General features: G+C 55.0%; 57 protein-coding genes (1 of these 57 cut by a window edge). 30 read left to right on the top strand and 27 right to left on the bottom strand.

Translation table 11 applies throughout. The features are described from left to right. Positions 1–138: 138 nt before the first annotated feature. The 4 genes from DMG62_19235 to DMG62_19250 all read left to right on the top strand — a co-directional run bounded on the left by DMG62_19235 (position 139) and on the right by DMG62_19250 (position 3975). On the top strand, positions 139–1413 hold the full coding sequence (locus tag DMG62_19235) for an inositol-3-phosphate synthase (protein ID PYY21300.1): 1275 nt from the start codon (positions 139–141) through the stop codon (positions 1411–1413). 193 nt (positions 1414–1606) lie between these two features. Then, positions 1607–2134, top strand: a complete 528-nt coding sequence (locus DMG62_19240; GenBank protein PYY21151.1) for a hypothetical protein — start codon at positions 1607–1609, stop codon at positions 2132–2134. Positions 2135–2331: 197 nt separating this feature from the next. Next, positions 2332–3396 (top strand): peptidase M48, encoded by a 1065-nt coding sequence (locus DMG62_19245; GenBank protein PYY21152.1) that lies wholly within the window; start codon positions 2332–2334, stop codon positions 3394–3396. Between the two features lie 108 nt (positions 3397–3504). Further along, complete coding sequence (locus DMG62_19250; protein ID PYY21153.1) at positions 3505–3975, top strand: hypothetical protein; 471 nt, start codon at positions 3505–3507, stop codon at positions 3973–3975. 212 nt (positions 3976–4187) lie between these two features. Here DMG62_19250 and DMG62_19255 read toward each other — a convergent pair whose 3' ends face one another. Further along, positions 4188–4427 (bottom strand): hypothetical protein, encoded by a 240-nt coding sequence (locus DMG62_19255; GenBank protein ID PYY21154.1) that lies wholly within the window; start codon positions 4425–4427, stop codon positions 4188–4190. 293 nt (positions 4428–4720) lie between these two features. Beyond that, a complete protein-coding gene (locus DMG62_19260) occupies positions 4721–5968 on the bottom strand; it encodes an MFS transporter (protein PYY21155.1) in 1248 nt (415 codons plus the stop codon). 128 nt (positions 5969–6096) lie between these two features. Here DMG62_19260 and DMG62_19265 point away from each other — a divergent pair, with 128 nt between their 5' ends. From DMG62_19265 to DMG62_19275, 3 genes are all read left to right on the top strand, one after another. Continuing rightward, entirely contained in the window at positions 6097–6363 is a 267-nt protein-coding gene (locus tag DMG62_19265) for a 30S ribosomal protein S15 (GenBank protein PYY21301.1), read from the top strand. A gap of 259 nt (positions 6364–6622) precedes the next feature. Further along, a complete protein-coding gene (gene pnp, locus DMG62_19270) occupies positions 6623–9016 on the top strand; it encodes a polyribonucleotide nucleotidyltransferase (protein ID PYY21156.1) in 2394 nt (797 codons plus the stop codon). 81 nt (positions 9017–9097) lie between these two features. Then, on the top strand, positions 9098–10012 hold the full coding sequence (locus tag DMG62_19275; protein ID PYY21157.1) for a hypothetical protein: 915 nt from the start codon (positions 9098–9100) through the stop codon (positions 10010–10012). A 23-nt stretch (positions 10013–10035) separates the two neighbouring features. Here the strand turns inward: DMG62_19275 and murA are convergent, their stop codons facing one another. The 3 genes from murA to DMG62_19290 form a co-directional block, all read right to left on the bottom strand. Next, positions 10036–11346, bottom strand: a complete 1311-nt coding sequence (murA, locus tag DMG62_19280) for a UDP-N-acetylglucosamine 1-carboxyvinyltransferase (GenBank protein ID PYY21158.1) — start codon at positions 11344–11346, stop codon at positions 10036–10038. A gap of 197 nt (positions 11347–11543) precedes the next feature. Further along, positions 11544–12488, bottom strand: a complete 945-nt coding sequence (gene murQ / locus DMG62_19285; protein PYY21159.1) for an N-acetylmuramic acid 6-phosphate etherase — start codon at positions 12486–12488, stop codon at positions 11544–11546. Positions 12489–12593: 105 nt separating this feature from the next. After that, positions 12594–13739, bottom strand: coding sequence for a serine hydrolase (locus DMG62_19290; GenBank protein PYY21160.1), 1146 nt, complete (start codon positions 13737–13739; stop codon positions 12594–12596). A 48-nt stretch (positions 13740–13787) separates the two neighbouring features. Between DMG62_19290 and DMG62_19295 the strand changes: the two genes are divergently transcribed. Further along, positions 13788–14519, top strand: a complete 732-nt coding sequence (locus DMG62_19295; GenBank protein ID PYY21161.1) for a hypothetical protein — start codon at positions 13788–13790, stop codon at positions 14517–14519. A gap of 34 nt (positions 14520–14553) precedes the next feature. Here the strand turns inward: DMG62_19295 and DMG62_19300 are convergent, their stop codons facing one another. The 11 genes from DMG62_19300 to DMG62_19350 form a co-directional block, all read right to left on the bottom strand. Next, a complete protein-coding gene (locus DMG62_19300; GenBank protein ID PYY21162.1) occupies positions 14554–15288 on the bottom strand; it encodes a hypothetical protein in 735 nt (244 codons plus the stop codon). 98 nt (positions 15289–15386) lie between these two features. Next, positions 15387–16322 (bottom strand): serine hydrolase, encoded by a 936-nt coding sequence (locus tag DMG62_19305; protein ID PYY21163.1) that lies wholly within the window; start codon positions 16320–16322, stop codon positions 15387–15389. 18 nt (positions 16323–16340) lie between these two features. After that, complete coding sequence (locus DMG62_19310) at positions 16341–17372, bottom strand: hypothetical protein (protein ID PYY21302.1); 1032 nt, start codon at positions 17370–17372, stop codon at positions 16341–16343. Between the two features lie 147 nt (positions 17373–17519). Continuing rightward, positions 17520–18152, bottom strand: a complete 633-nt coding sequence (locus tag DMG62_19315; protein ID PYY21164.1) for a hypothetical protein — start codon at positions 18150–18152, stop codon at positions 17520–17522. A gap of 151 nt (positions 18153–18303) precedes the next feature. After that, positions 18304–18750, bottom strand: coding sequence for a hypothetical protein (locus DMG62_19320; protein PYY21165.1), 447 nt, complete (start codon positions 18748–18750; stop codon positions 18304–18306). 25 nt (positions 18751–18775) lie between these two features. Then, positions 18776–19222 carry a hypothetical protein gene (locus DMG62_19325; protein ID PYY21166.1) on the bottom strand — a complete coding sequence of 149 codons (447 nt, stop codon included), beginning with the start codon at positions 19220–19222 and terminating at the stop codon, positions 18776–18778. Between the two features lie 70 nt (positions 19223–19292). Further along, complete coding sequence (locus tag DMG62_19330) at positions 19293–20591, bottom strand: peptidase M48 (protein ID PYY21167.1); 1299 nt, start codon at positions 20589–20591, stop codon at positions 19293–19295. A gap of 113 nt (positions 20592–20704) precedes the next feature. Then, positions 20705–21976 carry an MFS transporter gene (locus DMG62_19335; GenBank protein ID PYY21168.1) on the bottom strand — a complete coding sequence of 424 codons (1272 nt, stop codon included), beginning with the start codon at positions 21974–21976 and terminating at the stop codon, positions 20705–20707. Between the two features lie 51 nt (positions 21977–22027). Continuing rightward, entirely contained in the window at positions 22028–22339 is a 312-nt protein-coding gene (locus DMG62_19340) for a YggU family protein (protein PYY21169.1), read from the bottom strand. A gap of 6 nt (positions 22340–22345) precedes the next feature. Continuing rightward, on the bottom strand, positions 22346–23056 hold the full coding sequence (locus DMG62_19345) for a YggS family pyridoxal phosphate-dependent enzyme (protein ID PYY21303.1): 711 nt from the start codon (positions 23054–23056) through the stop codon (positions 22346–22348). Between the two features lie 79 nt (positions 23057–23135). After that, entirely contained in the window at positions 23136–23390 is a 255-nt protein-coding gene (locus tag DMG62_19350) for an NrdH-redoxin (GenBank protein PYY21170.1), read from the bottom strand. Between the two features lie 163 nt (positions 23391–23553). Here DMG62_19350 and DMG62_19355 point away from each other — a divergent pair, with 163 nt between their 5' ends. Next, positions 23554–24120 carry an RNA polymerase subunit sigma-70 gene (locus tag DMG62_19355; GenBank protein ID PYY21171.1) on the top strand — a complete coding sequence of 189 codons (567 nt, stop codon included), beginning with the start codon at positions 23554–23556 and terminating at the stop codon, positions 24118–24120. Next, entirely contained in the window at positions 24113–25234 is a 1122-nt protein-coding gene (locus tag DMG62_19360) for an energy transducer TonB (GenBank protein ID PYY21172.1), read from the top strand. Before DMG62_19355 ends, DMG62_19360 begins: the two co-directional genes overlap by 8 nt. Before the next feature lie 8 nt (positions 25235–25242). Here the strand turns inward: DMG62_19360 and DMG62_19365 are convergent, their stop codons facing one another. Further along, a complete protein-coding gene (locus DMG62_19365) occupies positions 25243–26442 on the bottom strand; it encodes an aldose 1-epimerase (GenBank protein ID PYY21173.1) in 1200 nt (399 codons plus the stop codon). A 177-nt stretch (positions 26443–26619) separates the two neighbouring features. Beyond that, a complete protein-coding gene (locus DMG62_19370) occupies positions 26620–28137 on the bottom strand; it encodes a hypothetical protein (protein PYY21174.1) in 1518 nt (505 codons plus the stop codon). Between the two features lie 371 nt (positions 28138–28508). Between DMG62_19370 and DMG62_19375 the strand changes: the two genes are divergently transcribed. The 9 genes from DMG62_19375 (at position 28509) to DMG62_19415 (ending at position 39088) form a co-directional block, all read left to right on the top strand. Continuing rightward, positions 28509–29210 (top strand): hypothetical protein, encoded by a 702-nt coding sequence (locus DMG62_19375; protein PYY21175.1) that lies wholly within the window; start codon positions 28509–28511, stop codon positions 29208–29210. A gap of 289 nt (positions 29211–29499) precedes the next feature. After that, positions 29500–29850 carry a PadR family transcriptional regulator gene (locus tag DMG62_19380; protein PYY21176.1) on the top strand — a complete coding sequence of 117 codons (351 nt, stop codon included), beginning with the start codon at positions 29500–29502 and terminating at the stop codon, positions 29848–29850. A 215-nt stretch (positions 29851–30065) separates the two neighbouring features. Next, positions 30066–32567 (top strand): ABC transporter permease, encoded by a 2502-nt coding sequence (locus DMG62_19385; protein ID PYY21304.1) that lies wholly within the window; start codon positions 30066–30068, stop codon positions 32565–32567. Positions 32568–32703: 136 nt separating this feature from the next. After that, a complete protein-coding gene (locus DMG62_19390; GenBank protein PYY21177.1) occupies positions 32704–33408 on the top strand; it encodes a magnesium transporter MgtC in 705 nt (234 codons plus the stop codon). Continuing rightward, entirely contained in the window at positions 33405–34208 is an 804-nt protein-coding gene (dapF, locus tag DMG62_19395) for a diaminopimelate epimerase (GenBank protein PYY21178.1), read from the top strand. The genes DMG62_19390 and dapF overlap by 4 nt, the downstream gene beginning before the upstream one ends. Before the next feature lie 43 nt (positions 34209–34251). Continuing rightward, a complete protein-coding gene (locus DMG62_19400) occupies positions 34252–35226 on the top strand; it encodes an LD-carboxypeptidase (GenBank protein PYY21179.1) in 975 nt (324 codons plus the stop codon). Between the two features lie 2 nt (positions 35227–35228). After that, positions 35229–36638 (top strand): UDP-N-acetylmuramate:L-alanyl-gamma-D-glutamyl-meso-diaminopimelate ligase, encoded by a 1410-nt coding sequence (locus DMG62_19405; protein PYY21180.1) that lies wholly within the window; start codon positions 35229–35231, stop codon positions 36636–36638. Between the two features lie 504 nt (positions 36639–37142). Then, entirely contained in the window at positions 37143–38354 is a 1212-nt protein-coding gene (locus DMG62_19410; GenBank protein ID PYY21181.1) for a hypothetical protein, read from the top strand. Beyond that, the gene (locus tag DMG62_19415; GenBank protein ID PYY21182.1) at positions 38351–39088 is read left to right on the top strand and encodes a 1-acyl-sn-glycerol-3-phosphate acyltransferase; all 738 of its coding nucleotides are present in this window, start codon (positions 38351–38353) and stop codon (positions 39086–39088) included. The genes DMG62_19410 and DMG62_19415 overlap by 4 nt, the downstream gene beginning before the upstream one ends. Here the strand turns inward: DMG62_19415 and DMG62_19420 are convergent. After that, a complete protein-coding gene (locus tag DMG62_19420) occupies positions 39044–40279 on the bottom strand; it encodes a hypothetical protein (protein PYY21183.1) in 1236 nt (411 codons plus the stop codon). The genes DMG62_19415 and DMG62_19420 overlap by 45 nt on opposite strands. A 415-nt stretch (positions 40280–40694) precedes the next feature. Between DMG62_19420 and DMG62_19425 the strand changes: the two genes are divergently transcribed. Then, the gene (locus DMG62_19425; GenBank protein ID PYY21184.1) at positions 40695–41549 is read left to right on the top strand and encodes a tRNA glutamyl-Q(34) synthetase GluQRS; all 855 of its coding nucleotides are present in this window, start codon (positions 40695–40697) and stop codon (positions 41547–41549) included. 21 nt (positions 41550–41570) lie between these two features. Here DMG62_19425 and DMG62_19430 read toward each other — a convergent pair whose 3' ends face one another. The 4 genes from DMG62_19430 to DMG62_19445 form a co-directional block, all read right to left on the bottom strand. After that, positions 41571–41975, bottom strand: coding sequence for a hypothetical protein (locus tag DMG62_19430; GenBank protein ID PYY21185.1), 405 nt, complete (start codon positions 41973–41975; stop codon positions 41571–41573). A gap of 18 nt (positions 41976–41993) precedes the next feature. Further along, positions 41994–43286, bottom strand: coding sequence for an aminotransferase (locus DMG62_19435; GenBank protein PYY21186.1), 1293 nt, complete (start codon positions 43284–43286; stop codon positions 41994–41996). Positions 43287–43370: 84 nt separating this feature from the next. Further along, on the bottom strand, positions 43371–43682 hold the full coding sequence (locus DMG62_19440; GenBank protein ID PYY21187.1) for a hypothetical protein: 312 nt from the start codon (positions 43680–43682) through the stop codon (positions 43371–43373). A 9-nt stretch (positions 43683–43691) separates the two neighbouring features. After that, the gene (locus DMG62_19445; GenBank protein ID PYY21188.1) at positions 43692–43922 is read right to left on the bottom strand and encodes a hypothetical protein; all 231 of its coding nucleotides are present in this window, start codon (positions 43920–43922) and stop codon (positions 43692–43694) included. Between the two features lie 147 nt (positions 43923–44069). On the opposite strand from DMG62_19445, the gene DMG62_19450 reads away from it, so the two are divergent. From DMG62_19450 to DMG62_19490, 9 genes are all read left to right on the top strand, one after another. After that, the gene (locus tag DMG62_19450) at positions 44070–44738 is read left to right on the top strand and encodes a TetR family transcriptional regulator (protein PYY21189.1); all 669 of its coding nucleotides are present in this window, start codon (positions 44070–44072) and stop codon (positions 44736–44738) included. Between the two features lie 62 nt (positions 44739–44800). Next, positions 44801–46519, top strand: coding sequence for a long-chain fatty acid--CoA ligase (locus DMG62_19455; GenBank protein PYY21305.1), 1719 nt, complete (start codon positions 44801–44803; stop codon positions 46517–46519). A 69-nt stretch (positions 46520–46588) separates the two neighbouring features. Further along, a complete protein-coding gene (locus DMG62_19460) occupies positions 46589–47359 on the top strand; it encodes a thiazole synthase (GenBank protein PYY21190.1) in 771 nt (256 codons plus the stop codon). A 5-nt stretch (positions 47360–47364) separates the two neighbouring features. Then, complete coding sequence (locus DMG62_19465) at positions 47365–47688, top strand: DUF962 domain-containing protein (protein PYY21306.1); 324 nt, start codon at positions 47365–47367, stop codon at positions 47686–47688. A 109-nt stretch (positions 47689–47797) separates the two neighbouring features. Beyond that, on the top strand, positions 47798–48427 hold the full coding sequence (locus tag DMG62_19470) for a hypothetical protein (GenBank protein PYY21191.1): 630 nt from the start codon (positions 47798–47800) through the stop codon (positions 48425–48427). A 126-nt stretch (positions 48428–48553) separates the two neighbouring features. Continuing rightward, positions 48554–49726, top strand: a complete 1173-nt coding sequence (locus tag DMG62_19475) for an ADP-forming succinate--CoA ligase subunit beta (GenBank protein PYY21192.1) — start codon at positions 48554–48556, stop codon at positions 49724–49726. Positions 49727–49734: 8 nt separating this feature from the next. Next, complete coding sequence (locus DMG62_19480) at positions 49735–50622, top strand: succinate--CoA ligase subunit alpha (GenBank protein ID PYY21193.1); 888 nt, start codon at positions 49735–49737, stop codon at positions 50620–50622. A 104-nt stretch (positions 50623–50726) separates the two neighbouring features. Continuing rightward, positions 50727–51152, top strand: coding sequence for a nucleoside-diphosphate kinase (locus DMG62_19485; GenBank protein ID PYY21194.1), 426 nt, complete (start codon positions 50727–50729; stop codon positions 51150–51152). A 51-nt stretch (positions 51153–51203) separates the two neighbouring features. Further along, a complete protein-coding gene (locus tag DMG62_19490) occupies positions 51204–51392 on the top strand; it encodes a 4-oxalocrotonate tautomerase (protein ID PYY21195.1) in 189 nt (62 codons plus the stop codon). 17 nt (positions 51393–51409) lie between these two features. On the opposite strand, the gene DMG62_19495 is transcribed toward DMG62_19490, so the two are convergent. Beyond that, the gene (locus tag DMG62_19495; protein ID PYY21196.1) at positions 51410–51772 is read right to left on the bottom strand and encodes a hypothetical protein; all 363 of its coding nucleotides are present in this window, start codon (positions 51770–51772) and stop codon (positions 51410–51412) included. Positions 51773–51944: 172 nt separating this feature from the next. Between DMG62_19495 and DMG62_19500 the strand changes: the two genes are divergently transcribed. Next, positions 51945–52619, top strand: a complete 675-nt coding sequence (locus DMG62_19500) for a hypothetical protein (GenBank protein ID PYY21197.1) — start codon at positions 51945–51947, stop codon at positions 52617–52619. Here the strand turns inward: DMG62_19500 and DMG62_19505 are convergent. From DMG62_19505 to DMG62_19515, 3 genes are all read right to left on the bottom strand, one after another. Then, positions 52576–54441 carry a transketolase gene (locus DMG62_19505; protein PYY21198.1) on the bottom strand — a complete coding sequence of 622 codons (1866 nt, stop codon included), beginning with the start codon at positions 54439–54441 and terminating at the stop codon, positions 52576–52578. The two genes, DMG62_19500 and DMG62_19505, sit on opposite strands and share 44 nt — an antisense overlap. Before the next feature lie 211 nt (positions 54442–54652). Further along, positions 54653–55924 (bottom strand): hypothetical protein, encoded by a 1272-nt coding sequence (locus DMG62_19510; GenBank protein ID PYY21199.1) that lies wholly within the window; start codon positions 55922–55924, stop codon positions 54653–54655. Between the two features lie 631 nt (positions 55925–56555). Beyond that, positions 56556–57175: the 3' portion of a hypothetical protein gene (locus tag DMG62_19515; GenBank protein PYY21200.1), read on the bottom strand. The gene runs 58 nt beyond the window's last position; only the last 620 of its 678 coding nucleotides appear in the window; its start codon lies beyond the right edge, outside the window; its stop codon occupies positions 56556–56558.

Consider the following 57175-nt stretch of genomic DNA (forward strand, 5'->3'; position numbering starts at 1 on the left):
CAATTCAGAGTTCGATACGAGAACATACTCGTTTTGCGCAATCCAGAAAAATTCATCAGAGGTGATCAGCCAAGAATGGCGAAAGACAAGAGGGCTGCCGGAGACAAGATCGCTCCGGCAAAGGGCAGGCTGGGCATCATGATTCCCGGAATGGGAGCGGTGGCGACCACATTTGTTGCTGGAGTGGAAGCTGTACGAAAAGGGCATGCAAAACCTATCGGATCGCTGACCCAAATGGGAACTGTTCGCCTGGGAAAACGCACTGAGGGCCGTACTCCCAAGGTCAGTCAGTTTGTTCCGCTTGCAGACTTGGAAAGCCTGGTCTTCACTGGTTGGGACATTTTTGAAGACGACATGTACATCGCGGCCAGCAAGGCCGGCGTGATTGAGAAAGAGCTGCTCGACAAAGTAAAGCCATTCCTTAAGTCAGTAAAGCCTCGCAAAGCGGTCTTTGATCGCCATTATGTCAAAAAGCTGGATGGGCACCACATCAAGTCGGGCAAATCGAAGATGGATCTCGCAGAGCAGCTGCGCGCCGATATCCGCGACTTCAAGAAGAGTTCCGGCGCCGACCGGTTAGTCATGATGTGGTGCGGTTCGACTGAGATTTTCCTGCAGCAGACCGCAGCGCATACCTCAGTCAAATCTTTCGAGAAGGCGCTCAAGGAGAGTAGTCCTGATATTGCGCCGTCCATGATCTATGCCTACGCCGCGCTGATGGAAGGAGTGCCATTTGCGAATGGCGCACCGAATCTTACGGTAGACATTCCTGCAATGCATGAGCTGTCCCGCCGGAACAGCGCACCAATTTGCGGCAAGGATTTCAAAACGGGGCAAACCTTGATCAAAACCGTACTCGCGCCGGCGTTTAAGGCTCGCATGTTGGGCGTGAGCGGGTGGTATTCCACCAACATCCTTGGTAATCGCGATGGCGAAGTGCTGGACGATCCGGAGTCCTTCAAGACGAAAGAGGAATCGAAGCTCGGAGTGCTCGAGCACATTCTGCAGCCTGAGCTCTATCCGGAGCTCTACGGGAACATCTTCCACAAGGTTCGGATTAACTACTATCCTCCCCGCGGCGATAACAAGGAGGGGTGGGACAACATCGACATCTTCGGGTGGCTCAACTATCCGATGCAGATCAAGGTGGATTTCCTGTGCCGGGATTCGATCCTCGCTGCCCCCATCGTCCTCGACCTGGTTCTCTTTCTGGATCTTGCCCAGCGCACCCCTGGGCTGCAGGGCCTAGGCATTCAGGAGTGGCTGAGCTTCTACTTCAAGTCGCCGATGACCGCGCTTGGGCTGTATCCGGAGCACGATCTCTTCATTCAGTCCATGAAGCTGAAGAACACACTGCGGCACCTTCGCGGGCAGGAGATGATCACGCACTTGGGGTTGGAATACTACGACTAGTCGCGCTGCGAAGCTCTGCATTCCAAGTAGAGTGCGTGCCAAAGGCGCGACATTCTTGTAGCCTACGTGCGGCAGCCGTGGGTTGTGAGATTGCCAAACGTCCTGAGCCCGCAGGGCGGCATTCTTTCTAGTTCTGTCGGATGTGGCCTGACTTGATTGAAAATGTTTCGAGAGCTTTCTTCTGAGCGTTTCCATGGCTCAGCCGCACATGGGTTGCAAGAATGACGCGCCTTCGGCGTTAAGAACTGCTGTCTCGGCATTGCGGGCGTTTCTCATCGCCCGGCACGATCCTTCGTCATCTTCTCTCGTAAGATGTGCATCTCAACCGGAGATGCGCGGCCACTTCGATTGCCGGACTCGGCGCAAAGGCCAATTTCTTGGCGTTGTCCTCTGCTTCTCCTTTTTAATCAGCTTACCGGTCTTTTCCATCACAGGTACTTTTCAGGGCCGGGTTGTAGAGGGTACGAAGCGGGAAGCAGGCAAGTACATTTACGTAGCTGGCCGAGGTGGCTTGATGCGGCGGGTTAACATCCAGAAATGCCGCGTGCGTTTTGGCGCCGATGTGCCGCCTTCCCAGCGAGTTGCGAGCGCTTCCGAGTCCCTCAAGGACAGCGCCGAAGTACGAGTGACGGCCGAGCAGGACAATGAGGGCGAGTGGATGGCTTCTGAGATTGTGATCCTTAAATTGCCCGAGATCGACAGAGCACGGCTGCGGATTTAAGGACCCGATAGTCCCGCCGGAAGTGCATGTACCTTGAGTCCGCGGCTTGCCACTGGGCGTACACTTGATGTGGAGGCGTCAGGATCGGTCTTGCGGAATTTATCTGATTTCCTACCGAAACTAAGCTTTAGAAAAGGCGTCTAACAGGGTAGGGCTTTGTGTCTCAAATCGCCTCACCTAAACGGAGTAAAGGACTTATGAAACACCTGGCAAAGTGGATGCTGGCTGGAGTTCTCGCATGCACGTTATCGGTTCTGCCGGCTAGCGCTCGGTCAAACGACCACCCTAAAGACGACCCAAAGGACCCGCAAACCCAACCTGTTCCTACCATCGATAACGTAAAGAAGGGCAGTCTCGACGATGTGAATGCGATTGGCAATCGCGACATCGGCAATAAAGGCTTGGGGAATTGGTACTCGATCGAAAAGGAAGTCTCCATGGGCAAGCAGTACGCCCAGCAGGTGGAGCAGAGCGCCAAACTGGTGACCGATCCGGTGGTGAACGAATACGTAAATCGCATCGGGCAGAACCTGGTGCGCCACTCCGATGCGAAGGTGCCGTTCACAATTAAAGTCATCGATGACGATCAAATCAACGCCTTCGCACTTCCCGGTGGCTTCTTCTATGTAAACACTGGAACAATTCTGGCCGCCGATGACGAGTCGGAGCTGGCTGGCGTTATGGCGCATGAGATCGCCCACGTTTGCGCCCGCCACGCCATGCGCCAGATGACGCGCGCTAATTGGGCGAACTTTGCCACCATCCCGCTGATCTTTATCGGCGGTGGAATCGGTTATGCGGCGTACGAAGCTGCCGGTATCGGCATTCCGCTCACCTTCATGAAATTCTCGCGTGGATTCGAGGCGCAAGCCGACTATCTGGGAACCCAGTATCTCTATGCCAGCGGCTACGATCCGCAGGCGATGGTCGACTTCTTCGAAAAGATCGAGGCTACGGAAAAGAAAAAGCCTGGCGCGTTGGCGAAGGCCTTTGCTTCGCATCCTGCGACTCCGGATCGCGTTGAGCATACGCAGCAGGAGATCGCCAGAATTCTGCCGCAGAAGGATGAATACGTAGTTACCACTTCGGAATTCGATCAGGTGAAGGCGCGACTGGCGGCTCTGGAGAATCGTCGCAAAGTCATCGACGACAAGGACACGAGCAAGCCTTCTCTGCGTCGTGCGTCGAACAAGACGGATAAAGATGGCAAGACGACCGACGATGATCGTCCTACGTTGCATCGTCGTGATAACAACGACTAATTTCCGTTTTCGGTAGTAAAAAAGGGCGGTCCATTTTGGACCGCCCTTTTTTGTTTTCGTAGAGGCGCAGCATGCTACGTCTCTACCTTCTGCTATCATGCCCATCCTATGGGCGACCAAAGTGGGCAGCAGACTATCGTGAAAACGAAGTTTCGCGTGCGCGATTACATGACGAGCACGGTGACTTCCCTGACGGTCGATGCACGCCTTCTGGATGCTGCAGTGCTGATTCGCCGCACCGGAAAACGCCATGTGCCGGTGGTCTCGGCTGACGGGAAGGCAGTTGGCATCATCAGCGACCGCGATGTTTCGCGGCTTGCTCCCTCAGTCCTCTCAAAACTCAGCGCGGACGAATACAACAAAATCTTCGAGGGCACATCGGTGACGCAGGCAATGACCAGAGACCCGATCACAATTCATCCCGACGCGCCTGTGCAGCAAGCGGTTCACATCATGATCACAAAAAAGTTTTCGTCCGTGTTGGTCGCGGAGTCTGATGGAAAATTGGTGGGAATCATCACCGTCACCGATCTTCTTTCCTTGCTCGATCGAGTGCTAGTCACAGCTGATCAAGTCTGAGCTTACTGCGGCCGTAGAGCACAGAGGAGTGCCGGGTTTGTGCGGCACGTGTGGCATATCCGAGTTCCGCGGTCCTTGCGGGACGGCTGAATTCTGAAACCAGATACCCCGACAGCAGACTCAATATCCTTCGGGCTTTTTTGGCGAACTGAATGAAATGCAAAAAGATGGACCGGAATCCGGTCCATCTTTGATGAGAAAAATGTCGACGATCAGGCGGTCTTTGCCAGCGACGTCACTGGCTCAGAAATCGTTGTCACCGTCGAAGTTTTCGGCGCAGAGGTGAGAATTTTCATCTCCTGCCAGTCATAAGCGAATTCTTTGCCACAATCGAGGCACACTACGTATGTCCCAGTTTGGGCCGCGGCCCCGGATCGACGCGCGCCCTTAGCCGTTCTCGGGAAACTGTAATTCTTGTGCCAACAACCGAAGAACAGATCGACCAGACTCATCACAACACCCCTTGGCAGATAACACCCAGAAAGAAGCCCTTTATAATCCAGCTTCTCTCCTTGTCAAGACGTTAGATTCAGAAGAGCTGAATTTGGTTCCTTAACGTTTCGCTACTTTCTTTAAGTTGCAACTTTTTGCTTCAATGGGGTAAACCCCGAATCTCGCCCAGAGGTGCTGTGGAATTCATAATTCATTGATGCTGCTGGACTTAGAGCATCCGTCTCAACGCTCAACCCGGATGAGACTATCAAGACTGTTCCGAAACGGGTGTTAAAGCAATTGAGACGCCAACTCACGTCAGCTCGGTTCCAAGAGTTTCGGGGATAAAAATTGCAATCAGAGCAGAAAGAAGAAATGCGACGGCGCAAACATAAAAAGCGGAATTGAGTCCGTGCTGCTGACCGATTCTTCCGATGGTGAACGGCGCAACGGAGCTCATCGCGCGTGCTCCATTGTAGGTAAAGCCTAGCGCACGTGCGCGAACGTCGGTCGGAAATAGTTCGCTCCCGATAATTCCCGATCCGGAAAAGAAGCCAGTGCCAAAAAATGCCACGATCGCACCGAGCACGAGTAATACGGCTGGCTCTCGCGCGGCTGCATAAAGCGGAACGAACGCGGCAGCCATGACTGTGTAAAGAATTACCGATGGACGTCGTCCCAGGCGATCCGCTACCCAGCCGAATGTAGAGTAGCCGGGCGCCATCCCTATTAGATTGAGAAAGACCAATAATCCCGTCGTATTGAGCGCACTAAATCCACGACCGCCTTGCTCGACAGGCAGTGAGAGATAAGGCGGGATCCAGGTAAACAAGCCCCACCAGCCGAACATTCCGAACATGTTCATCAGAAGCAGCGTCACCGTCTTCCTTCGGTATCGCTTGCCGAACAGGTCGACGAAACGAACTTGCTCGCTCGCGGTCGTTGGCGGAGCGCCGGTTCGCCGCTCTTTCCAAAGTTCCGATTCGGGAACACCCTGCTGTATCCACAGCGTAACAAGCGCCGGCAATACCCCGACAAAAAAGACGAATCGCCACGTTGTTCTTTGCAGCATCACACCCGCGACCACGGCAGCTAATGCATAACCGATTGCCCAGGAGCTCTGCACGACGGCAAGGGCTCGGGCGCGAAACTGAGTTGGCCAGCTCTCCGCGACGAGCGTTGCCCCAGTGTTCCACTCGCCTCCCATGCCTAATCCAAGAAGAAAGCGCACGCAAGCCAGCACGACCACTGAAGTTGCCAGCCCACTGGCAAAGGAGCAAACCGAATAAGTGAGGATGCTCAGCATGAGGGCTCGTGTGCGACCGATGCGGTCGGCGATGAAGCCGAACAGCACGCCTCCGATACCGGATGCAAGCAGGGTGAGGGTGTTCAGCAGACCTGCCGTCTGCTTACTCATGTGCAGGTCCCGGATAATGTAGGCGACGACCAGCGAATAGAGCATTACGTCGAATGCGTCGAGCATCCATCCGAGCGCGGCGGCTAGGAGAGTTCGACGCTGTGCTGGAGTCGCTTCCGCAATGAATGCGAAGGGATTAGCCATTTAACGAGGGCAAGAGCTTAGCAGGTGTTCTTTTGTCGGGGCCGCGTTTGTGCAAAAAACTCGTCCATGTTACTCTGCTAGAGAGACTTAAAGGACTCGAACAAATAATAGGAGTGTCACCAGCTTCAGTGTTAGCTAGAGAGCGTAAACAAGACGTCATTACCCGGTTCCGCACCCACGATAACGATACCGGCAGCCCCGAGGTACAGATCGCGGTGCTCAGTGAACGCATCGGTGAATTGACGGAACACTTCAAGTCGCACCAAAAGGATCACGCCTCCCGCCGCGGTCTCCTGATGATGGTCAGTAAGCGTCGCCGCCTGCTCGACTACCTCAAGAACTACGATTCCGAGCGTTATAAGGACGTAATCCAGAAACTCGGCATTCGCAAGTAACAGGACCAGGGGCGGCCATTCTCCGCGATTTTGGCCGCATTTCGAGCGAACTCGAATTGGCCAAAGTGTAAGCGCCCCGCGAAGACCGGCCTGCTTCCTCCCGAGCGTGCATGATGCCGACCTTCGGTCGAGACCAGCTTTGCTGTCTGCCCTACACCGTTCGTCTCGAACCTTCACTAGTGGAAGGTACAGGTACCTTTCCGCTTGCTCACCCCTCCAAGCTGCCCGCTGGCAGCCCTCCAAATGAAATGAGGAATTCATGAAGCAAGACGCATCCGTTGAACTCACAGGCGGTAAGCGACTCGAATTTGAAACTGGCCGTTTAGCCAAACAGGCTCCCGGTGCTGCTGTAGTCAGAATCGGTGACAACGTAGTACTCGCTACGGCCGTAGCGGCTCCTGAGCCTCGGGAAGGACAAGACTTCTTCCCATTAACCGTCGATTACCGCGAGTACACCTATGCTGGTGGACGCATTCCTGGCGGATTTATCAAGCGAGAGGGCCGTCCTAGCGAACGCGAAATTCTTACCGCGCGGCAGATTGATCGTCCCATCCGGCCGCTGTTCCCGGAAAACTTCAAGAACGAAACCCAGGTGATTGCGCTCGTGCTTTCGGCTGATACCGAGAATGATCCTGACGTGGCCGCGATTAACGCGGCGTCCTGTGCGATTACCTTGTCTGACGTTCCATTTGCCGGACCGGTAGGCGCAGTTCGCGTCGGAATCGTGAATGGCGAGATGGTGATCAACCCTAGTTATGCGGAACGGCGCGAGAGCCTGCTCAACATCATGGTGGTCGGCACAAAAGACGGCATTGTGATGATTGAGTCGGGAGCAAACGAAGTCACCGAAGACAAAGTAGTAGATGCGATCGAGTTTGCCCATACCGAAATCAAGAAGATCGTTTCGGCGATCACGGATTTGGCCTCGCGAGCAGGCAAGCCGAAACGTCAGATCGCTCCGCCGGAGTTCGACGAGAAGTACTTCCGCGAGCTCAAGTCGAAAATTGGCGACCGCCTGAGTGACGCACTCGATACCAAGAAGTATCCGAAGATCGAGAGCTATACGAAAGTCGCGGAGATCGAGAAGGAACTCAAGTCGAAGCTGCCGGAGGGTGATGAAGCTGCCGCGGAAAAGCTTGAGCACTATTACGAAGTTCTGCGCGAGCGCCTGTTCCGCGAGCAGGTGACTAAGGGTCGCATGCGTCCCGATCGCCGCAAGTTCGATGAGATTCGCAACATCACCATTGAAACCAGTGTACTTCCGAGAACCCACGGTTCGGCGATCTTTACCCGCGGTGAAACACAAGCGTTGGTCACGACCACTTTGGGAACCTCTGACGACGTGCAGCGGCTGGAGAATTTTGAGGGCGAGAAGAAGAAGAACTTCATGCTGCACTACAACTTCCCACCGTTCTCGGTGGGCGAGACTGGCCGAATGACCGGTGTGGGACGTCGAGAAATTGGACATGGCGCACTGGCAGAGCGCGCGATTACTGCCGTGCTGCCAGACGCTGACACCTGGCCGTACACGATGCGCATCGTCTCCGACATTCTCGAATCGAACGGTTCCTCCTCAATGGCATCGGTCTGTGGCGCCGCCTTGTCGCTTATGGATGCTGGAGTGCCGATCAAGGCCCCGGTTGCCGGAGTAGCGATGGGCTTGGTGAAAGAGGGTGACGATTACTCCATCCTGACTGACATTGCCGGTGCAGAAGATCACTACGGCGACATGGACTTCAAAGTTGCTGGAACCAGGCAGGGAATCACGGCTCTGCAGATGGATATCAAGATCGCCGGTATCACCGGACAGATCATGCGTGAAGCGCTCGAACAGGCGCGTCAAGGACGCTTATTCATCCTCGACAAGATGCAGGAAGCGCTGCCAGAGACGCGCAGCGCGGTGTCGAAGTTTGCTCCGCGCATCCATACGCTGCAGATTCCAGTAGACAAGATTCGCGACCTGATCGGTCCCGGAGGCAAGGTGATCCGTGGAATCGTCGAGCAAACTGGCGTAAAGATCGATGTTGAGGATTCCGGCAAGGTGAATGTAGCTTCCAGTGATGCAGCAATGATGAGCAAGGCACTGCAGATCATCGGCGACATCACGGCTTCGCCCGAAGTGGGAAAGACGTATCTTGGGAAAGTCGTTCGTCTCGCCGATTTCGGAGCATTCGTCGAAATCTTCCCCGGAACCGACGGCTTGCTGCACATCAGCGAAATTGCAGAACACCGCATCAAGGACGTACGTGATGAGCTTCACGAGGGCGACCAAATTCTGGTGAAAGTCTTGGCCATTGAAGGCAATCGCATCAAGCTCTCTCGGAAGGCGATCTTGCGGGAGCAGCGTGCCAAAATGGGAGCTCAAGCCGGAACACCCGGTTCAGAGGGAGACGGGGCCGGGGAGCGTCATGAGGCAGTGAGTCCCAATGGAGGCGAAAGCATCACCATCGAAGGCGGTGCTGACTTCGCCGAGGATCAAAACGAGCCTAACTTCAATCGCGCCGAAGGCGAGCCTGCGCATGCTGGAGCAGGGGGAGAGCGCCAGGGAGCACGTCGTGAAGGTGGCCGTCCAGCTGGCCGTGGGCGACGTCATCATGGACGTGGGCGCGGAGGTGATCGTAACCGTGGTGGTGGCGGCGGGGGAAGGCACTGAGAGCTTCAAACTGAAGTGCTAAGAGGAGACGCGAGTCTCCTCTTATGCTTTATAGTCCCGTTTCGAACCGAGCCGGCTGCTATGGCCAAACTGACGCGCAAGCACTATCTCTCCTACGCCCTGATTTGTCTTATATGGGGCAGCACCTGGGGCGCAATCCGTTTGCTTGTGCGCGATGTACCACCGTTGCGCGCAGCCGCAATTCGATTCTTTCTCGCGGCAATCATCCTGCTAATAGCCGCAATCACGCGAGCCAGAGTATTTCGCATGAGCCTACGGGAATGGCGGGCTCTCGTCATTCTCGGGATCACAATGATGGGGCTGCCTTATGGACTGCTGTTTTGGGCAGAGTACCGCATTAGCTCCTCAATGACGGCTGTCATCTTTTCTACCTGTCCTCTGTTCGTTGCGCTGTTTACGCCAGTAATGACGCGCACGCGTGTTCCTCGCGGCGCGGTGTTTGCCATGCTGCTGGGGTTAGGTGGAATGGCAACGTTGTTCTACACAGAGCTTTCCGTCTCGAAATATCTCCTGCTGGGAGGAGGCGCGGTAATTGCGGCGGTGATTAGCAGTTCGTGGGCCGCGGTCTTCGCGAAGCGCGAGATTGGCGAAGTGAGTCCTCTTTTGGGAACCGCAGTTCAATTCTGCGTAGGTGCCGGCATATTGTGTATTGCTAGTCTCCTGACGGAAACCAGGCGGGAATCGGACTGGAATTCGACCAGCGTTCTCGCCCTGGCCTTCCTGACGATTTTTGGCTCGGTGATTACGTTCTCTCTCTATTACTGGCTGTTGCGCAAAATGCAGGCCTATCAGCTTTCGACGATCAATCTGGTCGTGCCCATGGTTGCGATGGCGGAAGGAGCACTGTTCCTGCGAGAAAGCCTGCCAATCTTGATGATTGCCGCGGCCAGTCTGGTTTTGGTATCGGTTGCGACAGTACTGCGAGCGGAAGACGAGGCTGAAATGAGGCTGCAGGTTGAAGCTGATGCCAGGTAAAGACGCAGCATGCTGCGTTTGTATTACGCTGTCGCGCCGGTGAGCTGGCCGCTCTTCTTGTTGGGTAGCATTTCGCCGATGCGTTTCATCTGAGCGCCTACGCCGCGCAATTTTTCTTCAATACGCTCGTATCCACGGTCAATGTGGTAAACGCGGTCGATGATCGTTTCTCCGTCGGCTACCAGCGCTGCGAGTACCAGAGAGGCGGATGCGCGGAGATCGGAGGCGAGCACTGCGGCTGCGCTTAGCGGAGTCTTACCGCGAACGATCGCGCGGCGTCCTTCGATCTTGATATTTGCGCCCATGCGCACCAGTTCCTGCGCGTGCATGAAGCGATTCTCGAAGATGTTCTCGGTCACAATCGAAGTACCTTCCGCTTGTGTTGCCAGAGCCATGTATTGCGCCTGCATGTCTGTGGGAAAACCGGGATGTTCTTCAGTCACAATGTCAGCGCCACGAAGATCGCCATCGGCTTGCACGCGAACAGAGTCTTCGCCGGTTCGGATTTTTACTCCACATTCCTGAAGCTTCGATAGCAGCGCACTCATGTGGGCGGGCTCGCAGCCCGCGACTATGAGATCACCGCCGGTAATCGCACCGGCTACAACGAATGTTCCCGCCTCGATGCGGTCCGGAATAATGCGGTGCTTTGCGCCGCCCAGCTTGTCCACGCCTTTCACGCGAATCGTAGAGCTTCCAGCGCCTTCAATGTTTGCACCCATCTTATTTAGGAGCGCGGCGAGATCTGCGACCTCAGGTTCACGGGCGCAATTCTCCATGATCGTTTCGCCGTCGGCAAGAGTAGCTGCCATCAGTAGATCCTCAGTGCCGGTGACAGTGATCTTTTCGAAAACGATGTGCGCGCCTTTCAAGCGATCAGTCTTCGCTTCGATGTAGCCATGCTCCTGCGTGATCTGCGCACCCATCTTCTCAAGGCCTTTGATGTGAAGATCGATCGGACGTGCGCCGATAGCGCAGCCACCGGGCAGAGATACGCGGGCAACTCCCATCCGGGCGACGAGCGGACCCAACACGAGAGTCGAGGCACGCATAGTTTTTACCAGCTCGTATTTGGCTTCCGGACTGCTCAGATTGCGGCAGCAGATGCTGGTGCGATGATGCGCCCGACCGTATCCCAACTCGACTTCAGCGCCCATTGATTCGAGCAGCTTGCGTTCGGTTTGAATATCGCGAACGTCCGGGATGGCCTCCAGAATGACTGGTTCTTCTGTAAGAATTGCAGCGGCCATTGCCGGCAATGCGGCGTTCTTTGCGCCGCTGACACGAACCGTTCCGACTAGGGGATTGCCGCCTCGAATGACAAATTTATCCATTTTGGTTGAATACCTGGGGACTTCGGAGACTACGTCCTTGCGTCGTGGTTCCTGCATATAGGGGAATCATCAGGACCCGTTTATTTGCGTTTAAATGGCCGCAATCCGCTCGCAAGGAGCAGCGCGAAGAATGTTGGTGTTTAGATTCTAACCGCAGAGGACTGGTCGCACATCCGAGGTTAACCTGATTCGAATGATTATCTCGTGCCGGAAGGCTTAGCACTTCCGGAGGATTCGATTGCTCGTCTCACATTGCCGCCATTGGTCTTCAGCATGCCCTTCGCTTTCGCTAGACTTGCTCCACTTTTCAGCATAATCAATGCCACAGGGACGCTCTTGCCTGCTTTGAGCAAAGCCTCCTTTGCGCGCTCGCGGTCTGTATCAGCCGCCTTGCTGAGAATCGTGATAGCCCGCTCGACGAGTTTTTCGTTCTTCGGAGAGACGTTCACCATCAAGTTCCCATAAACATAACCGAGCCTCGTCATTGCGCCTGTGGTGATCATATTGAGCACCATCTTCTGGGCTGTTCCAGCTTTCATCCGCGTAGAACCGGAAATGACCTCAGGTCCAACTTCGGCTGCGATCGCGATGTCGGCAACTTGAGAAAGTGGGGAGCCGGCATTGCAAGAAACACCAACCGTTTTCGCACCCTTCTTCTTTGCGTACTCTACAGCTGCGACGGTATAAGGCGTGCGCCCGCTTGCGGCGATTCCCACCACTACGTCTTTCTTGGATGGTTTCAATTTCGCAATGTCGTGCTGCCCCAGGCTTGTTGAGTCTTCATTGGCTTCCACCGCTCGTCCGAGTGCTTTCTCCCCTCCAGCAATTACGAACTGGACCTGCTTGGGATCGGTGCTGAACGTTGGCGGACACTCAGCGGCATCGAGAGCCGCAATTCGGCCGCTAGTTCCTGCGCCGACGTAAATCAATCGCCCTCCGCGAGCCAAAGCGTCCGCAACCGCATCAATCGCCTGGGCGATTTGGGGTAGGGCTTTGCCTACCGCTCCCGCAACCTTTGAGTCCTCGTTGTTGATGGTGGTTGCAATCTCGAGCGCTGATTTGCTGTCAAGCGCCTGGGATGCCGTGTTTTGCTGCTCCGTGATCATTGATTGAAGCGCGGATTCAGTTGTTAATGCGGGCATGAGCTGTAGCTAGAGTGTAAGGCAAGTGGCGCGGCGCTGATTCTGCGATTGAGTGATTTTGCGATTTCGCGATTGAAGATTCTGCAAATCACAAAAGGGGATAAATCACGAAATCTTCAGAACTTCCTCCATGACCGCGTCGTGAAACGCCGGCCGAATCATCTTGATGAGTTGAGACTCGTTGTCCGGCCAAGTGCGATTGGTCAGCAAAGCGATGGCGAGATTGCGTTCAGCATCGATCCAAAGCGATGTTCCTGTATAGCCGAGATGTCCGAAGGAACGCGGAGAAAAATATTTGCCGGATTGCGATGGATTGGATGGAGTGTCCCAGCCTAGTGCGCGCGACGTTCCGGCAGGTAGAGTTTGCCGTCGAGTAAACAGCTCGATTGTTGCGGGACGAAATAATTGTGTTCCAAATCCCAACATGCTGGCCGAGAAGAGCATTAGATCGGTGGTGTTCGAGAACAACCCAGCATGACCGGAAACGCCGCCCATGACGCTTGCGTTCTCGTCATGAACCTCGCCTTGAATAACGCGATGCCGGAAATCCTGATCGTTGCGCGTCGGTGGAATGGCGCTTCGTAGTTCTGGCTTCGGGCCAAAGACGGTTGAACGCATTTTTAGGGGAACGAATATCTCCCGTGCGCAGAAAGAATCCAAGCCTTCGCCGGTAACTCGTTCCAGCAACTCGCTGAGAAGTATGAATCCTATGTCGCTGTAGTCGGCGCGAGTTCCTGGATCTCGTTCCAACGGAACCTGAAACGCCAACCGCAACAAGGAAGCACGATCTCTTGCCTGCTGAAACAGCTTTATGTAGGCGGGTAATCCAGAAGAATGCGCAAGCAACATCTCGAGCGTCACAAGCTTGCGCCGCGAATCTTTCTGTTCGAATTCCGGAAGGATGTCGATCACTGGCTGCTGCAAAGTGAGCTGGCGGCGTTCACAGAGCAGCATAGCCATCGAGCTGGTGGCGACGGCTTTAGTAACAGAGGCGATGTCAAAGATTGTCGAAAGCGTCACATCCTCAGAGCTCCCGTCGTACGTAAACCCTCCGACCGCTCCCTGAAGGATTGTATTGCCGTTCCGAGCGACTGCGAATGCCGAGCCGGGAAAAGCCCTCTCTTCGCAACCATGACTGAGGATGGCCACCGCGCGCTGCCCAGAATAGCCCTGTGCGCGCCGAACCACACAAGGCGCAGCGTGGCCTATCACTTCGAAACCATGCGCCCGCGGTAGATCTGTCACTCCCACAGTGTAAGGGAAGCTCCTGCAAGCGGGTGATCGTCAACCGTTCTAAGATTGAGTCCCGATCAAGAGGAGGCCGTTTTGAAATTTGCGATAGTCCTCGTGTTGCTTGTGAGCTTTGCTGCTCTTGCCCAGGAACCCCGGGGATTCCTCCCGAATTCGATTTCAGTCGGTGCGGATGGCGAATTCGAGTCTGCTCCGGATACTGCCGTGATCGCCTGCTCGCTCTCAGCCCAGGAGAACACATCACAAGCGGCGTTTAATAGCGCCAGCCGCCTGGCCGACGAAATGCGCCAAGCACTGCGCGGCGCTGGTGTTGATCCCAAAACTGTAGAGCTCTCCCGCTACAGCCTGTATCCCGTGTTTGACTACAAAAATCCGAAGCAGAAGGTGATCGCATATCGGGTTGGCACGAACGTGACGATCAAGCTGAAGGACTTCAGCAAGATTGGTCCTGTCACCGAAGCATTGGCCGGTCTTGGTGGAATCACCGGGCAGAATATGAGTTACGACCTCGAGGAGATCGATGCGGCCAAGCAGAAAGCTATTGATAAAGCCTATGCGCGTGCGAGGACCTATGCTGACACTCTGGCTAAAGCGAGCGGAAAGCAATTAGGTGTCTTGCTGTCGGGATCGGTGGATACTCAACAGGCTATTCCGGTTGTGCCCTATGCTCGGATGGCAATGACAACAATGGAGGCGAAGGCGCCGGCTCCAACGGAGGACTTTCAGGCGAGCAAGATCAAGGTGACTGCTCACGTAAACGCGCTCTTCGGAATGCAATGATCGTCGCGTCAGACGCGAAGTCATTTTCCGCAGATTAGCGAGGAGATGGCTCTGGTGTTAGCCGAGGCTTCTCCAACCTGGTGGGACCCGGCCTCGGAAGCATCTCAGATCTGGCCTCAGTGATACGTTGCTGATCGAGCGTGATAGGACGCTGCAAAATCATCTCAACCGCAGTGCCTGCCGGATAATTGATCTCATTGCCGCGAGTAAACAGAACCTCGGCTAGTCCTACCGCCCCACCGATGCCGCTGCCGATGAGCGCTCCCTTTCCCCCTCGCGCCAGTGCCCCGATGATGGCACCCTCAGCCGTAGGCCCGGCTATTGTGCCGGTATCTTTGCCCTTAGTTCCGTCAGCCTGTACGCTGCCTTCCTTGTTGATAACTCGGCCGTTGTCAGCGCCAGGAACGTCGTTTACCGATCCGGGAACCGAGACTGTGTAGCCGCTGGGGAAAATCAAAGTAGTGAAGTGAAAGAGAACCTCGGCGCGTCCCTTAATGCGGCCTGAGCGCTTTACGTTGTCGATTACACCTTGGACGTACGTACCCGCGGGTATTGCCATTGTGTTGTCGATGCTGACCGGGAAGCTGGTTTCCATATACACGCCATCGCCGGGCTTCGCAGTCTTGGTGTTTATGCCGCTCTTGAGCTGCATTAGCAGCTTCTGTCCTGCGGGAACTGTGAGTGTCTTTTGAGCAGCAGTTTCATTCGCCGAAGTTTGGGAAAATGCCAAGGACGTGCACAGCAGAAGGGAAGGAATCAGACCGCGCATGGAAGCCACCTTTGGATGAAGACCAACTGCTTATCCGGCACATGATACGACGTTTTGAACCTTGCCGCACACGCCAGCCTCGTGCTGACTTAACCCACTTAAGGAGCTGAAGTTGCGGGCGGAATCTCTTTTGCGAGCCCCAGCGGCGACCATGTCTCCAAGATCAGCTTGGCGATGTGAGCTATCAGCAGTTCCGCAGCATTCTCGTTATTCCAGCTCTTGTCCTGATTGTCATAGGTAAAAGCCGAGATAAGAATCGGCCCATTTTTGGAATAAACTACGGCCACGTCGTTGCGAACTTCATCGAGCGATCCGGTTTTGTTGGCGATTAGCGACAGGCCTTCCGACGTATCCGACGTCTCAATGTAATGCGGCACTAGATTGCGATATTGCTGGTTGCGGAGCATGTAAAGCATGTCGTCACAGAGCTCCTGGTCCTTCAAGTCGCAGCGCACGATGCTCTCCATCACTTTAGCCATTTCTTTCGCCGTCGTCTTGCCTAGGCCAAACCTTTTTTGGTCCGCCGGCATTGGACCAACCGTGGGCTTGAAGACTTTCTTGTACAGATACGTATCTTTCAGCCCCATGGAGGCGATGCGGTCGTTCACATTCTTCATGCCGATCTGATCCATCACCAGATTCGTGGCTGTGTTGTCGCTCTCGACGATCATGAACGTGAGCGCGTCCTTCAGCGTGATGACTAACGGAATGTCGAAGAATTGCAGGATTCCGGAGCCTTGAACGATATCGTCCTTCTGTAAGGTGATCTTCTCCGAAAGCCTGCGTTTCCCGGCCTTCACCTGCCCCATCGCCTCAACCAAAATGGGAAGCTTAATTACGGATGCTGTTGCAACAGGCTTATCGGACTCAATTGCGACTGTGGCGCCTGTCTTCAAATTCGAGGCATAAAGCGTCAGTTTTCCATGATGCTGAGCCGCCAAAGCTTCGATCTTCGCTTGAAGAGCCGTGTCCACCGCGGCGAAGGTGTAATGTGAAGACAGAACCAGGGCAAGAAACGCGAAGAGTGTTCTCATCTGAATTTGCGTTGAAGTTTACGCAGTCTGTGCATTTGACGCCAGAGCCAGCAACTCTACCGCAACTCTGTCGGTAGCGTGCCGTACAACGTCGCCCTCATCGACAAGGTTACCCTCAATGCACTGCACGCCAAGCCCCTCAATTCTTTCTTGATCTACCACGATCCGGCTTGCGCCTTCCAAGGCATACTTGGCTTGCAAAGACTCACTGATGGGGGCCGTATTCACAACTGCGTAGTCGAAGATCGGGGCTCCGGCGTGCTCATAGAGCTTGCGAATGTGATCGGCGGCGGTCAAACCGAGGCTCTCATTCGCCTGGGTCATGAGGTTGCACACATAAACCTTGATTGCTCGCGAAGCTGCGATGGCTTCTGGTATTCCATGCACCAGCAGGTTTGGTACGAGGCTGGTGAACAATGAGCCCGGCCCAATTGTGATCATGTCGGCCTTGGCGATCGCTTCCAGCGTCTCTGGCAGCGGCTTTGCGTCTTCCGGGACCATACGCAGACGAACGATGCGTAAACGGCTCGCTGTGATCTTGGTCTCACCGAATACCGTCGAACCGTCATTCATCAGCGCCTCGAGCTGCACATTCGATACGGTTGAGGGAAAGATCGTGCCTCTTGTGGCAAGGATCTTCGATGACTCCCGCACGGCTTCGGCAAAGTCCCCCGTCACTGCGGTGAGAGCGGTAACGAAGAGATTCCCAAAGTTATGGCCTTCAAGTCCACCTCCGGTTTCAAATCGGTACTGAAATATCCGCGAGAGCAGCGCTTCATCTTCGGATAACGCTACCAGACAATTGCGAATGTCTCCTGGCGGAAGAATGTTGAACTCTTTGCGCAGCCGGCCGCTGGAGCCGCCGTCGTCTGTCACCGTCACTACTGCGGTAAGGTCTCCGATTGCGGGTGCAGGGTCAGCTGTTGCTGACCGCGGAACATCCATAAGGCTTGAATGCGGAGCATACTTCTTGAGTCCTCTCAAGAGCGTAGAAAGTCCGGTTCCCCCACCGATTGCGACGACACGCAGCGGTCGCACCCCGGCCTGCATCCTGCCCTTGTTTCGGTCCGGGGCAGAGATGGCTTCCGTAGAAGATCCGCGCTTGCTGATGCTCGAGGGCGCCACTCCTCAATCCTAATTCAAGCCCCAAGGTGCGGGTCTGGGAAGGATTACCAGTCGAGAACTAAGCTGGGCAAATCAGCGTCCCGGCTCTGGCGGAACTTCCGGATAAAGAAGCTCGGTAAAGCGAGGATCGTCTGCCATATTTTTGAAATCCGGATCGTTCCGTGCTTGAAAGCGGTTGGAACTGTTCAGCTTGATGGCATCGTTGAGGTTACGAAGGCAATCCTCAGAGCGGTTGGTCAAGCAGTCCAGCAAAGCCAAGCCGTAGTACGCGAAGTCCGCTTTGGGGTTTTGCTTGAGAATCTTTTCCATGTGATCTCGCGCTTGGTCGAATTGTCCACCATTGATGAGGGAGACGGCGTAATCATAGTGTTCCCCCAAAGTTTTGAACGACGTAGCCCCTCGCGAGAGTTGCTGGTTACAGGTATTGAGATGGACGCGGGCACGGTCGGCAAGCTCCCGGCTGGAACCGGCGAGCACCTTCTCCAGCAGACCCTTCGCCTTATCAAACTTGTGCTCCTGCATCGCCTTCAGCCCGGCTTCATAGTTTTGCACAGCCTGTGTATATTTTGGATCGGGAGGCGGCGGAGTTTTACTGGTGGAAGCCTTCTGCATTTGAATAACGTGGCCAGATTGGCGTCCAACTGGCTTTTCTGTCTTAGATTTAGGTCCGGAATTCTTAGATTTTTCTGTCACCCTGTTGTCCATCCGACGGCATAACTTCTCGGCCAGCATTTATGCACTGAGAGTGTCGGCTGTGGAAATCGACCCATCTGTGAACACGGCAGCGCATGCCAAACAGGACTGTTCGGCACAAGCTTGTTCTTATACGCGGAGTTCTCGACCTACGTCAAATTTCCTAGGCTAGAGGCCCGCTCATCGTACGCAAGTCGATGGTCTTGTAATCGCCGCGCATGATGCCTTCCCGAATCTCCTTCGCTGTCTTCCCCTTTTTCGTCATCTGGTAGGCGTAAAACGCTTCCTGCATGCACGTGGAGCAATGGGAACCGTGATCACCTTCAAAGCAAGTGTGCAGGCTCGTGTGCCCGGCGGACCGGTCGCAGAAGCAATAGCAGGGAAGCTGATGAAGAACACGAGGCACCTTGGCCGCTGCTTCATAGGCACGACGCTGGAAGTCGTATTCAAGGTTCATTTGATCCAACTGCGCGCCGGACGCAATCGGAGTCAGCTTTTCGCCCTTTGCCGGTGGCAAAGGATGATAGGCAGGGACCTCTTTGTCCAGGAACTGCGCGGAGGTCGTGATGGCCAGCAAAATTATAGAGAGAAGCGGGAAGATGCGTTTCATTTTGGTCAGTGTTAAAAATGAATATCTATTTGTAAATACTGTACTGCTCTTGCGGCCGATTCATCTTGATCGTGATCTGGTGCTCCGGCTGATTGATCTGGATGTCATCACCATAGGTCTGCAATCCAGGGGCTATCGCTTGAATGCGCATTTTCCCGTAAGGGACGTAATTCAGCGTGGCTTTCCCGTCGCTGTCGGTCTTCAATTCCGTCCCTGTTTTGGATTGTTTTCCTTCTTTATTGACAGGATGCACAACTACGCTTGCGTTGCGCACAGGCTTTCCGTTATAGCTGCGTACGACCAGGAATTCGACGTGTGAAATCTTGTCTTCGGTGAAGGCACTCGTCGAGAGAAGTGCGAAAGTAACTGCGAATACCGCAACAAATTTGCGGCCGGGATGAACCATTCTTAGATCCTTCTTGACTCTGCATACATTGTAAGCGGGAAAGGCTCTGCCGTCAGGTTTGCTCATGAGCAGCGCGCTAACCTACTCTGACACCAATGCCCGGTCCAGAGAACATCCTGCCAGGCAAGGGATTGGGTTATCTGCGCAGGATTGGCGGATGCTCATCCTCGACTGTGTGCTTGCGCAGCGTGGGCTGCCCTGATTTTCCAGTATCAAGCGCTCGGCCGTGATTCAGCGTAATGAGCCGGGACTTCACCCGCTCGAACTCGCTGGTGGTGACAATGTAATCATCGCGCGCAGGAAGCATGTCAAGTTCCTCTTCCGCGCGGCGGATGCGGTCATCGTTCATCGGATGCGTCGAGAAAGCCCGGACAATGAATCCCGACTTCCGCTTCTGCTGTGCCTCGAGCTTCTCGAAAAAATCCACGAAAGCCGTTGGATCGTAGCCGGCCGCGTACTCATATTCCAAACCAAGGAAGTCGGCTTCGCGCTCAGAGTCCCGGCTGAATTTGAGAAACGACATTGGCACCATAAAACCCGATGCTTGCCGAATCGCAGCTCCTACCGGGCCGCCCACGAAAATCAAGGGGATGGAAGCAATATTCCAGATGTACTGCTTGGTCGCGTTGCGCGTAGTATGACGTGCAGCCACGTGGGCGATCTCGTGAGCCATCACACCTGCTAGTTCGGCTTCGGTGTCGGCGGCAAGCAGGACTCCGGTGTTTACGTAAAAGAACCCGCCGGGAAGAGCGAAGGCGTTTACCTGCTCATCGTCAACAACTTTGATCGTGAAAGGCACCTTCGCGTCAGAATGACGAACCAGAGTTTGGCCTATGCGGTTGACATATTCTGTGATTACCGAATCAGTCAGGAGCTTGGCTTGATGTTCAACTTGTTGCGCCAGTTCTCTCCCCAGCGCTTCTTCCTTTTCGATTGAATAGAAATTGAGTTTCTTCCCAACTCCACGGTCGCCGATACGATTGATGTCGTATTTGGCTTCCTTCGCTTTAGCATCGGCTTTGCGCGTATCGAATGCGGACGGTGGCAATGAGGCTAGTCGTTGTGCCGTGTCGACATGGGAAGCCTGCGGATCGGGCGTTTGAGCTTCGTCGCGGGGTGCACTTTCGTGTAGATCGAAATTGAATGGATCCGGCTCCAACGTGTACTTGGTCTTCGGCAGTGGCTCACTGACTTTCGTGGCTGCGGCCGAACCCCTGATGTCGACTTGCGGCTGCTCAGCCTGCCTAAGTAACCAGGGCGTTGCGAATGGACTGGAAGTGCGAAGCTGCTGATCGGCAGCGCTACTGCTTCTGGTGTCAGCTGATAGCTGCGCGAATCCCTGTCCGAGCAAAAGCAGGCAAACTACGCCTCCAAGTGGAAGAGAGCGGTGGAATGAAGCGTTGAGGGGGCCCGTTTTCCCTTGGACTTTGCCCATGAGTACACCTGAAGCGCCTTCCTGCTCAACGATTCGTACTCTGTGGGATAGCAGGCGGTGATGCTGCTGTTGCCTGAATAGCGAATTCAGAGCAGCAGATAATTTCGCAAGACTTAGGCTCCCACTGACGAAGTAATGTTACGAGCCAACATTCTGTCGTAAACCCATAACAATAAGGCAGTCAGAACGCCGACTCCGGTGACTGCCCACCAGATTCCTTGGGGCTGATGGGTGACTTCGCCGAAGTAATGTATGAACTTTCCTCCAAATACGCCGGCTGCAAAAGAGCCAATCCCGATGGGGAGGAAGGCGAAACCCATGTATGTGCCTTGCTGTCCTGGCGGAGCGAGCCGGGAGATGTATTCGTAGTAGCGCGGCGACTGCGTGATTTCGCCCAAAGCAACAACAACGAGCGTGAAATACGCGCCGGGAACAGAGGGGAAGAATACGAGCACGATCCAGGCGACTCCGGATATGAGAGTTCCAAGGATGATCGCCTGGAAAGCAGGAATCTTTTGCGTGAGGATACTTACCACCATGGTGAAAGCGATTACTACGAGCGGCCCCGTGATTAACATCAATTCCGTGTCGGTTCTTGGATTGATGTAATCGTGAACATAGAGCGGCAGAATGATGAACTCTTGCCAGTAGACGATCCAGTAACCGGAAAAGATAAGCAGAAAAAGCATGAAGCGCCGGTTGGATACGACAGTCCCAAAATTTTTCAGCGCTTCCCCCAGACTGGCAGTCTGAACCTCGCCGGTTCGCCGGGGTTCGCGGAAGAAGATCAATACTGCGAAGAACATCAGGAAAACGCTCAGCGCCGCAACCCGAAAGACGTTCTCGACGCTTACGCGCTGATGGACCCAGGACGCTACGTATGGTCCTGCGGCACCGCCAATGTTCACTAAAGTGTAGTAAATCGAGTATCCAATCGAGCGTACGTTCTCTTTCGAAGCTCGCGCAGTCGTGCCTACTACCGAGGGCTTGACCAGAGCGATGCCCAATGCGGGAAGCATGAGTACGAACGTCACGAGACCCACGAGAGGGATGTGTTCCCGGAGGGGCGCAATCCAAGAAGCTCCGAGTGACCCAAGCAGGAAATACGAGCAGCTCAAAATGAGATAAGCCACGGAGAGCGCGCGACGAAATCCCAGCCGATCTGCGACCGCGCCACCAAAGGCAGCCAAAAACCAGACCAATCCGCCGAACAGTCCAGTCAGGCTGCTGGCTTGTTGCACCGGGAACCTGAGAGTTTCGTGCAGGTAGCGAGCCAGCGAAGCGAATGCGGCGTAGTAGGAAAGCCGCTCAAACAGCTCCGTGATGTTCGCCACCCAAAATGGTCGTTCGAAGCCAGCCTTGATGTCTCTTAACCGCTGAGCCATCGGGTAATCGGATGATGAAGTTGTGGGCGAGATCAAACGGCGCGGTTCCTCTCAGTGTGCCTTCTGTGCTTCGAGTGCAATTGCGAACGCCCGTTCGATGGCGGACGTCTTGACTCCGGTAATGCGAATGACTTTGTTGCGACTGCTGAGGCCGGCGGCAATGGTAACGGAGGAGCGCGGCATTTTAAGAAAATTCGAAAAAAAGTTGATGCAGGCATCGTTTGCTTTGCCTTCGACGGGAGGAGCAGAAATTTCGAGTTTGAGCGCATCCCCGAGCACGCCGGAGATTCGATCTTGTTTTGCCCTCGGGTGAACTTTCACCGCGAAGGTGACCGATTCTCCCGATTGCTGGATTCTGACCATCTGCGTTCAGTTCCGCTCGCCGAAGATCGCCGTGCCAATGCGGACGCATGTGGAACCCTCTTCAATGGCGACTTCGAAATCGTGAGACATACCTATGGAAAGCAGGTCCATTTTGATTGCGGGCAATTTCCGTTTCGCGATGTCGTCGCGCAATTCGCGCAATTGTCGAAAGTATGGACGGGCTCTTTGGGGATCCTCGCTGAGGGGAGGAATAGTCATCAGGCCTTGGATGCTTATACCCGGCAGTCGCTGCGCTGCACGCAATAGTTCTTCTAACTCGGGAGAGTCTGGAGTTAATCCCGCTTTGGCGGGATCTCCGGAGTTGATCTCAATCGCGATCGGCATTGGTGCGCGGCTGGAGGCGACTACAAGTGTGCTAATTCGCTCGGCTAGCCGCAAAGAGTCAACGGAGTGTATTACTGAGAAGAGATCAATAGCCTTACCCGCCTTATTGGATTGAAGCCGTCCCACAAGCGCGAATTCCGCATCCTTTAGTTCTCCCAACTGCTCACTCTTCGACGCAAACTCCTGTACTCGGTTTTCGCCAAAGCTGCGAATGCCGGCCTCATAAGCCGCGAAGATGCTTTCGACCGGCTGAGTCTTCGTAACCGCCATTAAGATTATTTCGGCACTCCTACGCCCGGAACGGCGTGCTGTTACTACGATTCGTTCTTGAACGGAGGCGACATTTTCAGCGATGGCGGTTAATGGCTTCATGTGGACAATCACCGAGTTGCCCACGGCGTGGTAAAAACGCAGCATGCTGCGTGTCTACGATGTTGCATCGGCTGGAGTTTCACTCCTGGACGCCTAGCAGAGCGCTCATTTCTTCGTAAAGGAAACCTTCTCCAGGTCGGTAGGGCTGTACCCATTTGCCATTGATGACGAACTGCGGTATCGCACGTTTGCCTACGTTCCGTATAAGTTCGTCCACTGCGCCCGGCGTGCACTCGATGTCGACTTCATTAAAGGGAATATTGTGTTTCTTGAGAAAGTTCTTGGCCTCACGACAGTCCCGACACCAGAACGCCGTGTAAACGGTTAAGTCCATATTTCTATCGTAGCAAGACGGGAACTCAAGAGAGCTTCTGCGCTTCTAAGTTGCTGGGCTTAAAGGCCGAGCCTGCGGACGCAATTTCCCGCTCTGCGCTGATACTGATGAAATAATTGCGACCCTAACCGTAACCTTTCTGCCGTTTGTACGGATTACTCCAATGAAGACACAGTCCCCTAGGGAGACGCCAGTGAGGGCTCTGGAGTTTGAAACCGACGAACGGCTTTTGATTGAGGCCGCGCAACGCGATCCGCTCCGCTTTGCTGAGCTCTATGAGAGCAATTTCGAACGCGTATATGCCTTTGTCGCTTACCGCGTTCGTGATCGCGAAGAAGCGCAGGACCTGACGGCTGAAATCTTTCATCAGGCGCTTGCCAGTATTCAGCGGTTCGAGTGGCAGGGTAAACCCTTCGCTGCCTGGTTGCTTGGCATCGCAGCGAGAGTTTTGGCAGATCGTTGGGAGCGGCTGGGTAAACGGCTAGAAGTTCCTGGCGACGAAGTAGAAGAGGCTGCAATTGCAGCTGTCGTCGAGCAGCGTGCGATGTTGTTCCAGCTTGTCGAGGCTTTGCCGGCAGATCAACGGCAGGTCATCATCCGCCGCTTCGTCGATCAGCGCAGCATACGCGAGATCGCGCAGGAACTTGGACGAAGCGAAGGGGCCGTCAAGCAACTTCAGTTCCGCGCATTGCAGACTTTGCGCAGTCATATGAGGGGTAGATATGTTTAGTCCGGCACTTATCCAACAGCTTGATTTCGGGATCGATGTTCTGTTCGCCGAGCCTGATGCCGCGATTTCCAACGTCGATGCAACGGTGGCTGAACTCTTGGGCGTAGCAGCGGATTTGCGTACTCTGCCACGGCCCGATTTTCGGTCGCAACTAAGAGTCAGATTGATGGAGAGCGCTCTCGCAAGCTCACCGTTGAGCGGGCGTGAGGTGATGGCCTCGGCGGTCATTGCCGGTCGATCGTTCCCGCAGCCGCCAGCCAATTCCGCTAAAGAACGCATATTTCCAACACTTTTCGCAGAAGATGCAAGCAGCTATGCCCTGCACCGATCGAATTTTGCACTCTCCGTACTGGCACACGCAGTAGCGTTGACCCTGATTATTACTTCGGGCTTTTGGGTCGATCAGCATCATGAGCGGAGAGTGCAGACTCTCACGCTTATAGAACCTCCCGTTTCGGACTATTTGGCTCTCGATAATGCGACCAAGTCCGCGGGAGGAGGGGGTGGTGGTGGCGATCATGACAAACTGCAAGCGTCGCAAGGACACCTTCCGAAGAAATCTCTGGAGCAATTTGCCCCAGCCGAGGTTGTGATTCGGAATGATCATGCGAAATTGATTGCTGAGGCTACTGTGGTCGTACCTCTGCAAGTAAATTCTCCCGATAAGCGGTTGCCCAATTTGGGAAATCCGAGATCTGCGGTTGCGGGACCTCCATCGAATGGGATTGGATACGGTGCATCGATTGGTGGGGGTGCTGGTCTCGGCATCGGCAGCGGAATCGGGGGAGGGCTTGGGGCAGGCTGGGGTGCAGGCTACGGTGGCGGAGTATATACAGTGGGAGGTGGAGTAAGCGCTCCCCGGGCGATCTACAAGCCCGATCCTGAGTACTCGCCCGAGGCTCGCGAGGCAAAGTATCAGGGCACGGTGGTGCTGTCGCTGGTCGTGGCACCGGACGGCAGGGCTCACGAGCTGCGCGTTGTGCGCTCGTTAGGCATGGGTCTCGATGAAAAAGCCATCGAAGCAGTAAAGCAGTGGCGCTTCGAACCGGCTCGCAAAGAGGGTAAGCCGGTGGCAGTTGCCATCGATGTTGAAGTGAATTTCCGGCTCTTCTGATTCGGGTTCTATGTCGTCGGAGCGAATAACTCCAAGCGCACGCGCCACGTGGTCGACTCTCCCGGCTTGAGAACGACCATGCTCGTCAGTTTGTTCTTCCACTCGCTGCCATAGGGATCCGGAAGATTGAACTGCGGCTCGACGGCAACGAAGCTCTTGTCCGGTGGCGAGTAAACCTGGATTGACTTTATCTCTCGCGACAACGCCCGAATGCGAATTCCATACTTCGAAGCAGGATCAATGACCGCCGTTGTCGCACTGCCGGTTGCATCGCGCTTCAAATCCTGGAAATTGTCGTCCAGGTAGATGTCATCGAGCGGCTTGCCTTCCGGCGCCGTGAAGTTGTATTTGCCGTTTCCCATCGTGACCGGATGAACTTCGCCAGTGGGGAAGACGTCATCGTAGTTATTCATTCCCGCGACTTTCTCTGCAGGCAAATGTAGACGTGCTTGCTTGCGGTCCCCGCCGGGAATCGCGAAGTATGGATGCCATCCGATTCCCATCGGCAGCGGCTCCTTTCCGACGTTCTTGGCCGTGATCGTCAATTCGGCTGCTTGATTAGTGAGCGCGACTTTTACGGTTACATCTGTGCTGGATGGCCAATGCCCACTCCAATCACCAGCATGAAAGGTTCCCGAAACGGTCGAAGCGTCGGGAGCGCTGTGCTGGCCAACATTTTCAAATTTCGAGGTAAGCATCAGTCCATGCATCGAATGCTTCTCGGCTCCGGGGTTTTTGCCGCTCCAGTTCGCCGGCAAGTGCACTGTCTGACCAGCAACCGTGGTGGTGATCTCGTTTCCGTCGGATGAAACCTTGCCGCGAATCCGATTGGCATAGGGCACAAGGAAGGCGCCGCCAATAGTGAAAATCTTATTGCCAAACTTGTCGTCGTGGTTGTCGAGCAGATCCTTGGCATCGCCGAGCGAGGGCGCGGCGAGGACTTCAACTTCGCCCTTTCCGGGCACGTAGGCTGTGATTTGCAGCACCGCCATTCCTCGTCCGGGAAGCACAGTGGCTGTCAGGAACTGCGGCTTGCTTTGATCAGTGCTCTGGGGACGCTTTAATACGACAACTGGTTCTCCGCCAATAGAGACTGAGCTTGGGGCCGGAACAACTTTTGTTCCCTTTTGCGCTGTGTTGGTTTTTTGTGCGAGCGATTGCGTAAAAAACGTGAGCAAAAGCAGGAAAAACAACCGGCGATTTTTCATTGGCGTCGCCCTCAGAGGGGTTTTATATGGCCGTCTATGATACGCGAGCGCTCAAAGCATCGGTCGCATGATCTAAACGGAGGAATTGCGCGCCAAGGTTAGCGAGCAGGTCCACGACGATGGCACCACAGAGGCATTCACGAGGACCAAAGCGGTTCGGAAAGAAGAGTTGTGTAGCTACTTCAATTTGAACTGAAGCTTTACAACTTCGGTGCTGACGACTGGTTTATCGCCCAACGTAGCTGGCTGATACTTCCAACGCTTTACTGCATCGAGCGCCGCCGAGCGAAGAATGGGCGGTCCCGAAACAGCCCGCGCTGCCGAAACGTTGCCTGACGTGTCCACGTCGAGGGTGATTATCACTTCGCCTTCAGCGCGGACTTGACGTGCCATTGAGGGATATTGTGCGGGAGCCGAGTACACCAATCTCGCTGGCACTGCTTTTCGCACTGGCTGAGGCGCCAGCAAAGCTGCCTTCATCGGGGTTTGTGCGACTACCGCATTTAGAACGTCCGGTTTCGTTGCATTCGAACTGTTGTCCACTGTCAAAGGAAGCGCCAGGGGCTCCTCGTCCACGTCTTCGACTGGTTTTGGTAAAGATGCCGACGCCGTTTGATGTCGGACGGCTACCTGCGCTTCTGCAGGGTTTGTCTCTGCGCGTGTCGGTGGCGGTGCCGACTCGAGGGCTGGCGACGATGGAGTCGAGCGCGCGACCTCAGCCGTGTTCGGAGTCGCCTTTTGCGTTGTGCCGTCCGCCTCCGCCTCATCATGGCTCGTCGTGGAACTTGGTTTTTCTGCGCTTTTCGTCTTCGGCAAAACTTGCGATATCGAGGATAGTCTTACCTGAGGGAGACTGACTCTCGGAATACTCACTTGGGGAAGACTGACTTGGGCAATCTCTGATCGATGCTGCATCCAATATCGCACTCCGATTGCAGCGACCGCCAAGGCCGCTATCGACAAAGCCGAATAAAAGGCTTTCCTTCGTTGCTCTCGGCGATGTGCAGCGCGATTGGCTGCGCGGAATTGTGCTACCGAATCAATAGGTGCCGATCTGGAAGTAAATTTTTCCGGCGCGTTGAAAGAAGTACTTGTAGAAGTGCTGGTGGGAGCGCTTGAAAAGGCTTCTCCTGCAATCGAATCGGCGAGGCTCACAATCTCGTTGGCGCCTCTAATCGGAGGCTGGGATACTTGATGCTTCGATGAGTCGCCGAGTCCAGACGATTGCGTGCCGAACGATGGCGAGGCCTGCGTTTTGAATCTGTAAGAGCCCGAATCGGTTTTCAAATCTTCCTGCGGAAACTGAACGGGCCAGAAGTCCTGTTGCTCGCGAGTAAACTCAACCTCCACCGAATTCCCGTCCTTGACCACGGGTTCAATGCCGACGACGTGGCATTCCGCCGCGTTTCCAGTCTTTGCGATCTGGAGAGTCAACTTATGTCCCACGCGAAGGATGGAGTTCGTGGCGATTATGGCTCCGCGAACGGTCACAAACTGCGTGCGCGTTTCTTCGCGTCCGCCAAACTGGTCGCGGACCACCACCGGCAGCGAGATTGCGATGCGCGTATAACGTCGGGAGCGTGCCGGACGATTGGATGTCAATCCGCCGCTATCGATTGATGTGTTCTTGCCAGACGTCGCTTCGAAAACATCGGCTGCCCGGGGATCGGCCGTGATGTCGTTTCGTGGCGTCATTTTGTTCGGTGTCTCAAGAAATTTCGAGTCAATCTCCGCCCGAATTACACACCTTATTTACTGTCATGGGTCAGATAACGAAGGTAGTGGGCCTCACGGCAGTTCATTTCGAGTACTTTTGTTCAAGATGATTGCTGATGCCAGTGGCGCAAAGAAGTGGGCGAAGCCAGCCTAGTGACGATGCGCCAAGCTATTGAGAGGATTGACCGGAATCGCCAGCCGGAATATTTGGAACTGCAGTCGGAAAATGCGCGCGCGCACAAGGGTTTACCGAAGCCGTTGCCTCGCCTGTAAGGCCATTACCTTTCGTACTTGATGGCTGGATAAGGCAATGCAAATGCACACGATGAATATTAAACCAGGAGCGTACTTTGAAAAGACAGCTAATCTCCCTCACTTCTCTTTTGATCCTTCTTACAACGTGCAGCTTTGCGGAAGGAGACCGGGAAAAGCTCCGAGAGCGGCTCGACAAGGCAGGCACCATCCTCGATGAGATCACTTCAGCTCCCGACAGGGGAGTGCCCCAGCAGATCCTTGCGCACGCCCAATGTGTCGGTGTGATTCCGACCATGATGAAGGCTGGCTTCGGCATCGGCGGCGAGTACGGGCAAGGTGTGGTTACCTGCCGTACCGGTAAAGGATGGAGCGCGCCCGCGTTCTATCGCCTGGGAGGGGGAACCTTTGGTCTGCAAATTGGCGGTCAAGCTGTTGATGTAGTCATGCTGTTCATGAATGACCGCGGCCTCGAGTCGCTGATGGCCCACAAGATAAAACTGGGAGTCGATGCCTCTGCATCCGCTGGGCCGGTCGGTCGCACTGCTGCAGCCGATACGAACATCGCGATGCATTCTGAGATACTCACCTACTCCCGCTCCCGCGGATTGTTTGCGGGCGTGTCGCTGAAAGGCAGCTGGTTCGAGCAGAATGGCGGGGACACACGCACGTTCTACGGCCGCGACATCGATTTCCGGAACATTTTGAGCGGATCGGTGCGTCCGCCATCGGGCTCGGAACAATTCATTTCAGCCGTTCGCAAAGACTTTGGCGAAGCCAAAGCTGCTGTGCAGGATTAATCTAAGTGCTTTTTGGGCGGATCCCATGATCGAAAGGACTTAGATTACGAGATCCGATCGAGATCCCACCCGAGGCATGGGATTGGAATGGGATGATCCCATCCGTCCAGCTGTTCGCTTCCGAACAGGAATCATCTTCTGTGAACAGTCGGGCTGCTCGGCCTGCCAATTTCTGATTCGTTAAGTCTCGCAAAATCAATCTAGCTCCCAATCGGTGAAGAACATGCTAACCGGATAGGAAGTAGACCGTCTACAACCAGCATGTAGACGTACTGCATCCCGGAGCTGAATGAATCCTCATTATCAAAATCGCATTGAACTCTTGCAGGGGACCCTCGATCTGCTGATTCTCCAGACCTTGATTTGGGGTGAGCAACATGGGTATGGGATCAGTCAGGTGATCCGAGTGCAATCCGGAGATGTTCTTCAGGTTGATACAGGATCGCTCTATCCCGCGCTCCATCGTCTTGAACGTCAGAAGTGGATCAAATCGGCATGGAAGCTTACAGAAAACAATCAACGCGCGAAGTTTTATCAGCTAACCGCTGCGGGCCGCAGACAACTTGCTGAAGAGCGTTCGCGCTGGACTCAGATGTCAGATGCCATTGCGGCAGTGCTGAAACCCGTACGCTCGGAATAAGAGTCTTCGCTTATTGAGCTCGGCTTAGAACGGAGAATCGGATGTCGTTATTCAACAGACAAGAGAAGGATTCTGATCTCAACGACGAAATTCAATCGCATTTGAACATGGCGATCAAAGATCGGACTCAAAATGGGCAGACGGTACGCGACGCACGTAATTCTGCTCTCAAAGACTTCGGCAACGTTCTCCTGGTTAAGCAAGCTACTCGGGAAATGTGGTCGGGAGCTTCTCTTGAAGCCTTTTGGCAGGATTTGCGTTACGGAGCACGCATGCTGGCCAAGTCCCCGGGTTTCGCCCTGATTGCCATCTTGACTCTCGCGCTGGGAATTGGCGCGAACACAGCAATCTTTTCTGTTGTGAACGGAGTGTTGCTCAATCCGCTACCATATCCACATCCCGAGCAGATCGTTTCTTTGTTCACCGAAATGCCGAATTTCAAAAACGGGTCGATTTCATATCCAAACTTTGAAGACTGGCGCCGGATGAATCGCAGTTTCAGCTCCATCGCTGCGTATCGCTCCACTGGATTCAACCTCTCGGGGCATGGCGAACCCGAGCATCTGCATGGAGAGATGATCTCGGCAGGTTTCTTTGAGATTCTCGGGATAAATCCTCTTTTGGGACGCAGCTTCTCCGCCGACGAAGACCGGCTGGGCGCCAACCCGACTGTGATGATTACTGAAGGATTGTGGAAGCGGAAATACGGATCCGACCCCACGATTATTGGCCAACGCATGGTGCTGAATGATGTGGGCCGCACCATCATTGGGGTGGTTCCATCCACGTTTCATCTGCATATCCAGAATTTCCAGCGCGGGGGACCAGCAAACGAGGTCTATGCCGCGGTTGGGGAATTCAACGAGCCGCAGTTTCACAATAATCGCGCTGCAGGGTGGGGTTTAGACGGAATCGGTCGCCTGAAACCCGGGGTCACCTTCGAACAGGCTCGTGCAGACATGGATCGCGTTTCGCGAGATCTGGCCGCTGCTTATCCCGACGTCAACGGGAGTAAGAAGGCTTATCTGCTGCCGCTCAAAGATGAGATGGTCGGCGACATGCGTCCTGTGCTTCTTGTCATCCTCGGTGCTGTGATGTTCGTGCTGCTCATTGCCTGTGTGAATGTCGCGAACCTTCTGCTGGCCCGGGCTACCGGCCGGAGTCGTGAATTCGCCATTCGCATAGCACTCGGGGCAGGCGAGATGCGGATTATCCGCCAACTCCTCACTGAGAGTGTATTACTCGCGTTCGTAGGTGGCGCGCTGGGACTCGTTCTGGCGAAGTTCGGGACGGCAGCCGCCATCGCTGCCATGCCTGTGACGATGCCGCGGGCGGAGGATATTGGACTCGATCAGCGCGTCCTGTTGTTCACGTTGGTTGTCTCCATCCTTTCAGGCATCGCCTTCGGACTTGCTCCTGCCTGGAAGACCTCACGTTCGGATGTTGGTTCGACGCTGAAGGAAAGCGGCCGCACTTTGGCCGGCGGTCGCAGTCGTGCGCAAGGCATTTTCGTCATCTCCGAAATGGCACTGGCAGTCGTACTGTTGATCGGCGCTGGTCTCATGATCCGAACCTTGATCGTGCTTTGGGGACTCGATGCCGGCTTTAGTCCGCATAACGTGATGACATTTTCCTTTTCAGGACCGGCGTCGTACAAGAACAAGTCACCCGACCTTGTTCGCGCTACTCAGCGGCAGCTTCATGACAAGCTGGCTTCCCTTCCAGGTGTCGAGGCAGTTTCCTTCAGTTGGGGCGCTACTCTGATGCAAAGCGACAACGAGGATTACTTCTGGATAGTTGGCAGGCCCATGCCTCGACTCAGCCAGTTGCCTATGACGCTCCGCTACTTAGTCGAACCCGAATACCTCAAGGCCATGCAGATACAGCTCAAACGTGGACGATTCTTTACCGCCGCCGACAACGAGCATGCTCCAAGAGTGGCAGTCATCGACGAGAGTTTCGCGGAAAAGTATTTTCCTGGCGAGGACCCGATCGGACATTTCATCAACACAAACACTGATCCGGATGATCCTGACAAAGCTCCAAATCCGCAGATCGTCGGAGTCGTCGCCCATGTGAATCAGTGGGGGCTGGATTCCGATTCGAAAAGTCCACTGCACGCGCAGATGTACGAGCCCATCATGCAGGTACCTGACAGCGCCCTCAAGCGCGGTGGATTGGCATCCGATGTTTACCTGCGCACAACGCTGCCCGGCGTGCCGTCGTTTGAAGAGATGCGAGAACGCCTATCGGAGGTCAATGGTGAACTCGTTGTGTTCTCTCCGGAACCGCTCGAGGAAATCGTTGCGCATTCGATTGGACAAAAGCGTTTCGCGATGACATTGCTCGCTGTATTCGCCGGCATTGCCCTGTTGCTTGCCAGCGTAGGAATTTACGGCGTGCTCTCATACCTGGTCGGGCAGCGAACGCAGGAGATCGGAGTCCGAATGGCTCTGGGCGCACAGCGCTTCCACGTGTTGCAGCTCGTTATGAATGACGGAGCGCGGATGACGCTGGTTGGCCTGGCAATTGGAGTCATCGCTGCGCTGGGACTCACAAGACTCCTCTCCCATATGTTGTTTGGGGTTAAGCCGACCGATCCGCTCACGTTTTTGGCTGTAGCTACGCTTTTGTGCACGATCGCGCTTCTTGCCTGCTATGTTCCCGCACATCGCGCCATGAGGGTCGACCCGACGGTGGCTCTAAGGTACGAGTAGCCCTAGTCGCCGCGCATGGTAGAGACGCACAATGCTGCGTCTCCACTCTGTGGCGCGTGTTGAGGCCGACGGCCGGACAGCCGAAGAAGCCACGCTTTAGCCTGCACCCCGCCTTTGCTAGAATCGCGAATCCCCCATGCATCCGCTGCAACACATGTCCGAACCCCAGTGGAAGAACATGATGTTCCTCTCCTCGAGCGTCGCGCGCCTGCTGCTCGCGGGATTACTGGGTGGATTGATTGGCTTGGAACGGACGGTTCACCACAAGAGCGCGGGCATCCGTACTAATATGTTCATCTGCATCGGTGCGGCGATGTTCACGATTCTTTCGGACATCATTCCGGATCCAAGCCTTGCCGATCGAACGCGAATCGCTTCGAACATAGTTCAGGGTGTGGGATTTCTTGGGGCGGGAGCGATTATTCACGGAAAAGGCGGCGTTTCAGGACTCACGACTGCCGCCACGATTTGGGTGGTCGCCTCCATAGGAATTGCAGCAGGCGCCGGCCATTACCTGCTCGCTACGTTCGCGACCGGAATCATTCTGCTTGCGCTTTTTCTACTCGGATCGATTGAAGCCAAGCTTGGGCTGAAACGCATGGCCATGAGCTACGAGATCAAAGGCGAAAGCGCTCCCAAGATTCTCGATGAAGTTAACGAGCTGATCGAAGATCACCATCTCTCACTGCAGGGGCTGCAGGTCGGCCGCTCGCAAAATCTCTCTCGCGTCATGTTCAAGGTGACGTGCACGCTACCTGAGCACGAAAAGCTGCGCGCGGACCTCAAAATGGCTCCAGCATTCGAGAGCGTCGCCACATTCAACGCGGTTTCTGAGGAATGAGTTCGAAGCCAATCCTTTTTTGTAAAGCTGAGGCCTGCGGCAATGACTTTCTCATCGTCGAGTCTGCGGGCATGGGTAATGACCCGGCTGAACTCTCCCGATGTCTCTGCGATCGCCACCGAGGAGTTGGCGCTGATGGTGTCGAGTGGGTGAGTATTGATGAAAAGGGCCAGGTCGTCGCTCGGCTGTTTAACGCTGATGGTTCGGAAGCCGAGATTTCCGGAAATGGAACTCGATGCGTTGCCGCCTGGGCGGTAGAAAGACGGGGTGGATCTGAGGTCCGCATCTTGACCGGCGCGGGCGAGAAGGAGTGTATGCTTCTTCGCCGTTCAGAGCACGAATTCGAATTCATGGTCGAGATGGGACGCGCTGCAGTATTGGGAAAAAAGAGGATTCCCATTCCCGGAGGAAATGCAAAGGGACTAGAGATCTCGATAGGGAATCCACACTTCGTTGAGTTCGTTGACCGTTTTCCCGAGAGATGGCAGGCTCGCGCAGAGGTGATCGGGCAAAGCCGCGAATTTCCTCATGGAACGAACGTAGAATTCGTGCGCGTTCTCGGACGTAACAAAATCGAGTTCCGCATCTTTGAGCGCGGAGCCGGGGAGACCCAATCCTCCGGGACAGGATCGTGCGCCTCAGCAATAGCCGCAATTCACACAGGCCAAGTCTCCTCTCCGGTGGAGGTTTACGCGCCCGGAGGCAAGCAGGTGGTTCACTGGGATGGAGCAGATGCCTTGCTTCTCGAAGGTCCGGCACGCCTGGTGTGCCGCGGCGAATTCTTCTATCAAGACTATTAAGCTTCCGCTTCGGTTGACTCGTATCAGCTAAGATTGAAAACTTGTGACTGCCGAGCGCTCATCTCTGTTTCGCCCCCCAGTTCTGCAAAGAGGAGACACGGTTGGCATCGTTGCTCCAGCCGGCCCGGTGAATCGGAAAGAGTTTGAAGCAGGTGTTCTGGCATTGCAGCAGATTGGTCTTGTTCCTGTCTTTTCTGAAAGCATCTTCGAGCGCGAACGTTATTTTGCGGGCGGAATACGGCGTCGCGTCGATGAGCTGCATGAGATGTTTCGCTTGCCGGAAGTGAAGGCGATCATCTGCACACGTGGCGGATATGGTTCAAATTATCTGTTGCCTCATCTGGACCTCAGCCTGATCGCCAAAAATCCGAAGATCTTTTGCGGATACAGCGATTTGACAACATTGCTGACCTACTTTCACGACGAACTCAGTCTGATCGGCTTTCACGGTCCCATGTTGGCGAAGGACTTCGCTCGGCCTGAAGGCGTGCATCTCAAGTCATTCTCCTTCGCCAGCTCTGGGCAGCCGCAGTGGACTATTACCAACTCGGATTCACCTGCGATGGAGGCGATTTGCCCTGGAGAGGCAGAAGGCAAATTGTACGGTGGGTGCCTTTCACTGCTGGTTGCCTCTCTCGGAACACCTTATGAGATTCGGACAGAAGAGACGATTCTGTTTCTCGAAGATCTGGGTGAGTGGCCCTATCGAATCGATCGCATGCTGATGCAATTAAGATACGCAGGTAAGCTGGAGAAAGTGCGAGGCATCGTTTTTGGAGAGATGCTCGAGTGCTCTCCTCCCGCAAGCGCGGGCTACACTCTTCAGGAGGCAATTGCCCACATCCTGGGCGACCTGAATGTCCCGGTAGCATTCGGGTTGCGCTCCGGACACGTTTCTGCTGAAAACATCACGCTGCCGATTGGGGTGCGTGCGCGATTGATAGTTGCAGAGAGCGCGACGCTGGAGATTCTGGAAGCTGCAACTACACCACGCAGTGAGACCACGAGGGCAGGATAGGATTGAGCGAACGCGAGCACGTACACCTCATCGGGATATGCGGCACAGCAATGGCGTCTCTTGCTGGCTTACTGAAGCAGCGCGGATTTCACGTGACTGGCTCCGATGCCGCTGCGTATCCGCCGATGTCCGACCTGCTCCGCAGCATGGGCATTCCCCTTGCGGAACCATACTCCGAGGAGAACCTGAAACGACGTCCCGATCTGGTAATAGTTGGCAATGCGATCTCACGCGGCAACGTTGAATTGGAGCATGTGCTGGACCATCATATTCCGCTTCGGTCTTTGCCGCAGGTCCTTTACGAAAGCTTTTTGCGGGGACGTGAGTCGATCGTTGTAGCCGGGACGCATGGAAAAACCACGACGACCTCCATGCTTTCGTGGATCTTCCAGGTCGCAGGAAAGAACCCATCGTTCCTGATCGGAGGCGTCGCAGAAAACTTCGCAACCAGTTTCGCCTTGCGGCAAAGCAAACACTTCATCCTTGAAGGCGACGAATACGATACCGCGTTCTTCGATAAAGGTCCGAAGTTCCTGCACTACTTTCCCGATTCCGTGATTGTCTCGTCTGTCGAATTTGATCACGCGGATATCTACAGAGATCTTGATGCAGTGAAGACATCCTTCAAGCGCCTGGTGAACCTTATTCCGCGAAGCGGATATCTCGTGGCATACGATAATTCCGTCAACCTCGATGAATGCGTAGCGCGCGCTTTCTGCAAAGTCGAACGTTATGGTCAACGTGAGACATCGGCCTGGCGAGCTGTTGATCTGGTGTTTGGAAGCGATGAAACATCGTGGAAGATTGAGCGAGAAGGAAAGCCGTGGGCCGATTTGCGAATGTCTCTTGCCGGTGAGTACAACGTGATGAACGCGACAGCCGCTGCTGCCATGGCCGCGCGCTACGACATTTCCGCCGATTCAGTTGCTGAAGCCCTTGCTTCGTTTAAGAGTGTGAAGCGGCGCCTCGAAGTGAAGGCGGAAGTTGCGGGCGTAACCATCATTGATGACTTCGCACACCATCCCACTGCGATTGCGGAGACTCTGAAGGCGCTGCGCACTCGCTACAAGAACCGCCGTCTGTGGGCGATTCTGGAGCCGCGCTCGAACACGCTGCGCCGGAATATCTTCTTTAAAGAACTGGCAGCGAGCCTTGCGAATGCGGATGAGATCGTTGTGGCCAGCGTCTTCAAGGCTGAAGCGATTCCCGAGGGGGAGCGCCTTTCGAGCACGGAATTAGTGAAGGAACTTAATAAGCGGAAGCATCCTGCGCGCGAGTGTAAGGATGCCGACGCGATTATCGAGTCCATTACTCCCGAATTGCGCGAAGGAGATGTTGTTGCCATCCTCTCGAATGGCGGCTTCGGCGGAATTTACGAGAAGCTGCCTGCGCGTTTGAGCAAGACGGCATGAGACTGCGCTCGGTGCGTCTCCTAGCTCCTGTGCTGCTCCTGATTGCGGCCGCTGCGCGGGCGCAGACGGAATCGAAACTTGATTACACGATCACGCTGGCTGATGCTGCGCATCATCGCGTTCATGTAACCATGACCTACGATGCGGAGAGCGCCGGCAATCAAGTTCAATTGCCGGTATGGAACGCTCTTTATCAGGTGCGTGACTTCGCCAAGAACGTGATTGGAGTGAAAGCCTTGAGTCAGTCAGGAGAACAACTGCCTCTAATACAGATAGACAAAACTACCTGGGAATTCAAGCCCAAGCCGGGTTGGGTGACAGTGCAGTACGATCTCATGCTCGATGAGGCGGGTCCCTTTGGGGCGCAGTTCAATGCGCACCACGCGTTCTTTAACCTGGCTGAGGTCTTGATGTATCCGCCCGCCGGACGAGAATTGCCGATCACCCTGCGTTTTGAACAAGTGCCTCCGGGCTGGAAATTGGCAACTGCTCTTCCATCATTGGATGTTCACGCCCGGGATGTTCATACCGCCACACCCAGCGAGACTTTGGCTCATGTTCTCAGGGCGACCAACTACGATCGCCTCGAAGAAGATCACGGCAGCAGAAACTGCCTGGATGGATGATCGGCCGTTCGATACGTACGTCTTCATCTATCACTTTCCTCACGCGCCGGCAGGCGGTGGTATGGAGCACGCGTACTCGACCGCGATCGATCTTTCTGCGAATGAATTGAAGGACCTGAGAAACTTTCAGTCTGTAAGCGCTCACGAGTTCTTTCATTTGTGGAATGTGAAGCGCATTCGTCCACAGTCGCTCGAGCCAATCGATTACTCCCGGGAGAACTACACGCGAGCGCTGTGGTTCAGCGAAGGTGTGACCACGACCGCTGCGGACCTGGCGCTGCTGAAAGCCGGTTTGATGAAGCCAGAAGACTATTTCAAGAAGCTTTCTGCAGCCATTACCACGTTGCAATCACGTCCAGCCCACCTGACGCAATCTGCTGAGGAGTCGAGCCTCGATACGTGGCTCGACAAGTACCCGACCTACCGTTCGCCGGAGCGCAGCATTAACTACTACAACAAAGGTGAACTACTGGGTGTTCTACTCGACTTGAAGATTCGCGAGGATTCCCATGGACGGTACTCAATTCGCGACCTATTCCAGAAACTGAATCGCGACTACGCGAAGCAGCGCAAGTTCTTTAACGATTCCGATGATGTTCGTGCAGTTTCGGAAAGTCTTACGGGATCTGATCTGCGCAACTTCTTCGATCACTATGTTGCGGGAACGCAAGAGCTTCCATACAACGATCTTTTTGCGACAGTCGGGTTAAACCTCTCACAGGAAAATCGGACGATTGCCGACCCTGGCTTTCGGGCGGCGCGAAATTTCACGCCTCCTCCTGTCATAGAAGAGGTCTATGGCGATCAGGCGCGCAGTGCAGGCTTACGCGTAGGTGACGAGATCCTTGCTGTCGATGGGCAGCAGCCTGCGCGTTCGCTTGAGCAACAATTTGCGAATTCCACACCGGGCAGAAGAGTTCGCCTCACAGTGCAATCGCGCGGTGTCCGGAAAGATATTGAATTGACGCTTGGCGAGCAGTCGCTCACAGCATATGTCTTGCGCGAATCGCAGCAAGCGACTGCAGAGCAGCTTGCCCATCGCAAGGCCTGGCTCGACTCAGAGGACCAGATTCCGTCGCGCCCTCAATGATTTCCGCGTTCAGAACTGCGTTGGCATTGGTCTTCACCATTTTGGCCACTATTTTAGGAGCACTCGTCGCGTTTCCCTGGACATGGATCAGCGGCAGCGCCGACGTTCTCTATGCGATCGCCATGTCAATTGCCCGAACCGGCCTTCGCATAGCTGGCGTTCGCATCCAGATCGAGGGAATGGAGCGAATAAATCCTTCGGAGACCTACATTTTTATGTGCAACCACGTCTCCAACCTCGATCCGCCGATATTAATTCCGGCTCTACCTCGACGCACTTCTGTGCTAGTCAAGAAGGAGCTCTTTCAGGTTCCTATTTTAGGACGTGCCATGCGCATGGGAGATCTGGTCGCCGTAGACAGGCGCAATCGTGAGGCAGCGGTAAATAGCATGCGCGCAGCCGAAGCGGTGATGTCCAGAGGACTGAACATGACGGTCTTTCCCGAAGGCACACGCTCCAGGGATGGTCGTCTGCTTCCTTTTAAGAAAGGGCCTTTTTACCTGGCGATGGACAGTGGTATTCCAGTTGTTGCGGTAACAATCTTAGGTTCGGAATCCCTGATGCCAAAGGGGAGTAGTCTGATCCATCCCGGAACCGTGCGCCTGGTGTTTCACGCGCAGATCTCCCCAAAGCAATTCACCGATAACGACGACCTCATTTCGGCGGTCCGCAGCGAGATCGCCTCAGCGCTACCGCCCAGTCTGCGCGAACCGAATCTTAATTCCGCGTCGTGACATTTCGCGCAAGAACAAATCTGTGGGCACGTCGAGTTCTTGCTTGATCCCGCCCTGCTTCGCGATCGCACCATTGGCAATCATCTGAAGCACCACTGATGCGGGCCAAGCTGTCGTGCGCATCATCGAGGTTAAGCCCGTCCTGCGGTCATATTCATCAATCATGGTGTATGAGAGAAGGCGCTTGTTGGCTTGAGCCTCAATACGCATGATCGTCACATCGGGCTCCTCGCCTGAGAGTTTCTCCAGAAACAAATACGAGGTGAGCTCACGAGGGCTGACCTCTCCAGATTTAAGCCGCCGCTTCTCGCTCGAGAAGAATCCGAGATCGTATAGCCCGCGAATCAGCGTGTAATGGTTGGGATAGCGCAAAGTCTTCTCGAAGCACTCTCCAACTTCTGCCTGGAACGTTTCTGGCATGGTTGAGGTTCCGCCTGAAGTGTGGAATGCAACCATCGGACGAAAGCCGCGAATGCGAAATTCTTCCGGCTCCGTCAGCGGCTCAATTTCCACCAGCTTCCCGTTTTTCAGCACGCGCGCAGGTTCCACGTACTCGTTGATGAGACCTTCTACTGAAAAAACGAGCTGGTACTCGAATGGCGGTCGAGGCTTCTTGGGCAACCCGCCAACATAGAGTCTAAGCGCATCGATTGAACTCTTTTCGCCTTTCTTAGCATGTTTGCCAGCGCGACCGCGGCGCTTGTCACTACGTAAACGTCGCACTAAGTCGCCGGCTAGAACGCTCGCCATACCCGGGGATAAGCCGCAATCAGGAGCGAGGCCGATTCCATTCTTCTCGGCTTCCGCGCCCATCGCGAGGGTCTTTCGGACCACTGTGTTATTGCCGCCGAGATCGGCAAAGTGGCAGCCGGCTCCGATCGCGGCGCGAGCGAGATGCACGTTGAAAAAATAGGGAACTGCGGAAAGAACGCCGGTGTGTCCGCGCATGAGAGCGGAAGCAGAACCTTCGTCGGCTGCATCCAAGGCAACAGGTTGTACAGATGCTCCCTTCTTGCCATGACTCTTGGCGATGAATCGGGCAGCATCTTGCGCGCGAGCAATGTCGCAATCCGCCAGCGTAACGGACTCCACTCCGCTCGACCGCGCCATATCGAACGCGGCTGCCGATCCCATCATTCCTGCCCCAATGACCAGTAGTTTCATTTGTCCTTTTGCGAAAGTCAGTCTCATCGGTACTGCGCACGCACGCGGAGTTCAGGTTGCAAACTCAACCCTCACAGAGCGGTCTTGTGATGTGTTTGTAAAGCAGACGGTGGCCAGTAGCGCGATCAACCGAAAAGCCAAAACAGTGGAGTGTAAATGACGACCACTTCCGTGCAAAATGCAGATCAGCCGATCCCAAGTTCGTCGGCAGACTCAAGAGGCGTTCCACAGCGGCGGCAGATAACGGCTGAACAATCTCCGCAGGTCAGGGGATCGGTGACCTCACGGGCACAATTCGGACAGTACAGGCTCTCTTTGCCGTTTCCGGATTTTGGCTGGTCGGTTGGCACGGATGGAGGTTAGCACAGGTTCTGTGATCGCTTGGTCATGGCGCAACTGATGCGAAGATGGAAGTGTTGAGTTGAACTGATCTTTGTCCTGCATGCCTGAAAAAGTGGGTGACTATCGTGGTCGACTGGCGCCGTCGCCGACGGGACTACTCCATCTTGGCCATGCTCGAACTTTTTGGATCGCAGCGCAGCGTGCTTCAGAGTGCGGTGGATCGCTGATCCTCCGCAACGAGAATTTGGATCCGCAACGATGTCGCCCAGAATTCGTCGACGCAATGTGTGAGGACCTTCGCTGGCTGGGCATCCGATGGTCCGAAGGACCAGACTGCGGTGGACCTTACCCGCCATATTCACAGAGTGAGCGCCGGGACTTTTATCTCGAAGCCTGGCGCAAGCTGCGCGATGCCGGCGCCGTCTACCCGTGCACTTGCTCGCGCAAAGACGTTGCTGAAGTTGCTGCTGCTCCAAACAATGACACCGACGACGAGCCCATCTATCCGGGCACTTGCCGTCGTCGCACAGATGCATTTGCTTTCTCCAGTCCTGCGGGTGTTAATTGGCGGTTCCGCGTGCCGGAGGGTGAGCAGATTGTCTTCGAGGATGTAAATCTTGGTCCGCAACAGTACGTCGCCGGAAAAGACTTCGGTGATTTTCTGGTCTGGCGGCGCGACGATGTTCCTGCATATCAGTTGGCCGTCGTTGTCGATGATGCCGCGATGAAAGTCACTGAGGTTGTTCGGGGCGCGGATCTACTGAAGTCCACGGCCCGGCAGATGGTGATTTACCGAGCTCTGAGACTGCAGCTTCCGCGGCACTACCATTGCGACCTTGCGCGTGACGAGTCTGGTAATCGCCTGGCGAAGCGCCACGACTCCCTAAGCATTCGTCGCCTGCGAGAGAGCGGATGGACTCCCGAACAGGTGCTTAAGGCGGCCGGCCCGGCATAACCATGGAGTCCAAATGGCGGGCTAGCCCGCCACGGCATTGGCAATTCCTTCTATTGCCTTCAGCGCCTCAGCGAGCTCAAGCGATATTGAGTGACGCTTTTCCAGAAAGCTGGGCGAATTGTACGAGAGCCAGGTTTGGTTCCCCGGGTCCTGGGCAACGAGCAGCTTTAGCGGCAGGTCCAACGCGATCGACGGCGACGCAAGCATCAGCGGAATTCCCGCTTTGGGACTACCGAACATCACCAGCTTCGTAGGCGGCATCTGGAGTCCCGCCGCGGCCGCTTCTCCGCTGTGATCCACGATGCAGAAGATTTTGAGACCTCTGCTGTCCACGAGTCGTTCAATCCGCTGCATTGTATCGGGAAAGGAATGCAGGCTGCGAACGCTGACGATTCCGTTGTCTTTCAGACCGACAACCCCCGACATAACTTTCCTCCGAACTAACTACGCATGGGAGCGTTTAAATTCATCAAAGCTGGCCAGGAAACGATCCATGTCCGCCGGCAGTAGGTAGTAAGGTGTCGAGAGGCGCAGCTTTGACGGCTCACCTCCACGAATTCTGATCTTCTTTTCCTGCCACATCCAGTGCTCCATCTCCATTCGCTTGAGCGGTGGTACATTCACGGTCACGATTCCGCAACGCATATTCGGATCCGGAGAGGTCCAGGACGCGGCTCCACGTTTCGTCATCTCGGCCAGCATTCGATCAGCAAGCTGGCGGTGGCGGCGTTCGATTCGATCCATTCCGATCTGATTGGCTAGCTCCATAGAAGCGCGGAGCCCCGCCAAGAGCGGAACATTGGATGATCCGATGCGCTGGAATCGCTCAGCTTTCAGCTTGTGATCTTCCCATCCTTCCGTGGCGATCGTATTCCAGAGACGATCCTGCACCTCCGGCCGCAGGTACAAGAATCCCGTGCCCTTGGGCGCCTGCAGCCACTTGTGCGGCGACGACGTGTACATGTCACAGCCGATGTCGTGCAGATTGAGCGCCATCATGCCAATCACATGCGCGCCGTCGAAGGCGCTCAGGATGCCCTTGCTTCGCGCGAGTGCCGCAATCTCTTTTACCGGCTGAACAACGCCTGTGACGGTGCTGATGTGGCTCGTAAAAATAATTCGCGTGCGCGGAGTGATCGCGTCATTGATTCGGTTCAGAATGTCAGCTGGTGACTTCGGCGGGAGTGGAATCTGGTATTTCTTCACTACGATTCCATAACGTTTCTCGCGAAGTAGCCAGGGTTGTTCGCCTCCCGGATGCTCCTGGTCACTCATGAGGACTTCATCGCCTGCCTGCATCTCGAATCCATTAGCGATGTAGTTGTTGGCTTCCGTCGCGTTGCGAACAATGGCAATCTCGTCGCGCGTGGCTCCAACAAAGGCGGCGAGAGGATCGCGAAACTCGTTCCACGAGGCATATCCCCAGATCGGATAGTCCTCGGGATCACTTTGCGCCATCTGCTCGGTCTGATGGAATGACTCGACGATTGCGCGCAGCACTGGACGTGGAGACGAACCCACGGTCCCGTTGTTCAGGTAAACCTCATCACTGGGAATCAGAAACTGTTTGCGCAGCTCTGCCCAGTAGGCTTCCTGATCACGGTCGTAGAGGTCTTTTGGCGGAAGTGGATGATTGTCGGACTGAGCTGCAGCTTGAGCTTCGGCTAACGAAAACGGCACGCCTGCAACGGCTGCAACGGCAACTGAGGAAAATAAGAAGCGACGGCGATCGAGCACGAGTAAAGTCTCCGAGAAAGCGCTAACCGGGGAACATGCTGGACTTCTGCCGTCGCTCTGTCAAGAAAAGTTCGGCGGCGATTTTCAGCTTTTCAGACGGCGCCGTTCACAGCTGATGACTACCGAGCTCGGATCGATGGCATCGCGATCTTTTTGCATCTCGACCACTTTGCCTTCTTTGTCGATTAAATAGGTGACGCGACGTGCGGCCTTGTAACTCGGGTTGTACACGCCGTATTCCTTGCTTGTGTCGCCGCCAAGATCGCTCAGCAGGGGGAACGTGACTCCAATCTGCGCAGCCCAGGCTTTGTTGGCGAACGGACTGTCCATGCTTACACCCAGCACCTGGGTGTCTGCGCCTTCCAGCTTCTGCAGCTGATCCTGGAAGGCTTTCATTTCCTTCTCTCAGCCGCCGGTGAAAGCGAAGACGTAAAACGCAAGGACCACATTCTTCTTGCCGCGAAAGTCAGAGAGCTTCACTTCTTTTCCGGTTTGGTCGCGCAACTTGAAATCCGGTGCAGTGTCACCAACCTTGATCTTTGGGTCAGGTGGGGAGGCCTGGTCAGCCGCGAAGGCCGGCAATAGGGTCATCAGAAAGATGGCTATAACAACAAAGCCAAGAATGGGTTTGCGCATCAAGGGCTCCTAGTGTGGCTGCCAGGGTCGCAGCATGCTGCGACTCCATGGCGAGTCAGAGTATCCGCAGTCGACCCAAAGGGTCAAACGCGCGTTATCTTGCTTATCGCGCAGAAAACCCAGTACAGTGCAGAGTTCTGGGACACAATGGCGCAAAGCAGGCAAGTGGGCAAGTCAAAATCGGCACAACCGGCAGAAGACCGGGGACGAAGCGCCACCAGAGTCAACGGCAGCCGCCCTGGAGACAAATACCAGCGCATCCTGGATGCCGCCATTGCCGTGATCGCGGAAAAGGGTTTCCACAACAGTCGGGTTTCGGATATCGCTGATCGCGCCAATGTTGCCGACGGCACTATCTATCTCTACTTCAAGTCGAAAGAGCAAATCCTCATGACCGCGCTCGACAACGCCTTCGAGGCCTTTCTTAGCCAGGCGAAAGAGGAGATGTCGGGATTCGACGATGCTGCCGCGAAGCTGCGTGCCTTAGCTCGGCTGCATCTGCGAGAGCTGAACCAAAATAGGAATTTGGCCGTGGTGCTGCAGACGGAGCTCCGACAAAGCGCCAAGTTCCTCGCCGAGTTCTCTCAGCGCGAGTTGAAGGGGTACTTCAATTTGATTCGGGACGTAATCCGCGAAGGTCAGCAGCGGGGCAGGATACGCGACGATATCTCCGACAAGATCGCTGCTGCCTGTCTCTTCGGAGCAATGGACGAACTCGTAACGGCATGGGTGTTGAGCAGCCGGGAATATGATCTCGCAGCCGCAGCCGATCCCGTTGTTGATCTTCTTCTCCGTGGAATGGAGGTGCGCTCCTGAGCAGCCTGCGCACGCTGAACGAAATTTTCTTTACTGCAGTGGATCGCGACCTGCCGCGAGTAATGAGCTTCGATCGGCAGGGAGTCTGGAGCGACATCTCTTCGCACGAGCTCTATTCCCGCGTGTACCACGTCGCAGAGCAGCTCGGAGCGTGGCGGATTCGCAAGGGCGACCGTGTTGCGCTTATCTCCGAAAACCGGTTTGAGTGGGCAATCACCGATTGGGCATGTCTGCTCCGGGGCGTGGTCGATGTTCCTATCTATCCAACGCTCACGGCTGAGCAGACCGCGTTCGTTCTGAAGAACTCCGGCGCCCGGGCGATCTTTGTTTCCACGCGAAAGCAACTCGACAAAGTGCTGAGCATTAGACACGAAACTCAGCTTGAGCACATCGTGGCAATGGACGAAGTGGATCATCCAGAGGCCATCCGGATGATCCAGATTATGCGCGCGGGACAGTCCGTTGCCCGGGCGCCCCGATTTGACACTGCTGCGCGATCCATCCTTCCCGATGATCTAGCGACGATCATTTACACCTCCGGCACCACGGGAGTTCCGAAGGGCGTGATGCTCACGCACGGCAACCTTGCTTCGAACCTCGAGCAGACTGCACACAGCCTGGGTTGGCAGCCGGGCCAGGTGACTTTGTCGTTCCTTCCGCTTTCGCACGTCACCGCCCGTCACGTCGACTATCTCTGCTTTCTACGCGGAGTGACGTTGGCGTATTGTCCGAGCTTCGATGAGCTTGCGACCAAGCTTCAGCAGGTTCGCCCACATCTGTTCGTCGGTGTACCTCGCGTCTACGAAAAAGTTCGGCAAGGAGTTGAGGGCCGCGCAGCAACTGGGCTAAAAAGGCCGGTCTATGAATGGGCGTTGCGCGTTGGCGAGGAGCATCGCGCCGAAACCGTACGCGGGCAGCGGCCTTCCGATTGGCAGTGGGAAGTAGCGAATCGTGTTGTCTACAAGGCGATACGTCAGTGGTTCGGCGGAAGAGTGGAGATGTACGTCTCCGGCGGAGCGCCGCTCGGCATTGATCTCGCACGCTGGTACGCCGACGTGGGAATTCGCATCCTCGAAGGATATGGATTGACTGAGACTTCGCCCGTCATCTCGGTGAACGAACCAGAAGCCAACAAGCTCGGCACCGTCGGCAAACCACTTCGAAACCTCGAGTGCCACATTGCGGGAGACGGAGAACTGTGGGTGCGCGGCCCATCAGTCTTCAAAGGCTACTGGCAGAATCCCGAGGAGACGGCTAAAGCATTCGAAGGTGACTGGTTCAAGACTGGCGACATTGGCAACATCGACGCCGAGGGATTCCTCAGCATCACCGATCGGAAGAAAGATCTCATCAAGACCAGCGGCGGAAAATTCGTGGCTCCGCAGCCGATTGAGAATAAGCTGAAGATGTCGCCGCTGGTGGCACATCCGGTTGTCATCGGCAATGCGAGAAAGTTCATTAGCGTAATCATCTGTCCAAACTTTGCAGCCCTGGAGCAATGGGCTTCCGAACAGGGGATCACCCTTACCTCACGGGAAGAGCTGATCCGCAATCCAAGAGTAACTGAAGCTTACGACAAGATCGTGGCCGATGCCAATCTGGAACTGGCCCGTTTCGAGACACTCAAGAAAGTCCTTCTCGTTCCCGATGATTTCACAGTCGATAAAGGAGAGATGACTCCCAGCCTCAAGCTCAAGCGGCGGGTGATCGAGCAGAAGTACAAGAAGCAGATTGACGCTATATATGAAGCCGCCGAGCTTTCGCATCCCGCAACGGTTTAGCGCGATTCCCAAATTGCAACGTGGATCTGGCTGCAAAGGCGCGTAGAATTGAGTAGCTGGAATTGAATTATGGATGAATTGGTTATTGCCGGGCGAGCCTTTAACTCGCGCCTCATTGTAGGCACCGGCAAATACAAGAATGGAGAGCAGACACGACATGCGATCGCAGCCTCTGGGGCCGAGATCGTCACCGTGGCTGTTCGCCGCGTGAACCTCGATCGCGGCAAAGACTCCCTCCTCGACTTCATCGATCCGGATCGCTATTTTCTGCTGCCCAATACTGCCGGCTGTTACACCGCAGACGAGGCCGTCCGCACGGCGATGCTGGGGCGCGAAGTCGGTCTGTCGGACTGGGTGAAAGTAGAGGTAATCGGCGACCAGAAGACACTCTTCCCCGACGTGCTGGCGACTATTGAAGCCACACGAACTCTCGTGAAAGAAGGATTCACAGTTCTGCCCTATACCTCTGACGATGTCGTAATCGCGAAGCGATTGTTAGACGCTGGCGCCAGCGCCATCATGCCGCTTGGAGCTCCGATCGGTAGCGGCCTAGGTATCCAGAATTCTGCGACGATCCGTATCCTACGCGAGATGATCACTGATGTTCCGCTGATCGTGGATGCTGGTGTCGGTACCGCCTCCGACGCAACTGTCGCGATGGAGCTCGGAGCTGATGCTGTGCTCATGAACACCGCCATCGCGAATGCCGAAAATCCCGTCCTCATGGCCGAAGCTATGCAACACGCTGTACTTGCGGGCCGCAGCGCATATCTTGCCGGCCGCATGCCGAAAAAGTTATATGCCACTGCCAGCTCACCTCTCGAAGGCGTAGTGCGATGAATCCCATGACAGAACCGAAGAAGGATCGATTCTCCTCGTATGACGAATTCTTCGCCTTCTACTTGCAGGAGCACTCGCGCACGGGAAACCGCTTGCTTCATGCCTGCGGCACTCTCGTTGGGTTGGCCGTATTCGTATGGGCCATTGCAACTGGCCACTACATCTGGGCTCTGCTCTGGATTCCCATTGGTTACGGCTTTGCCTGGACTGGTCACTTTCTCATCGAAGGCAATAAGCCGGCGACGTTCGGACATCCGTGGTGGTCGTTTATCAGCGACTTTCGCATGCTCGGCCTTATGTTCACGGGTAAGTTGAAGAACACTGACTAACTCGCGCCTTCGTCCATCCGCATTCGCCCGTCGATTCTGCGACCCTAAGTAACTTTCTGCTGACCTTGGAATGTGCTTTGCTAGGCCGAGGACGCCAAGGGGTATTCTCATGCGGATTTACAAGATTCTTCGTTGGCCCATTTTGGTCATTTTCTGTTTCATGATCGCTTTGTTCCTGAAGCCGCCCGATCGTGTTGCTCCTCGCCAGCAATCGCCGGCAGCAATTGCAAAAAACGCCAACAGATTCCAGAGCAAGCTGGGAGAGTTGCAGGAAGCCCATCAGCGCGGTGAGGCTGGTGCTGAAATTCGACTTACATCGGAAGAGGTAGCTGCAGCCCTCGTTCTTGCCAATCCGCAGCCAGAAGCTCGACACATTCAGACCGCCAGCTCGCCGAACAATAATGCGAGCACTCCAGCCGAGGTCACACCGGAGCAGGTGCCGGTGAAAGATCCTCAGGTAGTCTTTGAGGGCGACGAAGTCAAAGGGCAGTTCATGGAGCACGTATATGGGAAAGATGTCTTCGTTACTCTGAGCGGTCACCTGGGAGCACAGGACGGCTACGCAACCTTTCAGCCAACGAGCTTCCAGATAGGGAGCATGCCTGTGCCGATCTCAGTAGTGCAGGCGCGACTGGATAAGAAACTGAACGATCCGGAAACGCGCGAGAGGATGAAGCTGCCGGAGTTCGTGAGCGACTTGAAAATCGAGAACGGTCAGTTGGTGATTACGGAAAAGTAGGTTCCTCTTATCGTCAGCGCGGCCCAAGCAGTTTGCTCGCTCACCTCGCCCTCCTATAAAATCGTGAGTCTTCTTCATGTGGTTGGAACTGCTTAGAGTTCCTTCCTCCTCTGAAATCCCCGATACATGAAAATTCACGAGTATCAAGCCAAAGGCATTCTTGCGAAGTATGGCGTCGCGATCCCGCGCGGGGAGATGGCCAACACCAAAGAAGAAGCATTTGAGATCGCCAAAAATTTGCTCGCGAATGGGGCGAAGGGCATCGTTGTTAAAGCGCAAATTCACGCCGGTGGACGCGGTAAGGGCGGCGGCGTGAAGTTGGCTAAGAATGCCGAAGAAGCTGAGCAGCTCGCGGGTAAGATTCTTGGCATGCAGTTAGTCACGCATCAGACCGGACCACAAGGGCAGAAGGTACAACGACTTCTCGTTGAAGAAACGCTGCCGATTGAGCGGGAACTCTACCTTGGCATCGTGCTCGATCGCGCAACATCGAAGCTCGTCTTCATGGCATCAGCAGCCGGTGGAATGGAGATCGAGGAAGTCGCTGCTAAAGATCCAAACGCAATCTTGAAAGAGACGATTGATCCTGCGGTAGGATTTCAAGCTTTTCAGGCACGCAAGCTGGCGTTTGGTCTTGGACTCAAACCTGAGCAGGTGAATCCCGCCGTGCAATTGATGCTGGCGCTGTATCGCGCGACTGCCGAAGCGGACGCTTCGCTTTGCGAGATCAATCCGTTCATCACCACGACCGACGGACGAGTCTTTGCGCTGGACGCGAAGATGAACTTCGATGACAACGCGCTGTTCCGGCACAAGGACATTAAGGAGCTGCGCGACATCGCCGAAGAAGATCCTCTGGAGGTAGAAGCATCGAAGTACAGCCTGAACTACATCCGGCTCGATGGAAACATCGCCTGTATGGTGAACGGAGCCGGCTTAGCGATGGCGACAATGGACATCATCCAATACGCAGGCGGCATGCCCGCGAACTTCCTCGATGTCGGCGGCGGCGCCAATGCCGAGCAAGTCGAACATGCTTTTGACATCCTGCTGAGCGATAAAAACGTGAAAGCAGTTCTTATCAACATCTTTGGTGGAATCCTACGCGTTGATACGCTCGCGAAGGGAGTTGTGGAAGCTGCGACGAAGACCAAAATCGGGATTCCTGTCGTGTTGCGACTGGAAGGAACGAACGTTGAACAAGGCCGGGAGATCCTGAAACAGTCAGGTCTGAATTTCATTGTGGCCGACACAATGAAAGATGCAGCCGAAAAGGTCGTCAGAGCCGCGCAAGCGTAATTAAAAACATGTCGATACTCGTAGACAAGAATACGCGACTCATTGTCCAGGGCATCACGGGACGCGAAGGCACATTCCACGCGAAGGGATCTGCCGAATATGGAACTAAAGTTGTTGGAGGTGTGACTCCAGGCAAAGGTGGAACGACGCATGAGGGCTGGCATGTGTTCAACACTGTTGAACAGGCCATGCGTGAGACCGGCGCGAATGCCACGATGATCTTCGTCCCCCCTCCATTTGCAGCTGACGCAATCATGGAAGCCGCCGATGCCGGCATGCCGCTCATCGTTTGCATTACCGAGGGCATTCCCGTTATGGACATGGTTCGTGCCGGGGAATTTCTGCAGCGTAAACGTTCGCGGTTGATTGGTCCGAATTGTCCGGGGATCATTTCGCCAGGTAAGTGCAAGATAGGGATTATGCCCGGCCGCATTCATAAGCAGGGAAACATCGGGATTGTGTCCCGATCCGGGACTTTGACTTACGAAGCCGTCTACCAGCTTTCGCAGCGCGGCATCGGACAATCGACTGCCATCGGTATTGGCGGCGATCCCATCATCGGTACAACATTCGTCGATGCGTTAAAGCTCTTCAACGAAGATCCCGAAACGGAAGCCATCATCATGATCGGTGAAATCGGCGGCAATGCCGAGGAGACTGCGGCGGAATACGTGAAGAAGCAGGTTCGCAAGCCCGTGGTTTCGTTTATTGCAGGGCAAACGGCTCCTCCGGGGCGCCGCATGGGCCATGCTGGCGCCATCATCTCCGGAGGGCATGGTACGGCGAGCGAAAAGATCCAAGCGCTCGAAGCCGCTGGAATCCAGGTGGCGAAATCGCCTGCGGTAATTGGTGAAACGCTCGCGCAGGCGATCGGTCAATCCGCGAGAGCGTCGTAAATTCAAGCAGCATCGTAGAAACGCAGCATGCTGCGTCTCTGCTGTTCGCCCGCTCGAAGAATCAATATTTCAAACAGAAATTCTGAAGCAAGGACTCATAAACAGTGAAAACTTTGGAACGAACATTCAGCATTATCAAACCTGATGCGGTGGCAAAGAATGCGACTGGCGACATTCTCGGCATGATTCAACATGCCGGCTTCAACATTCTGGCCATGAAGATGCTTTCCATTACGAAGAAGCAAGCGGAGGGTTTTTATGCCGTGCATGCGGCGCGTCCGTTCTTTGAATCACTGACAAAGTTCATGTCTTCAGGACCGATCGTGGTGCTTGCGCTAGAGAAGGAAAACGCAATCGCGAATCTGCGAAAGCTCATGGGTGCCACCGACCCTGCAAAAGCTGAAGCGGGAACAATTCGGAAGAAACACGCGTCGAGCATCGAGGCGAATTCGATTCACGGTTCAGATGCAGAGGACACTGCGCGCTTCGAGCTGAGTTACTTCTTCGCGGGATACGAGCTCACGAAGTAGCGAGCTGCATCGTGGAGACGCAGCATGCTGCGTCTCTACTTGGTATAGATCATGCCAGTAATTCAAATCACTCTTTTGAAAGGCCGTACGCTGGAACAGAAGCGTAAGGTTGCGGCGCGCATGACGGACGCGCTGGTGGAAGAAGCGGGCGCGAATCGCGCGGCTGTGACGGTGACCTTCGTCGAAGTTACCAAGGAGGACTACGCGAGCGGTGGAGTCCTCCTTGCCGATAAACAATAGTCGGTTGAGGCTAAGAATCAGGCATACGCAGGTTCGAGCAAAGCTGATAAAGCCTCGAGCAGCACGCGCTCACCATCGCGAGAGTCGATGGCGGCATCCACTTCGTGGTGTTTGCCACTGGCGTGGATTACCAGAACGCGCGTTAGAGAGTTGGCTTTCTTCGCCATGTACGGAAGGTGGTGGCGGTCATCTCGAGTGAGTGTGTGTCCGAGCACTACGATTTCATATTTGTCTTGCCGCACCGCCTCTTCAATCGCTTTTCGTCCGATGGCCGTCTTCACCGAATAGCCGGCCCTTTCCAGGATGTTAAGGTGCAGCTCCAAGGATTGCGCGTCGCCCTCACCATACAAAATCTTTGCCTTGACCGAAGTCTTGCCCATCTACCACCTCCGCGATGGGCAGAGTAGCAGCAGGAGCGCGGCTTCTGAAGATCACGAAAGATTGCGGCCCAGTAATGCGATAAGTTTCTTGCTGGAAACTAACTAAAGTAACCTTCGAAAAACTCTGCTTCCGGCCAAACTGCGCGTTCCGAGCTGCATCTAGTTTTCGACGATGGCAGATTCGGACACTTCCGACTCTGTGTATGGGATTGGCCGGCAAGCGCTTCGCTTTTCTCTCCATGAAGCGGCGGTATATGTAATCGCCAGTTTCTGTATCGGGATCCTCGGAGGATGGGTCTGGTCAGTTCTGCCATTCTTCAACTTTCCGCGTTCGGGAAGTAGTCTCCAGTTTCTCTACAATCATTTATTTGTTCTCAGTGTTGTTCCGGCATTCCTAACTGGGCTGTTGAATGCGAGATTTCGACACAGCGTCGCTCAATTTGTCTGGGTGTTGCCGGCCATTCTTCTTGCCTACAGGTTAATTACATTTCCCGAGAAGGCGAGCGTCTTAGCACCCGGAGCGTGGCCAGCATTTCACTACTACTTCGGTGGAGGGTTTCTGATCGGGGAGTACCACAGCTGGCGCGAATTTTACGAGATTATTTTCTCGTCTAATCCTGATATCAGCAGAGCGTTCGCACAGCAGCGTCTCACTGCGCCGTTCTATGCCGGGATTGCGTACAGTTTCTCAATCTGGTGGGGCTTGCGAAGGGGGCGCATAGCTAGCATTCTGCAAGCAGTTCGAGATCGGGAAATTCGAGGGTTCGAGCTTGAGGAACCGGCTTCGAGTGAGGCGACGATCCCTAGCGAACAGCCACCGGCGCAACAGCGTGCACCTGTTCAATGATCGCGTGCGCGTCGATCTTATACTTCGCGAGCAACTCTTCGGCCTTGCCGCTGTGTGGTACCTCGCGAACTGCGAGACGGCAAACTCTTACGCCCTCCGGCCCAACCGCTTCGGCGACAGCATCGCCGATACCGCCAGCAGCGTAATGATCCTCAACGGTGATGATTGTGTTGTTCGTAGCAGCCGCTGCTTTTAGCAGCGTCGTAGTGTCGACAGGTCGCACGCTGAAGATATCGATCACCCGAATTGCGATTCCTTGTTTCTTCAACTGGTCGTATGCTTTGAGAGCCTCGGTAAGCGTGACGCCTCCGCCGACAAGAGTTACAACATCCTCATTGCTCTGGCGCAGCACTTTTGCTTTCCCAATTTCGAACTTCTCATCATTTCTATAAATGACCGGTTGCTTCGGACGTCCGGCGCGGATGTACGCAATCCCATGATGGGAAGCAGCAAGATCGACCGCATACCACGCACTCACGGCATCGCTGGGATAGAGCACAATCGAATCCGCCATGGCGCGGAAGAGACTTAAATCTTCCAAGCCCATCTGCGAGGAGCCGTCTTCACCGATCGATACACCAACGTGGGTGCCGATGAACTTCGCGTTCAGGTGCGCGAGTCCCGCGAGACGAATGAAATCGGCGGCGCGAGTGAAGAAGCAGGCGAAGGTCGATGTGAATGCGATTTTGCCGGTGGCGGCGAAGCCCATGGTCACTCCAACCATGTTCTGTTCGGCGATGTACATCTCGAAGAAACGATTCGGCGCGACTTTCTGGAAGAACTCGGTGTGCGTGGAGTTCTCGACGTCGCCGTCAGTACAAACAACGTTCTCATTCGTTTTGCCAATTTCCGCAAGCGCTAGACCCGCAGCTTCGCGTGTGGCGACCTCCTTACCAAATTCGTATTGCGGACTTGGAATGTGTTTGTACTGCCCGTACTGTTTCGCTCTCCCTGAGGGCTTGCTCGGGGTCGGCTTTGCAGCGTTCGTCTTCACAAACTGCTTTTCCAGTTCAGCAATCGCCTTTTCTGCTTCATCCTTCTTTAGCGCTTTGCCGTGCCAGCCATTCTTATCTTCGATGAAAGAAACACCTTTGCCCTTCAGCGTTCGCGCGAGAATGACAGTTGGTTTTTCTTTTGTCTGCTTGGCATTGTCAAACGCGCCGAGCAGCTCGCGGACGTTGTGTCCATCGATGACCAGCGCGTTCCATCCGAACGCCGACCAGCGCTGCTTGTAGACATCCATGTGATGCTCAAGCATCGTGGGCTGGCTCTGGCCGAGGCGATTCACATCAACGATGGCGCAGAGGTTGTCTACTTTGTGGTGGACAGCAACTTCAGCTGCTTCCCAAACTGAACCTTCGGCGTTCTCACCATCCCCTAACAGGGCATACGAGCGGGAGTTTGAGGTATCCACGCGAGCATCGAGAGCCATACCAAGCGCCACGCAGATTCCCTGGCCTAGCGAGCCGGTCGGAACAGAGACGAATTTCAGGACAGGCGTGGGATGTCCTTCGAGATCGGAGTCGATTCTGCGCAGAGTGAGCAAATGCTCGCGATTGATGTAGCCAAGCTCCGCCCAGGTGGAGTAGAGCACCGGCGCCGCGTGTCCTTTGGAGAGCACGAACTTGTCGTTGGCCGGATTCGCAGGATCTTTCGAGTCGAAGTTCATCACCGAGAAGAAGAGACACGCCATGATCTCGGCTGCGGACATGCAACTCGTCGGATGTCCGCTACTTGCCGCGGTGGTCGCGCGAATGGAATCGATTCTGAGCTGAGTGGCGATATTGTGTAGCGAATCGAGCAGATCTTGTGAGTAAGGCACTGGGGGCTCCCGAAGAGAAGTGCGAAACCTTTCAGTCTATTTTTACCAAGCGTGTTGGTCAATGCGGATGAGACGAGCAGTCAGCCGTCAGCACTCAGCCAAGAAGCTCTGTTGAAGTTTTCTCTATCTCAACTAATCTGCCGAGACTCTAGTCGGTTTGCCGCACAGGTGAATCGACTGAATGCTGAGTGCTGACCGCTGAGTGCTCTTCTCAACGCGCAGAGATCAAGACAACCGTTGCATCATCGAATGCAGGTTGACCAGCGCTGAAGGTGCGAATGTCGTCCAGGATCTCCTGCGTCGAGATTTTTGAGTTCTGCATTAGACATTCCAGGCGAGCAGTCCCGTACTCGCGCTGTTGCTCGTCGAGCGCTTCCGAAATTCCATCGCTGTAGAAAAGTAGCTTACCGCTGCCGCTCAGAGTCACAGTCGATTCGGAGAAGGTGGTTTCAGCGATCCCAAGAGGTAGTCCCGAATCGGTCTCAACCAGAGTCGTGCAAGTGCCACGAGCCAGCACCGGCCACGGGTGTCCAGCATTTGCAAACGTAAGAGTGCGCTGCGCAGGATCGAGGACGCCATAGATCATGGTCACGAACCTGCCTGCAGGAAAGTCGCGCAAGAGCTTGCGGTTCAGTCTCGTCAGCACTTCACCGGGACTCGCCGCGCTCTCTGCGATCGAGCGGAATATGCTGCGTGTTGCCGACATCAGCAATGCGGCGGCTATGCCTTTGCCTGAAACATCCGCGAGCACTAAGCCCCATTTCCCATCAGGGAGCTCAACGTAATCGTACCAATCTCCGCCCACTGCGCCTGCCGGCAAGGTTGTGCCGGTGATGGCAAACTCGGGCAGCAGGATGGAGGAATTCGGCAGCAACTGCTGCTGAATCAGGCGGGCCTCTTCCGCCTCTTTACTCAGCCGCTCATTTACCTCGCGCTCGCGCTGGAACAGGCGCGCATTTTCGACTGCGATGGCAATGTGGTCGGCGAGAGCGCACAGTACCTTTAACTGTTCCGGCGCGAAGCCGTCAAGCTCAAGATGAACCGCGTGGAAGACGCCGATCACACGATCGCCGATCTTCAACGGAATCGCGACTGCCGACTTTACATTGTCAGCGCACGGCAAATAGTACGGATCTCGGCTTACGTCAGGCGCATAGTGCATCTTGCCGCTGAAAGCGACGTGACCTACCATGCCCTGCTCGCCGATCTTTAGCGTATGCCCCTTCCCGTGGGTGGAGCAGCAGTGCATTGTCGCGGCCACCATTTCGTTTCGCGTTTCATGCCGCAGGAAGATATCAACTTCCAGGCAGCCGAACGAGCAAGCAATCTCGTTGACGATGCTGTCTACCAGCAGTCCAAGGTCGAGAATCGATGTGATCTTTTTCGTCGCGGTCTGGAGCTTGAGAAGGTTCTCGATCAGCTCCTCCTGGCCAAGAGGTGCCGGAGGAAAGCGATGAATCGACGTTCTCGGAGCGGTAGCCATGGTGGACACTCTGGAGGCACCTCGCGATAGCGCAGGGGACGGGTAACCGCTTGTGTTGATGCTCTGGGACTTAAAATGATGCTTTTTGTTGCACCCTGGGGGCAGTTCATGCGGGGCGAGCAACGGATGCGTGCAACTTCAAAAACTCCCAGGAGATCCCTCCAGATCCCATGAGATCCCTAGGGATATCCCTGCCTGATCCCTAGGCATCGAGCAGAAATGCCTTGAGACTTGGCGGGGATTTGCAAAGACCATGGCATCGATCGCTTAGGAAGAGCAATCGGAGAAACCACTCGGATCCCTTCTGATTTACCTTTTCGCTCTCGGCGCGTATTTTCCGCAATGCTTCCAGCTCTCATCGGACAACTCCAGTTCCATTTTGATACAACGCATGACTTTCAGTGATACCGCATTGGGGATGAAGAAATCAATGTTCATCCGTTGCTCTACGATTTTTTCGACGCAGGCGAATCAGACACTTGCGAGCATTGGAAAAAATATTTTCGCAATCCGTTGCTCTATGAGAATCCACAGGTTCGGTTTCGGGAAGAGCAGCGAGTTCAGCCGTCATTGAAGAAAGCAAAAGGGCGACCCATTTGGGTCGCCCTTTTTTCATCGCCTGCAAAATTGCTTATCCGCGTGGCAGGAAGATATCCCGATCGAGTCGCAGGTCGAGTGCCTGTCCCTTGTTCAGTCGGATGTTGCGCCCGGTTAGCAGGCCGACTCCGGCGCCGAGTCCGCCGCCGGCGGCCGCGCCGATGGCTGCGCCTTTACCGCCACCTGCCGCCACGCCAGCGATTGCGCCGATCGCAGCTCCTGCCGCGGCTGATTCAATTTCGCGCCGGCTGTCCACCTTGGCGTGCTTAATCTCGCCTTCCGGTCCAGTCTCTGATTGGACGCCATGCTCGCCGGGAACCCCGGCAACGGTGGCAGCGAGGGGAACCCAGCCATGCTTAGTCTTAATTTCGTCAAAGCTGAGCAGCAGGCGCGAATGCAACCCGCTCTCCACGTCGCTCACGTGGCCTTTGACTTCTGAACCCATGGGGATCCTCGTCCCGTCGGGAGCAACCAGATCCTGCGCCAGCTTAGCTTTGAATTTTTTGCCGGGCGAGTCTTTGGCGGTGTCGAGAGTGTCCTTCAGTTGGATTTCAAACTGCGTGTCTGCGGGGATCACATTCGGTGCGCTTGGCCCCTGGTTGCGCTGATTGAGCACCGGTCCCTGGCTCATGTCAATCTGTCCCAATGCTCCTA

Source organism: Acidobacteriota bacterium, assembly GCA_003225175.1.
Lineage (GTDB): Bacteria > Acidobacteriota > Terriglobia > Terriglobales > Acidobacteriaceae > Gp1-AA112.

What these genes read in the sequence shown, in the direction of transcription:
- DMG62_19235 (PYY21300.1), top strand. Translation starts at nt 139, where the DNA reads ATGATTCCCGGAATGGGAGCGGTGGCGACCACATTTGTTGCTGGAGTG.
- DMG62_19240 (PYY21151.1), top strand. Translation starts at nt 1,607, where the DNA reads ATGGCTCAGCCGCACATGGGTTGCAAGAATGACGCGCCTTCGGCGTTA.
- DMG62_19245 (PYY21152.1), top strand. Translation starts at nt 2,332, where the DNA reads ATGAAACACCTGGCAAAGTGGATGCTGGCTGGAGTTCTCGCATGCACG.
- DMG62_19250 (PYY21153.1), top strand. Translation starts at nt 3,505, where the DNA reads ATGGGCGACCAAAGTGGGCAGCAGACTATCGTGAAAACGAAGTTTCGC.
- DMG62_19255 (PYY21154.1), bottom strand. Translation starts at nt 4,427, where the DNA reads ATGAGTCTGGTCGATCTGTTCTTCGGTTGTTGGCACAAGAATTACAGT.
- DMG62_19260 (PYY21155.1), bottom strand. Translation starts at nt 5,968, where the DNA reads ATGGCTAATCCCTTCGCATTCATTGCGGAAGCGACTCCAGCACAGCGT.
- pnp (PYY21156.1), top strand. Translation starts at nt 6,623, where the DNA reads ATGAAGCAAGACGCATCCGTTGAACTCACAGGCGGTAAGCGACTCGAA.
- DMG62_19275 (PYY21157.1), top strand. Translation starts at nt 9,098, where the DNA reads ATGGCCAAACTGACGCGCAAGCACTATCTCTCCTACGCCCTGATTTGT.
- murA (PYY21158.1), bottom strand. Translation starts at nt 11,346, where the DNA reads ATGGATAAATTTGTCATTCGAGGCGGCAATCCCCTAGTCGGAACGGTT.
- murQ (PYY21159.1), bottom strand. Translation starts at nt 12,488, where the DNA reads ATGCCCGCATTAACAACTGAATCCGCGCTTCAATCAATGATCACGGAG.
- DMG62_19300 (PYY21162.1), bottom strand. Translation starts at nt 15,288, where the DNA reads ATGCGCGGTCTGATTCCTTCCCTTCTGCTGTGCACGTCCTTGGCATTT.
- DMG62_19305 (PYY21163.1), bottom strand. Translation starts at nt 16,322, where the DNA reads ATGAGAACACTCTTCGCGTTTCTTGCCCTGGTTCTGTCTTCACATTAC.
- DMG62_19310 (PYY21302.1), bottom strand. Translation starts at nt 17,372, where the DNA reads ATGCAGGCCGGGGTGCGACCGCTGCGTGTCGTCGCAATCGGTGGGGGA.
- DMG62_19315 (PYY21164.1), bottom strand. Translation starts at nt 18,152, where the DNA reads ATGGACAACAGGGTGACAGAAAAATCTAAGAATTCCGGACCTAAATCT.
- DMG62_19320 (PYY21165.1), bottom strand. Translation starts at nt 18,750, where the DNA reads ATGAAACGCATCTTCCCGCTTCTCTCTATAATTTTGCTGGCCATCACG.
- DMG62_19325 (PYY21166.1), bottom strand. Translation starts at nt 19,222, where the DNA reads ATGAGCAAACCTGACGGCAGAGCCTTTCCCGCTTACAATGTATGCAGA.
- DMG62_19330 (PYY21167.1), bottom strand. Translation starts at nt 20,591, where the DNA reads ATGGGCAAAGTCCAAGGGAAAACGGGCCCCCTCAACGCTTCATTCCAC.
- DMG62_19335 (PYY21168.1), bottom strand. Translation starts at nt 21,976, where the DNA reads ATGGCTCAGCGGTTAAGAGACATCAAGGCTGGCTTCGAACGACCATTT.
- DMG62_19340 (PYY21169.1), bottom strand. Translation starts at nt 22,339, where the DNA reads ATGGTCAGAATCCAGCAATCGGGAGAATCGGTCACCTTCGCGGTGAAA.
- DMG62_19345 (PYY21303.1), bottom strand. Translation starts at nt 23,056, where the DNA reads ATGAAGCCATTAACCGCCATCGCTGAAAATGTCGCCTCCGTTCAAGAA.
- DMG62_19350 (PYY21170.1), bottom strand. Translation starts at nt 23,390, where the DNA reads ATGGACTTAACCGTTTACACGGCGTTCTGGTGTCGGGACTGTCGTGAG.
- DMG62_19355 (PYY21171.1), top strand. Translation starts at nt 23,554, where the DNA reads ATGAAGACACAGTCCCCTAGGGAGACGCCAGTGAGGGCTCTGGAGTTT.
- DMG62_19360 (PYY21172.1), top strand. Translation starts at nt 24,113, where the DNA reads ATGTTTAGTCCGGCACTTATCCAACAGCTTGATTTCGGGATCGATGTT.
- DMG62_19365 (PYY21173.1), bottom strand. Translation starts at nt 26,442, where the DNA reads ATGAAAAATCGCCGGTTGTTTTTCCTGCTTTTGCTCACGTTTTTTACG.
- DMG62_19370 (PYY21174.1), bottom strand. Translation starts at nt 28,137, where the DNA reads ATGACGCCACGAAACGACATCACGGCCGATCCCCGGGCAGCCGATGTT.
- DMG62_19380 (PYY21176.1), top strand. Translation starts at nt 29,500, where the DNA reads ATGAATCCTCATTATCAAAATCGCATTGAACTCTTGCAGGGGACCCTC.
- DMG62_19385 (PYY21304.1), top strand. Translation starts at nt 30,066, where the DNA reads ATGTGGTCGGGAGCTTCTCTTGAAGCCTTTTGGCAGGATTTGCGTTAC.
- DMG62_19390 (PYY21177.1), top strand. Translation starts at nt 32,704, where the DNA reads ATGCATCCGCTGCAACACATGTCCGAACCCCAGTGGAAGAACATGATG.
- dapF (PYY21178.1), top strand. Translation starts at nt 33,405, where the DNA reads ATGAGTTCGAAGCCAATCCTTTTTTGTAAAGCTGAGGCCTGCGGCAAT.
- DMG62_19410 (PYY21181.1), top strand. Translation starts at nt 37,143, where the DNA reads ATGTTCACGCCCGGGATGTTCATACCGCCACACCCAGCGAGACTTTGG.
- DMG62_19415 (PYY21182.1), top strand. Translation starts at nt 38,351, where the DNA reads ATGATTTCCGCGTTCAGAACTGCGTTGGCATTGGTCTTCACCATTTTG.
- DMG62_19420 (PYY21183.1), bottom strand. Translation starts at nt 40,279, where the DNA reads ATGAGACTGACTTTCGCAAAAGGACAAATGAAACTACTGGTCATTGGG.
- DMG62_19425 (PYY21184.1), top strand. Translation starts at nt 40,695, where the DNA reads ATGCCTGAAAAAGTGGGTGACTATCGTGGTCGACTGGCGCCGTCGCCG.
- DMG62_19430 (PYY21185.1), bottom strand. Translation starts at nt 41,975, where the DNA reads ATGTCGGGGGTTGTCGGTCTGAAAGACAACGGAATCGTCAGCGTTCGC.
- DMG62_19440 (PYY21187.1), bottom strand. Translation starts at nt 43,682, where the DNA reads ATGAAAGCCTTCCAGGATCAGCTGCAGAAGCTGGAAGGCGCAGACACC.
- DMG62_19445 (PYY21188.1), bottom strand. Translation starts at nt 43,922, where the DNA reads ATGCGCAAACCCATTCTTGGCTTTGTTGTTATAGCCATCTTTCTGATG.
- DMG62_19450 (PYY21189.1), top strand. Translation starts at nt 44,070, where the DNA reads ATGGCGCAAAGCAGGCAAGTGGGCAAGTCAAAATCGGCACAACCGGCA.
- DMG62_19455 (PYY21305.1), top strand. Translation starts at nt 44,801, where the DNA reads ATGAGCTTCGATCGGCAGGGAGTCTGGAGCGACATCTCTTCGCACGAG.
- DMG62_19460 (PYY21190.1), top strand. Translation starts at nt 46,589, where the DNA reads ATGGATGAATTGGTTATTGCCGGGCGAGCCTTTAACTCGCGCCTCATT.
- DMG62_19465 (PYY21306.1), top strand. Translation starts at nt 47,365, where the DNA reads ATGACAGAACCGAAGAAGGATCGATTCTCCTCGTATGACGAATTCTTC.
- DMG62_19470 (PYY21191.1), top strand. Translation starts at nt 47,798, where the DNA reads ATGCGGATTTACAAGATTCTTCGTTGGCCCATTTTGGTCATTTTCTGT.
- DMG62_19475 (PYY21192.1), top strand. Translation starts at nt 48,554, where the DNA reads ATGAAAATTCACGAGTATCAAGCCAAAGGCATTCTTGCGAAGTATGGC.
- DMG62_19480 (PYY21193.1), top strand. Translation starts at nt 49,735, where the DNA reads ATGTCGATACTCGTAGACAAGAATACGCGACTCATTGTCCAGGGCATC.
- DMG62_19490 (PYY21195.1), top strand. Translation starts at nt 51,204, where the DNA reads ATGCCAGTAATTCAAATCACTCTTTTGAAAGGCCGTACGCTGGAACAG.
- DMG62_19495 (PYY21196.1), bottom strand. Translation starts at nt 51,772, where the DNA reads ATGGGCAAGACTTCGGTCAAGGCAAAGATTTTGTATGGTGAGGGCGAC.
- DMG62_19500 (PYY21197.1), top strand. Translation starts at nt 51,945, where the DNA reads ATGGCAGATTCGGACACTTCCGACTCTGTGTATGGGATTGGCCGGCAA.
- DMG62_19510 (PYY21199.1), bottom strand. Translation starts at nt 55,924, where the DNA reads ATGGCTACCGCTCCGAGAACGTCGATTCATCGCTTTCCTCCGGCACCT.